Genomic DNA, 57,671 nt, shown 5'->3' with positions numbered 1-57,671 from the left:
ACCCTGGCACTGCCTCGTATCCGCGACTTCCGCGGCCTGAGCGACCGCCAGTTCGATGGCAATGGTAACTACACCTTCGGTCTGACCGAACAGTCGATGTTCCATGAAATCGATCAGGACAAGATCGATCGCGTGCGCGGTATGGACATCACTGTGGTGACCACCGCCAAGACTGATGACGAAGGCCGTGCCTTGCTTAAGGCTCTGGGCTTCCCATTCAAGACCAACAACTAATCTCACTACGTTACAGGTCCGCTAAGGAAACCGTAACGAGGAAGGGCTGAAGCCCACATGTCTATGACAGATCCAGTCGCAGATATGCTGACTCGTCTGCGTAACGCTAACTCGGCATACCACGACACCGTGTCGATGCCATCGAGCAAGCTCAAGGTACGCATCGCTAACATCCTGAAGGAACAGGGCTACATTGCCTCCTTCGAGGAAGTTGCAGCTGAAGTCGGCAAGACTCTGACTATCACTTTGAAGTACGGCCCAACTCGCGAGCGTTCGATCGCTGGCGTACGTCGTATCTCCAAGCCAGGTCTTCGCGTTTACGCAAAGTCCACCAACCTGCCTCACGTGCTCGGTGGTCTTGGCATCGCGATCCTGTCCACCTCCTCCGGTCTGCTTACTGACCGTCAGGCTGCAAAGAAGGGCGTGGGTGGGGAAGTCCTCGCCTACGTCTGGTAACAGGAAGGAAGAAACAGACAATGTCACGTATTGGACGTCTTCCGATCACCGTTCCTGCCAACGTTGAACTGAACATCGACGGCCAGCAGGTCGCCGTAAAGGGCCCAAAGGGTGAGCTTTCGCTGACCGTTTCGGCTCCGATCACCGTTGCTAAGAACGAGAACGATGTTACCGTCTCCCGTCCGAACGATTCCCGCGAGGCTCGTTCGCTGCACGGTCTGACCCGCACCCTGATCAACAACATGATCATCGGTGTCACCGAGGGTTACGAGAAGAAGCTCGAAATCCACGGTACCGGTTACCGCGTACAGGCCAAGGGCGCTGACCTGGAGCTTGCTCTGGGTTACTCGCACCCAGTGAAGGTTGAAGCTGTAGAAGGCATCACCTACTCGGTCGAGGGCAACAACAAGATCACCGTTGCTGGTATTGATAAGCAGCACGTCGGTGAAGTTGCCGCCAACATCCGCAAGCTGCGTAAGACCGAGCCTTACAAGGGCAAGGGTATCCGTTACGCTGGCGAGATCATCCGCCGCAAGGTCGGAAAGGCTGGTAAGTAATTATGGCTATCGGAATCAAGGGCAAGAGCAAGTCCGCTCAGCGCGGTCGTCGTCACCAGCGTGTGCGCAAGCACATCGTTGGCACCACCGCTCGTCCACGCCTGGTTGTCAACCGCTCGGCTCGCCACATCTTCGTACAGATTGTGGACGACTCGCAGGGTATCACCCTGGCCAGCGCGTCGACCATGGAAGCAGATCTTCGCAATAGCGATGCCGACAAGACCGCAAAGTCCAAGCAGATTGGTCAGCTCGTTGCAGAGCGCGCCAAGGCAGCTGGCATCGAAGCAGTTGTCTTCGACCGCGGTGGCAACAAGTACCACGGTCGCGTGGCCGCTGTTGCTGACGGCGCACGTGAAGGTGGGCTGGCACTGTGAGCGAAGCTACTAACAAGAAGGAAACTCAGGTGTCTGAAGCTACTGAAGCAGTCGAGACTGCATCGGCTCCCGCTACCGAGAACGCTGGATCCCGTCGCGGCGAAGGCCGCGGTCGTGGTGAAGGTCGTGGACGTGGCGAAGGCCGCGGCCGTGGCCGTGACCAGAAGGATAACCGCAACGAAGACAAGGACAAGTTCCTTGAGCGCGTTGTAGCTATCAACCGCGTCTCCAAGGTCGTCAAGGGTGGTCGTCGCTTCAGCTTCACCGCACTTGTCGTTGTTGGTGACGGCAACGGTCTGGTAGGCGTTGGCTACGGTAAGGCCAAGGAAGTTCCTGCTGCTATCGCTAAGGGCGTTGAAGAGGCTAAGAAGTCCTTCTTCCGCGTTCCACGCGTTGGCACCACCATCCCACACCTGGTCAAGGGTGAGGCCGCCGCTGGCGTTGTCTTGCTCCGCCCAGCTGCTCCTGGTACCGGTGTTATCGCCGGTGGTCCAGTGCGCGCCGTGTTGGAATGTGCAGGCATCCACGACATCCTGTCGAAGTCGATGGGTTCGCAGAACCAGATCAACATCGTTCAGGGCACCATTGCTGCACTGAAGGCTCTGGAAGAGCCACAGGCTGTTGCAGCTCGCCGCGGTCTTCCGCTGGACGAGGTTGCACCAGCAGCAATGCTGCGTCACATCCAGAGCCAGAAGGCAGGTGCTTAATCAATGGCTAAGAACATTGTTCCAAGCGACGCCAAGCTGGAAATCACCCAGATCAAGTCCATCATCGGTGGTAACCAGTCCCAGCGCGACGTTGTTCGCTCGTTGGGCCTGAAGCGCATCGGACAGACCGTTGTCCGCTCCGCTGACCCTGTGACTGTTGGTATGGTCAACAAGGTTCCACACCTGTTGAAGGTTGAGGAGGCGAAGTAAAGATGGCTGAAGAAAAAGCACTGAAGATTCACCACCTGCGCCCAGCAGAAGGTGCAAAGACTGCCAAGACCCGCGTTGGTCGTGGTGAAGGTTCTAAGGGTAAGACCGCAGGTCGCGGTACCAAGGGTACCAAGGCTCGTTACCAGGTGAAGGCAGGCTTCGCAGGTGGACAGCTTCCGCTGCACATGCGTCTGCCAAAGCTGCGCGGCTTCAAGAACCCATTCCGCGTCGAGTTCCAGGTTGTAAACCTGGACAAGATCTCGGAATTGTTCCCAGAAGGTGGCGAAGTCACCGTAGAGGCACTGGTTGCCAAGGGCGCTGTTCGCAAGAACCAGCCTGTTAAGGTCCTGGGCACCGGCGAGATCACGGTTAAGGTTGACGTGAAGGTTGACGCCTTCTCGACTTCCGCATCCGAGAAGATCGCTGCTGCTGGCGGCTCGGCAAACACCCTCTAAATCAGGGTTAGCCTTTGAATGGCCCCGGTTCACGTTGAGTCATCAACGTGAACCGGGGCCATTCTGCTCTCGGCGAGAAAACTTTCCAAGAACTTATTCAAAGCTTGGTTGATTAGGTCATAAACATTCCTATCCGTAAATATTTGCGTCTAATTCGTGTGGCGTATTTGGCAGGATAGTACTGTTCACGGCTAGAATCGTTAGGTCATAGGAAGAATCTCTTCCTAGGCTCAAGCACATACTTCAGGAGGACGCTTGTTCAGCGCCATAGCCCGAGTTTTTCGGACGCCTGATCTGCGCAACAAGTTGCTGTTCACGCTTGGGATCATCGCGATCTATCGTGTCGGTGTATTCATTCCCGCTCCGGGCATTGATTACAGCAACGTTCAGCAGTGTCTGGCAATGGGTGAAACCACCGGTGGACTTTATTCTTTCGTGAACCTGTTCAGTGGCGGCGCCCTGTTGCAGGTCTCCATCTTTGCAATGGGAATCATGCCGTACATTACGGCGTCCATCATCACCCAGTTGCTGCGTGTGGTGATCCCGCACTTCGAGACCTTGCATAAGGAAGGCCAAGCCGGCCAGGCGAAGCTCACGCAGTACACGCGTTACCTCACCATCGCCCTTGCTCTCTTGCAGGGCACCACTCTGGTGACCTTGGCTCGTACCGGTAGCTTGTTCCCAAGTTGTTCTCTGCCGCTGGTTCCCGATGATTCACTAATCGTGATCCTGTTGATGGTCATCACCCTCACTGCGGGCACTGGCCTGATCATGTGGATGGGTGAGTTGATCACCGAACGCGGTATCGGCAACGGTATGTCCATCCTGATCTTCATTTCCATTGCTTCGGGCTTCCCATCCGCAATGGGTTCGATCATGCAGGCTCAGGGCATCATGACCTTTATTGGTGTGTTGCTGGTCGGTTTGCTGATTGTGGCCTTGGTGGTCTTTGTGGAGCAGTCCCAGCGTCGTGTTCCAGTGCAGTACGCTAAGCGCACCGTGGGCCGTCGCACCGTCGGTGGTACTTCCACCTACATTCCTTTGAAGCTGAACATGGCGAACGTGATCCCAGTGATCTTCGCCAGCTCCATCTTGGCCCTGCCTCAGATGCTGGTGCAGTTCAACCAGAACGATGATGGCACGTTGCCACAGTGGGCAATGTGGTTGCAGGAGCACTCCTCAACCTCCTCGCCGTGGTACATGCTGGTGTACACGCTGATGATCATCGGCTTCGCTTACTTCTATGTTGCGATTACCTTCAACCCTGTTGAGGTAGCAGACAACATGAAGAAGTACGGTGGATTCATTCCAGGCATTCGCGCTGGACGTCCAACCGCTGAGTACCTTCAGTATGTGATTTCTCGAATTACTTTCCCGGGCGCGCTGTACCTGGCGTTCGTTGCGTTGATCCCACTGATTGCCTTCGTGCTGTTCAACGCTGATCAGAGCTTCCCATTTGGTGGTACATCGATCCTCATTATGGTTGGTGTGGGATTGGAAACCGTCAAACAAATCAATGCTCAAATGCAGCAACGAAACTATGAAGGGCTACTGCGATGAGTCGACTGCTAATTATTGGACCTCCCGGTGCCGGCAAAGGTACCCAGGCCGTAAAGATCTCCGAGCGTCTGAACATTGTTGCCATCTCCACCGGTGACATCTTCCGTGCCAACGTCAAGGGTGGCACCCCGCTAGGAATCGAAGCAAGCAAGTACATTGACAACGGTGACTTTGTACCTGATTCGGTAACCAACAACATGGTCGAAGACCGTCTGAACCAGGACGACGTCGCTCACGGCTTCCTGCTCGACGGCTACCCACGCACCAGCGCACAGGTAGACGCACTGGACGCGATGTTGGCAAACAAGGGCATCGCCCTAGACGCTGTTCTGCAGCTGACCGCCGATGATGATGAACTGGTCGCCCGTCTGCTCAAGCGTGCAGAGATCGAAGGCCGTGCAGATGATACCGAAGAGGTCATCCGTCACCGCCTGAGCCTCTACAACGAGGAGACTCGCGTTGTTGTGGATCGCTACGAGGAGCGCGGTATCGTGCGCAAGGTCGACGGCCTGGGCGCGATTGACGAGGTAACCGAGCGTGTACTGGCAGCGTTGAACGTCAACGCCTAAGGTACAAAGAAGAACATCACGCAGGGATCGTGCGGCAACAATGAACGTTGCAGCTCGGTCCCTGCGTACTTTTCATGGATCGCTCTTTTGACGGATCCACTCTCAAGCTAGGGGAAACACATTGGCTTTTGGACAGCCGAAAATTGAGTACAAATCCAACTCCGAAATCCTGAAGATGCGTCAGGCTGGCCTTGTGCTGGCAGAAGCATTGGACGAAGCAGTGGCCATGGCCCGCCCTGGAGTGACCACCGAAGCAATTAACAAGGTCTTCGGCAAGGTTCTCGAACGCAACAATGCCACCAGCAACTTCTTGGGCTACCACGGCTTCCCAGCGAACATCTGCGCATCGGTGAACCACGAAGTAGTTCACGGCTTCCCATCAGACTATGAACTCAAAGATGGTGACGTGCTCAAGATTGACGGTGGAGCCATCGTTGACGGGTGGCACTCCGACTCAGCACGCACCGTGCTGGTGGGGAAGAACATCGACCCAGCCGACCAACGCCTCAGTGACATCACCGAGCAGGCCATGTGGGCAGGTATCGCTGCCGCTGCCAATGCACGCTTCATCGGACAGATCGGTCAGGCTATCGATGAGTACGTCACCAGCCAGCCAGGTGACGAGCTAGGAATCCTAGAAGACTACTGCGGTCACGGCATCGGTTCGGCCATGCACATGGCGCCGGATGTCTTGAACTACAACTCTGGTCACCGCGGTCCGCGCATCAAGCCGGGCATGGCCCTAGCTATTGAGCCAATGCTGGTCCGTGGCGGTATTGAAACCTCGGTGCTGGAAGATGATTGGACTGTGGTCACCAACGATAAGTCCAATGCTTCGCAGTGGGAACACACCGTAGCTTTCCACCTCGGTGGCATCTGGGTGCTCTCGGCTCACGACGGGGGAGAGGCCGGTCTGGCTCCCTTCGGTGTGACCCCATCACCGATCAAGGCATAACTTAAACTTGAAAATCAATAGATCCAGCACGCACTGAACGAGTTGCGTGCTGGATCTAACATTATTTTGCTCAGTGAACGATTGGCACTCATCGGGTGAATAGCGTATCGTTGACTGTTGGTTCCCGAATTAAGTGTGCCCAAAATTCTATGTTTTGAAATCACTGTTCGAGAACTAGAACCAATTACTTGTTGGTGAAAATTACCAACAAAAAAAGTTAGCGGGGAAAATGGGCAAGAAGGAAGGCGTCATCCAGGTAGAGGGCACCGTCTCGGAGGCACTGCCGAACGCGATGTTCCGCGTGGAGCTGCCAAATGGACACGTAGTGCTCGCCACTATCTCGGGTAAGATGCGTCAGCACTACATTCGAATCCTCCCAGAGGACCGAGTGCAGGTTGAAATGAGCCCATACGATCTCAACCGAGGTCGTATCGTTTACCGCTACAAGTAAATCTGCAGACCTAAGACTTTCTGTGCGAACGATTTGATCGAAAGATCAAGCTGTTCGCTCGATGATTGTCCTTGGACAAGCTTTTTACTGCTCCACATTTAACTGCAACCGCAAGAGGAGTAAACCCTTGAAGGTTAACCCTAGCGTGAAGCCGATCTGCGACAAGTGCAAGGTAATCCGCCGCAATGGTCGCGTCATGGTGATCTGCGAGAACCCACGCCACAAGCAGCGTCAGGGCTAATTCCGTTTTTACGGGATTCCCACGCGTAGTCGAAATAGGCAGTATCAGCTAGGACGTAAGTCCTGGTGTACCCCCGGATTCGGAGGCCGGGGCCGTGAGAAATCACGGATGGTACTGCTCCAGACCTCCGTTCGTTGAAAGGTAGCCACTTGGCTCGTTTAGCAGGCGTGGATATTCCACGCGAGAAGCGCGTAATCATCGCGCTGACTTACATCTACGGCGTGGGCAAGACCCGTGCAGAAGAGACCATCGCAGCGACCGGTATCAACCCGGACACTCGCGTTAAGGATCTCACCGATGATCAGCTCGTGCAGCTGCGCGACTTCGTCGAAGGCACTTACAAGGTAGAAGGTGACCTGCGCCGTGAGGTTCAGGCTGACATCCGCCGTAAGGTCGAGATCGGATCCTACGAAGGTATTCGTCACCGTAAGGGCCTGCCGGTCCGCGGTCAGCGCACCAAGACCAACGCACGTACCCGTAAGGGACCAAAGCGTACCGTCGCCGGTAAGAAGAAGACTCGCTAAATTTTAGCGATCTAACTCAAATACTTTTTTCGTAGGAGAAGAAATGCCCCCAAAGACTCGTGGAGCGGTACGTAAGCCGCGTCGCAAGGACAAAAAGAATATTGCGCAGGGACAGGCGCATATCAAGAGCACCTTCAACAACACCATTGTTTCGATCACCGATCCAACTGGTGCTGTTATCTCGTGGGCTTCGGCTGGCGAGGTAGGCATGAAGGGTTCGCGTAAGTCGACCCCATACGCTGCCCAGATGGCTGCTGAAGCTGCTGCAAAGCGCGCTCAGGAGCACGGCATGCGCAAGGTTGACGTTTTCGTCAAGGGCCCAGGCTCGGGACGCGAAACCGCGATCCGTTCGCTGCAGGCTGCTGGCCTTGAGGTTGGATCCATCCAGGATGTTTCCCCAAGCGCTCACAACGGTTGCCGCCCATCAAAGCGTCGCCGCGTCTAATTGATTCGCTAGGCTAGGCCTAAGAAGTCACCGAAGCATTCGCAAGAGTGCTCCGGTGACTATCTTGGACTCATTCGCCTGCAAAAGACGAACGGCCACCTTTGGCTACCGTCGTTTCCACCCCCGTGAAGCGTCATATAGCGGACGCTCGCTGAAAGGAAATGTAAGTGCTCATTACGCAGCGCCCAACCCTGACCGAAGAAGTAGTTGCCGAAAACCGCTCCCGGTTCGTCATTGAACCACTGGAGCCAGGCTTTGGTTACACCCTAGGTAACTCGCTTCGCCGTACCCTGCTCTCCTCGATCCCTGGTGCATCTGTTACCAGTGTTCGAATTGACGGAGTACTGCACGAGTTCACCACCGTAGCCGGTGTCAAGGAAGACGTTACCGAACTGGTCTTGAACATCAAGAACCTGTCGGTCTCTTCTGAGCACGACGAGCCAGTCGTTGCCTACCTGCGCAAGCAGGGCCCAGGCATCGTTACTGCAGCGGACATCACCCCGCCAGCCGGTGTGGAGTTCCACAACCCTGATCTGCACATCGCCACCTTGAACGCCAATGGCAAGTTCGATATGGAACTGACCATTGAGCGTGGCCGTGGCTACGTGTCGGCAGCTCAGAACAAGAACGCTGATGGCGAGATCGGTCGCATCCCTGTGGATTCGATCTACTCCCCAGTTCTGAAGGTGACCTTCCGCGTGGAGGCTACCCGTGTTGAGCAGCGCACCGACTTCGATCGTTTGATCGTTGACGTGGAGACCAAGGAATCGATCGCCCCGCGTGATGCAGTTGCATCCGCAGGTACCACCCTGGTTGAACTGTTCGGCTTGTTCCGCGAACTGAACACTGCAGCTGAAGGTATCGAAATCGGCCCGTCGCCAACGGACGCAGCTATGGCTGCCGACATGGCACTGCCGATCGAGGATCTGGAACTGACCGTTCGTTCGTACAACTGCTTGAAGCGTGAGGGCATCCACTCTGTGGGTGAACTCGTTACCCGCTCCGAGGCCGACTTGATGGACATCCGTAACTTCGGTGCGAAGTCCATTGACGAAGTCAAGGCCAAGCTGGTTGAACTGGGTCTGGCCCTGAAGGATTCCCCTCCAGGCTTTGATCTGGCCGCTCGTAGCGCCCTCGAAGATGGCGACGAATACGACGAAGGTCTGTAAAGACCCGCGTCTAGCGACACACTACTTCATCCGCCGGCACGAGAAGATCGTTCCGGACGGGTTATTCATCTAGGAGAACCACCATGCCTACCCCTACCAAGGGTCCGCGTCTCGGCGGCAGTGCAGCACATGAGCGACTGATTTTCGCTAACATGTCAGCACAGCTCTTCGAGAACAAGAAGATCACCACCACCCTGACCCGCGCCAAGCGTCTGCGTCCACACGCAGAGCGCCTGATCACCTTCGCAAAGCGCGGAGACCTGGCTTCGCGTCGTCGCGTTCAGGCTGTCATCGCTTCGCGTTCGCGCACCAACAAGTCGATCGTTCACGAACTGTTCGAGAACATCGCACCAGCAATGGCAAACCGCGAGGGTGGCTACACCCGCATCACCAAGATTGGTAACCGCAAGGGCGACAACGCTCCTATGGCAGTTATCGAGCTCGTGATGGAGCCAGTTTCGCCAAAGCAGGCTGTCGTCAAGGAAGCCACCAAGGCTACCGAGAAGGCTGCTGAAGCACCTGAGGCAGAGGCTACCGAAGAGGCATAAGTCCCCTTCGAGCTGAAGCTCTCACCCTAAGCGGTGATAAAAAGATTCCCGTTGAATCCGAAAGGATACAACGGGAATCTTTTTGCTTTAAGGAGCTACACCCGGGGGAGTTACGAGCTAAACCAGGGACTAGCTGAAGCTCGCCATATCCGGGCAGGACTCATCCAAATAGGCAGTAGCTTCAGAAGCCTCATCGGTTTCTAGAGCCGCGATCTTCTCAGAGATTTCAGTGACGTTCTCACTCGTACCCTGGGCCATCAGTTCAGCGGCTTCATGGTTCTGCGTAGCAGCCGCATTAAGCGCATCAACGAGCTTTTGATCTTTGCTCCTCGAGGCAGCATCCGTAAGGATCGCCTCGAACTCATTCATGATTCTCGCGTATTCTTTGGTGTCACCGGCGAAAACTTGCTCACTGACATCGTCGGCCTTCTGCTCAAGATTCTTCTCGGCCACCTGACCATTGATGAAGTTGCAGGTTTCTTGGGTAGTTAGCTTCCCCGATGAGCAACTTGCCAGCGATACGGTGAGAAGCGCCAGCACGGCGGTACTGGCCGCAACCTTTTTGAGCATGAATTTCCTTGCGTAGAGATCTTCGGTTGATCATAGGATTTTGATTCCCTTGTCAACGTTGTTTTAAGCCTACACAAGCGAGGTAAACAGCGACTGCGTTTTGGCATTCCACGTTCAACGAGCCGAATAGAGATGGCCCTTACAGAATCAGAAATTCTGTAAGGGCCACAGCCATCAAGTTTGAGCGCTGGCTTAGCTCAGGGCGTCCATATTAGGGCAGGCAGTATCTAGGTAGTCTGTCAGCTCCGTGGTTTCAGCAGTATCAATTTCTTGAACCTTGGTGGTCTTTTCTTCGAGGCTCAAACTGTCATCAGCCATCACGTCAACCATCGTATTGGTCTGTTCGACGGCAGCATTAAGCGCATCAGCGAGCTTGCTATCTTCGGTTTTACCGGCAGCGTCCTTCAATAACGAACTGAACTCGTCAAATACAGTTTCTAAGCCTTGTGTATCTCCGGTGACGACGTTGGTGCTGGCCGTTTGTATCTTTTCCTTCAGGCCCTTTTCCTTGGCCTGTTCATTGATGTAATTACAGGTCTCTTCGGTGGACATCTTGGAAGATCCGCAACCGGTCACAACGGTGGCTGCCAAGATGAGTACTGCCGTGCTTGAAGCGAGCTTCTTGAACATCGGTTTCTCCTTGCGTAGTGATGATGATTGGAGATATCGGTGTACTTGCGATATCAGCCAGTCTTTACTCTACACAACGTAGTTATTGCGGTGCGCACAAATACTCAGTTTCAAGATGCCGAAGTAGCTGTCGTTCAGGAACGATGGGAGTGCTCGGAGCATAAACGAAACGGAGTCGACTCAAGATTCTGTTCGAGTGGACTTCTTTGCCAACTTATTGATCAGCGGTGAAAAGAGTAGGTATCCCAGAGTTGCGGTAACGGACGCGACAAGTGCCGCCCGGTAATCGGTCATGACCAGTCGATAGCAGCCGAGCATGACAACAAAAGATAGAAGGGTCTGTAACATCTGGGTAGCGGCTTGGCTCGCACTATTGAACACCCTGAGTACGAGTCGGTCGGTTATCTTCCCTAGAACAAGGATGATCAGGACAAAAACAACTGTCAGAAATGGCGACCAGAGCAGTATGCCGTTTTTCGGTTCACCGACTTGCGAGAACCATAGAGGCGCGAAAAAACCTAACAAGACTGGTGCGCCCGCTAAAAGAGTGACGAGCGCTAGGTATAGTCCGAATCCGAATTTTTCTGATGGTTTCATTTTGTTTATGCATGCCTATCGCTGATGTTTACTCCTGGCGCTATGAAGCCGAGAACCTGTGGGGCAATCACCGTGGCAGCATCTCGCCCATAGGAAACACTCGCTAACCAATAATGGCAGTGCTCCGCGGGTTTTAGGTTCGGCATTCGAAACTTGCAATACCGCTATGTCATTGGGACCGCATCAAGGCTATTAACTACCGATGGCTCCGGTGCATATTGCTTTTTTCGCATCTGCTCTACACTCTGTGACAAGTCGAACGTTGCGGTGCCAGTATGGATGATCAAGGGCAGGTGGGACTCTTGGCTTGAATTCTGGGGTCCTGTATAAATTCCAGAATTCTGATCCAAAGAGCGACGGTGACCCCGAGGGCGAAGAACAGTGTCTCCTCATATGCCAATGGGAAACCGTGTGGCTGTGACTAGTTGCCCAATTCGTCTAGCTCTGGACAAGCCGTACTCACATAGGCCATTTTCTCGGTATCTTCTGCCGTGTTCGATTGAGTCTTTGAGATCTTGTCGGCCAGGCTCAGATCTTTGTCGGATAAGAGGTCAACCATTTGATTGTTCTGATTAATTGAGACCTGCAGAGCTTCTGCTAGTTTCTGATCCTTCGTTGTATCTGCAGCTTCTTGCAAGAACGCAGTAACCTCATTTATCGCAGCTGTGAAACTCTCGTCATCTCCGGCAAGAATATCCTGTACGGCGCTCTCCGTTTTATTGGCGAGGTCCAGCTCTTTGGCCTTCTCGGTCAGCAATGTACAGGTCTCTTCGGTCGAGAGCTTGCCCGATGAGCAACCTGTCAGCATTGAGAGTCCAAGTGCAAAAACTGCGGCGCTCACGACAATTTTCTTGTGCATGTGTTCCTCATGTAGCGATGATTTCAGGCCAACTTATGTGGACTGCGTTGGTAACTAATCTTTAGTCTACATGCGGTAATTAACAAGGAGGTATGTATTAGCGTTGTTGAGTTGGACATATGTCGGTAGGTTCGATGAGGTAGGCGGCATGGAGTAGCAAATTCTGGGAGCGCCGTGCAGATTTGCCTGCGCTAAGGAGAATTGGCTTAGGCAGTACGCAAGCACGCATAATTGAAGGCATGAGCACGCAGCCTGACATCATCGATCCGCTGGGAACTTCCGCACTAGGAAGTACTGAAACTCCCGCTTGGATCAGGATGCAAATGGTGCTCAGTTACGATGGCGCCGCCTACAGCGGTTGGGCTCGGCAACCGAATGTCATCGGTGTTCAGCAACTGGTTGAAGACGCATTGGAAATGTTGGTTCGCCGTCGAATCCGTGTTGTTGTTGCGGGACGCACCGATGCGGGAGTTCACGCGCGCCGACAGGTGGTGCACTTTGATCTTACTGAAGCTGAGTATGATGGTCTGCCACGTAAAGCGCCCTTAGATCCAGGCCCAGCATTGGTCCGTCGTATCAACGGCATTCTTGGCCGAGAGGACGGAGCCGTATGGGTTCACGAAGCTCACCGCGCACCCGAAGGGTTTGATGCACGTTTCTCGGCACTGGCCCGCCGATACTCATACCGAATTGCTGATGGACAGCATCGTTGGGATCCACTGACCCGCCACTTGACCACGTGGCACCGAGAAGAGCTCGATGTTGAAGCCATGAACCGGGAAGCGCAGACTGTGCTGGGACGCCACGACTTCCTGACCTACTGCAAGCCTCGCCCGCATGCGACAACTATTCGTACACTGCAGGAATTCACCTTCACCCGTGGTGAAGACGGTTTGATCCTTGCGCATCTGAAAGCCGATGCTTTCTGCCACAATATGGTCCGCGCGCTCATCGGCGCAGCGATGATGGTGGGCGATGGTCGGGAGCAGCCCGGATTCATGGCAGCGCGACTGGAAGAAATGGTTCGCGACTCCAAGACCAAGCTTTCACACCCTCGCGCCCTGGTGCTTGAGGAAGTTTATTATCCTGAAGCTGAACAGCTAGCAGCCCGGGCCTTGCAGACGCGCGCGCTGCGTAGCGATGATGAAGTCAAAGACGCCTCTGCGGAAGGCTGAAGGCCCAATAATCCCCGGGATCTTAAGGGTGTTATTGCTCACGACCGTGATGCTTTTTTGGCCGGAAACACTTTAATCCGCTAAACTTTTATGAGTTGTGTATGTCCACGTTCGACACTACACGCCCAAGCGTGACGGCTTAGTTGCATAGTCGCTGGTCTGCTGGGTGTGCGAACACTATATGGACGGCCGGTTATCATCAGTCCTCACCTGACGTACTGGTCTAAACACAAGAACAACACGACAGTGCCTGACACTGAGGGATCTCACCGCCTTCAGCCAAGCAACTGTTTGACCAGAAACGAATCAACGTAAGGCAATTACTGTGCGTACGTACACCCCAAAGCCGGCTGACCAGACTCGTCAGTGGTATGTCATTGACGCCACCGATGTAGTACTCGGCCGTCTCGCCGTCCAGGCCGCAACCCTGCTGCGCGGCAAGCACAAGCCAACCTTCGCTGCACACATGGACATGGGCGACCATGTCATCATCATCAATGCAGAAAAGGTTGCACTGACCGGTAAGAAGCTTGAGAACAAGCGCGCTTACCGCCACTCCGGTTTCCCAGGTGGCTTGAAGAGCGTCAACTATGCAGACCTGCTGGAGAAGAACCCAGTTTTGGCTGTAGAGAAGGCAATCAAGGGCATGCTGCCTAAGAACAAGCTGTCTGCTGCTCAGCTCTCGAAGCTGAAGGTATACCGCGGCGCCGAGCACCCACACGCTGCTCAGTCGCCAAAGGCACTGGAAATCACCCAGGTCGCTCAGTAGTCCTGGCCCCGAGAAGAAATACTTAATAGGAGATTATCGTGGCTCAGAACGCTGAAGAAACCACTGAATTCGAAGGCGAGACCCCTTCGACCTACACCACCGAGACCTCTGCTTCCGCTGCAGTTGCTGAAACCGAACGTGCTCCATTGACCGTTCCAGGTGCAGCAGTTGGCCGTCGCAAGCAGGCTATCGCCCGCGTTCGCCTGGTACCAGGCTCCGGCAAGTGGACCGTTAACGGTCGCGAGCTGGACAACTTCTTCCCAAACAAGCTGCACCAGCAGGATGTTAACGAGCCTTTCAAGGTTCTGGGTCTAGAAGGCGCATACGACGTTATCGCACGCATCAACGGCGGCGGCATCTCCGGTCAGGCTGGCGCACTGCGCCTGGGCATCGCCCGTGCACTGAACGAGATCGACCGCGACGCTAACCGCGCCACCCTGAAGAAGGCCGGTTACCTGACCCGTGACGCACGCGTCATCGAGCGTAAGAAGGCTGGTCTGAAGAAGGCACGTAAGGCTTCGCAGTTCTCGAAGCGCTAAACCTTACTTCAAGGTCTTATCCAAAGGCTCCAACTCCCCGCAAGGGACGTTGGGGCCTTTGGCCTTTAATCTAGAACTTGCCTAAGCCACTATTAATCTTTTCTCATTCCGTACCCTTTACATTGCCTCAACGAGGATAAATCGAAGCAGAGGGCATATGATTGGATGCGATGGCAAGATTATTTGGGACCGATGGGGTCCGAGGAAAAGCAAACGAACTGTTAACTCCCGAGTTAGCGTTGGAACTGGCGCAGGCAGCTTCTGTGGTGCTGGGTCTAAGCCAACCAGAAGATGGGCGTAAGCCTGTCGCAGTGGTGGCCAAGGACCCACGGATCAGTGGCGACTTCCTGTCCGCAGCAATCGAAGCTGGCCTAGCCGCTTCGGGCGTGGACGTCATGGATGCAGGAACGCTGCCAACTCCCGCAGCAGCCTTCCTGGTTGGGGACCTGAACGCCGACTTTGGCGTGATGATCTCCGCGTCGCACAACGCAGCTCCAGATAACGGTATTAAGTTCTTGGCCCGCGGTGGCAAGAAGCTTGATGACTCTCTGGAAGACGCCATTGAAGCGTGTCTGAAGATGCCCAAGCCTCGCCCAACCGGTGGCGAAGTAGGACGCGTGGCACGATTCGCTGACGCCGAAGACCGTTACATCATGCATCTGCTTCAGGCACTGCCTAACCGCCTCGACGGTCTTAAGGTCGTCTTGGACTGCGCTCACGGTGCAGCTTCGGGTTGCTCCCCAGAGGTATTTAAGGCAGCAGGCGCTGAAGCTATAGTCATTGGTGCAGATCCAGATGGCATCAACATCAATGATGGTTATGGATCTACCCACCTTGAGAAGTTGCAGGCTGCCGTGCTGGAGCACAACGCAGACCTAGGCATCGCTCACGACGGTGACGCAGACCGTTGCCTTGCCGTAGACCACGAAGGCACCATCGTCGATGGTGACCAGATCATGGCCATCATGGCACTGGACATGAAGGACCGCGGTGAGCTGAAGGATGACACCCTCGTAGCTACCGTGATGAGCAACCTTGGCTTGAAGCTTGCCATGGAAGCCGCTGGCATCACCTTGAAGCAGACCGGTGTTGGTGACCGTTACGTTCTTGAAGGAATGCACGAAGGAAACTACTCGCTTGGCGGCGAGCAGTCAGGCCACGTGATCTTCTCCAAGCACGCAACCACCGGTGACGGCGTACTTACGGGTCTAATGATCGCAGCCCGTGTGAAAGCTACCGGAAAGTCGTTGAAGGAACTTGCTTCGGTGCTCACGGTCCTGCCACAAGTACTGATCAACGTACGTGGTGTGGACAAGGCTGCCGCACCAGAGTGCGAACCACTGCTAAACGACATCGTTGCTGCGGAAGCACGTCTTGGCTCCACGGGCCGAGTCCTCTTGCGTCCATCGGGCACCGAGCCTGTAGTCCGTGTGATGGTTGAAGCTGCCACGCATGATCAGGCTCAGGCTGAAGCCGAGGCACTGGCCGCCTCGGTCAAGGAACACCTTTCCCTGTAACCCAGCAGTCGTTCAGCAACTAATACGTAAATATCGAGAAAACTCACACCCCCATACGGTGTTCTGCACAAGAACCGCCTATGGGGGTGTGGCATGCTAACTAGTAGAAACTGACATCGGTTCGTGTTCTCGGAGAGAAGGACTTTTGTGACTCTACGCATCAGCGTGATCGGCACCGGCTACCTCGGTGCAACCCATGCCGCCTGCATGGCAGAACTGGGCTATGAAGTCATTGGCGTGGACGTGGACAAGGCAAAGCTAGAGGCCCTGGCGGCTGGCATCCTGCCATTCCACGAACCAGGCCTACCGGAATTATTGCGTAAGCACGTTTCATCCGGACGACTACGCTTCACTGACGACTACGCAGACGTAGCCGCCAATGCAGATATTCACTTTATTACCGTAGGAACGCCTCAGCGCTCGGACTCACAGTCAGCTGACATGTCCTACGTTGACGGTGCCGTTGATTCACTACTGGAACACATCACCGGCGATGCGTTGATTGTTGGTAAGTCGACCGTACCAGTGGGCACAGCACGCCGACTGAGCCAGAAGGTTGCCCAAGATGCTAAGCCAGGAAGCTCAATCGCCCTGGCCTGGAATCCTGAATTCCTACGTGAAGGTTTCGCAGTGAATGACACCCTGCGTCCCGACCGTTTGGTTTATGGCCTAGACAACGAGCGTGGATTGGAACTGTTGCGTGAAGTGTACGCTCCAGTACTTGCCCAAGATGTGCCTGAAATTGTTACGGATCTTGAAACCGCAGAACTGGTCAAGGTCGCAGCGAATGCTTTCCTTGCCACCAAGATCTCTTTCATCAATGCCTTCGCAGAGGTGACGGAAACGGTAGGCGGTGACATCAAGACTCTGGCTGACGCTATCGGTCACGATAAGCGCATTGGACGCCGTTTCCTGAACGCTGGCGTCGGTTTCGGTGGCGGATGCCTACCGAAGGACATCAGAGCCCTCCAGGCGCGTGTGAGCGAGCTTGGCTTGTCTCAGACCATGGGATTCTTGGCAGAAGTTGATCAGATCAATCTTCGCCGCCGGGACCGTGTGGTGTCTTTGGCCTCCAGCATGTTGGGCAATGAGCTGGCCGGAAAGCACATCTGCGTACTCGGTGTAACTTTCAAGCCGGATAGCGATGATGTGCGAGACTCGCCGGCACTAGACATTGCAGTGCGCCTCTATAACGCGGGTGCCGAAGTCTCTGTTTATGACCCAGAGGGCAACGCGAATGCTGCCTTGCGCTTCCCACGTCTGAACTACGTTGATTCCTATAAGGAAGCAGCGCGTAACGCAGACCTGACGCTAGTGCTCACCGAGTGGCAAGAATTCCGTGACCTAGATCCAAACGAGTTGGGCGAAGTAGTAGCATCCAAGATGCTAATCGACGGCCGTAACGTGTTGGACCGTCCGGCCTGGCGTGAACAGGGCTGGGTCATGACAGGCCCAGGCGAGTACTTTGAACTGGGTAACAACAATCTTCATACTGCGCCGGTACCGGTTCAGTAAGAACACCCTCTAACGCACCAAGGCGGTTGTCGAAAAACAACCGCCTTGGTGCGTTTTACTTCAAGAGTCTAGAAGCCGAAGTGCTTCATCACCTTTGGCAGGTTATCGATCAGACGCGAAGCGCTGACCGTACCTTCTTCTGCAGTGACGCGTCCAAGGCGACCATGAATGATTGCGGCACAGGCCGTTAGCTCCATGATGCGACGATTAGGAACGGTACGTAGGCCCTGAGTGCCAGTGAGCGATCCGTCCGAGAGCAGGTAGCCAAGGATGCCCGTGAGTACGTCCCCACTGCCAGCAGTTGCCAGCTGAGGCGATGAATGGGTAACCACGAGGCTACTGCCATTCGGAGCAACGATGTAGTTGGTGGGACCCTTCAAAAGAACCACAGCGTTATAAGCCAAAGCTGCCCAGCGGGTCCAACGAATCGGATCCTGAGCAATCTCATCAGGAGTCACCTTGACGCCAGCACGGTTCAAGAGCATACGTAGCTCTTTGGAATGTGGGGTGAGGACTCGTGGCTGCTCGCTCGGGCCAGTAGGCACAACTTCTAGACCTGACGCATCAATGACGGCCGGCTGACGGCTAGCGAAGACTTCAGCGATAACACCCGTTGGGGGAGTACGTCCGTCAAGACCAGGGCCGATGGCCCATGCCGAAATCTTGGCGCCCTTGCCGTGAAGGTGGCGACGCGAGGAGGACAGAGCTTCTTTGATCTGCTGATCATCCAGCGGTACCGACTCGGGAACCGAAACAGCAAGCAACGGCTGTATGGATTCCGGCACGTGGGTGCGTAGCAAACCAATACCGCAGTTCACAGCAGCCTTCGCAGTGAGCTGTGCTGCGCCAGGGTAGAGGTCAGAACCTGCGATGAGCCCCAAAACGCCACGCTGATACTTGTGGCGTCCGGCATCTCGCCATGAACGGTGTTGGTTCAAAAGCTCTACTGCCGCAGCTTCATCGACCATCTGAGTCTCAGGTGAAACTGATGAAAAATCAAATTCAAGATCGGCAACGGAGATATCTCCGGTGACCAGTGGAGCATCAATGGTCAGGAGTCCCGACTTCATCGCCCCGAAGGTTACGGTGCGATCAGCGCGCAGGACGTTGTCTTCAGCGACACCGGTTTCAGGATCGAGACCTGAAGGTACATCGCAGGCCAGAACGTAGCTCTGTGCAGGGACAGAAGGCAATGGGGAACCAGCGCGGTACCCCAAGCCGTAGAGCGCATCGATGATCAATGATGCGCCAAGCAGTTCATTTTGACCGTCAGCAAAATCGGTCAGGGTTCCGCCTGCCTTTTGGTAAGCGGCAGAAGCGTCAGCATGAACCTGGTCCGCGTATTGCAAGGCAAGAGTAGAGATTCCCTGCTGTTGTAGCTGAGCAAGGGCATATAAGCCATCGCCACCGTTATTGCCAGGTCCGATGAGGCCGATAACAAAGGCAGGTTCCGTGCCGGGTCTGTCAGCCAACATGGTGACTGCAACTGAAGCCAATTCTGCGGCGGCTTGCTTCATCAAGCTCGCTTCGCCACGCTTGGAAATCTCCTGGGCCTCAACCGCACGAATCTGCGCAACACTGTAGACAGGGATCATAAATCAAACAATACTCAACGCTGTCCTTTGATGCCCTATTTAATGCCAAACGTGTCGCTTATTCTTTAGAATAGGAAGAACTAGCGTTCGGCTACGACCATTGCGATGGCCATGTCTCCATCATGAGACATGGTCAGATGCCAAGAGGTAATGCCACGAAGTTCACTGGCCTTCGCTACGGAACCAGTGTTGTGAATTTGTGGGTCTCCGGCCTCATCTTTACGGATGGTGCAGTCTTGCCAGTTCATTCCAACTGGACCGCCGAGAGCTTTGGCGATTGCTTCTTTTGCCGCAAAGCGAGCAGCCAATGAGCGTAGTGGAAGGTCGCGCTCTTCCTCTGTGAAGAGTCGTTCGCGCAGGCGCGGGGTCTTTTCAAGCTGGCGGCCAAATCGTGGCACGTCAACAATGTCCACTCCAATTCCTGCAATCATGCCTTCCAGTTTATCGAGCCTTGTGCATGCAAAAAAATCTAGGTGGGCTCTACTGGGGGATTCTCGGTGGGCAGCACGCAATGGGTAGATATTTCTGCACAAAAAAGCTCGGAGGGCACCACTCATCAAAATGAGTGGCGCCCTCCGTACAAACGGTGAAGTGTGGATTACTCCACGGTCACCGACTTGGCCAGGTTACGTGGCTGGTCAACGTCGTAGCCCTTAGCCGAAGCCAATTCGCAAGCGAAGATCTGCAACGGCACGGTAGCCAGCAGTGGCATCAACAGGGTTGGGGTTTCAGGGACGAAGAAGACCCACTCAGCGAAGTCCTTCACTGCGTTGTCGCCGTCTTCAGCAATCACCAGAGTCTTAGCACCACGAGCGCGGACTTCCTGGATGTTCGAGACAACCTTGGAGTGCAGCGAGTCGCGTCCACGCTGGGAAGGAACCACAACGAAGACCGGCTGGCCATCATCAATCAGAGCGATTGGACCGTGCTTCAGCTCGCCAGCAGCGAAGCCTTCAGCGTGGATGTAGGCGATTTCCTTGAGCTTCAAGGCGCCTTCCATAGCTACTGGGTAGCCAACGTGACGGCCCAAGAACAAGACCGAGTTAGCATCGGCCATCGAGCGAGCCAGCTCCTTGATCTCGCCCGCGCGATCCAGAATGTCCTGAATCTTGGAAGGGATCTTGCCAAGGTCAGCAAGGATGTCCTTGATCTGTCCCTGGAAGAGGTTGCCGCGCAACTGAGCTAGGTACAGGCCCAGCAGGTAGGTAGCGGTGATCTGAGCCAAGAACGCCTTGGTGGAAGCCACTGCGATTTCTGGACCGGCGTGGGTGTAAAGGACGGCATCTGATTCACGCGGAATGGTGGACCCATTGGTGTTGCAGATGGACATCGTCTTTGCGCCCTGCTCCTTGGCGTAACGAACAGCCATCAGGGTGTCCATGGTCTCGCCGGACTGGGAGATAGAAACGATCAGAGTCTTTTCGTCCACGATTGGTTCGCGGTAACGGAACTCGTGGGACAGCTCAACCTCAACCGGAATGCGGCACCAGGATTCAATGGCGTACTTGGCAACTGAGCCAGCATAAGCGCTGGTACCGCAAGCAAGAACGACAATCTTGGAAATTTCTGCCAACTCTTCTGGAGCGATACGCAGCTCATCCAGGGTCAGACGGCCATCAGCGTCTGAACGTCCCAAGAGGGTATCTGCGACAGCTGCCGGCTGGTCAAAGATTTCTTTTTCCATGAAGGACGGGAAGCCGCCCTTTTCGGCACTTGCTGCATCCCAGTCAACGGTGAATTCTTTACCTTCAGCAGGATTACCGTTGAAGTCAGTAATGGAGTGAGTATCAGGGGTAATAGTGACAATCTGGTCTTGGCCCAGTTCCACGGCGCGACGGGTAAAGTCGATGAAGCCGGAAACATCTGAGCCGAGGAAGTTTTCGCCCTCGCCCAAACCAAGCACCAATGGGGAGTTGCGGCGTGCAGCCACAACAACACCTGGGTGGTCCTGGTGAACAGCCAACAGGGTGAAAGCACCTTCAAGACGCTGAACAGCCAACTGCATAGCTGTGGTCAAGTCACCGTTCGCTTCGGTGCTGTAGAGCTTGCCCAGCAGGGCAGCAGCTACTTCGGTATCAGTTTCTGAAAGGAAAGAAACGCCATCGGCAACCAATTCAGCCTTGATGCCAGCGAAGTTCTCAATAATTCCGTTGTGGATCATGGCAAGCTTGCCACCATCGGCTAGGTGTGGGTGGGCGTTGCCATCACTCGGCCCACCGTGGGTTGCCCAACGGGTGTGTCCAATGCCGGTCATTGACTCTGGCAATGGAGCGTCAGCAATTTCATTTTCGAGATTGACCAGCTTGCCGGCCTTCTTTCGAGAATGAATAGCGCCATCAGCAACAACAGCGACGCCAGCCGAGTCGTAGCCACGGTATTCCAACCGGCGCAAACCTTCAATCAGAACGTCGAGGGCGCCGTGGTCGGCGACTCGGCTCGAGGTTCCTGCATATCCAACAATTCCGCACATGTGCAAAATCCTACCGGCTCAAACCCCATCGATGGGAATAATCGTGCTTCACCCCTCAATTATTGCTATGTAGTAGCTCACTTCTGTGGCCCTCTATGAGGGGGTGGGAATGCTTCCGCGATCAGGTTAATTGGGATGTGGAGCATATTCTTGGCAGAATTTGACCTCGTGGAACCACACGGAACACTTGAAACACCGATCTCGCCTTTTGTTGATCTTGAGCGCGATACTTGGGCGCGGCTCTCTGATCAAATGGAACAGCCGCTGAACATCTCTGACATTGAACGGCTACGTGGCCTAGGGGACGGACTGGACTTACAAGAGGTCCGGGACGTCTACCTGCCACTGAGCCGCCTGTTGTATCTCTACGTCGAAGGCGCCGGAGCGACACATCAGGCAACCACCACCTTCCTGGGGGAACAAACCACTCGAACGCCATTTGTTATTGGTGTGGCGGGTTCCGTTGCTGTTGGCAAATCAACAACAGCACGTGTGTTGCAGGAAATGCTACGCCGCTGGCCACAAACTCCGGACGTTCAGCTGATCACCACCGACGGCTTCTTGTACCCCAACGCTGAGCTTGAGCGGCGTGGAATCATGCACCGTAAGGGTTTCCCGGAATCTTATGATCGACGCGCACTGTTGCGCTTCGTTTCCGCAGTGAAATCTGGTGCCCCGGAAGTTAGCACCCCGGTGTACTCTCACCTGACTTATGACATCGTCCCGGGGGAGAGGACAGTGGTTCGTCGCCCGCAGGTGTTGATTGTGGAAGGGCTCAACGTCTTACAGCCAGCACGTACGCGTTCCGATGGAACGGTCGGCTTGGCCTTGAGTGATTTCTTTGATTTCTCGGTATATGTTGATGCTCGTACTAGCGATATCGAAGAGTGGTACATCAGCCGATTTATGCGTTTGCGCTCCGGTGCTTTCGCGGATCCAGCGAGCTATTTCCACCGATATTCACAATTGACGGACGAAGAAGCACGCGAAACGGCCCATGGAATCTGGAAGAGAATCAACGAGCCAAATCTGAAAGAAAACGTGCTGCCCACACGTGGGCGTGCTCAATTGGTATTGAGAAAATCCGCAGATCACTCGGTGCGACGCATGCTTCTGAGGAAGATCTAATCTGAAATTTAAGGTTCGATAACTGATCAGGAAGGAAACGTAACCTGAGAATTTGCCGAACTTATCGATTTCATTTGGAGATTTGTACTTGATCCTGTGATCTGCCTGTGTATGCTCTAAACATGCTTAAAGGTTTCCGCGATTTTATTATGAAGGGCAACGTTGTCGACCTGGCCGTTGCCGTTGTGATCGGTGCTGCCTTCGGCGCCGTAGTTACCGCCCTTGTTGACAACATCTTGATGCCACTGATCGCCGCATTGGTGGGTTCCCCAAACTTCGACAGCTTCCTGCTGCTGAACATCAACGGCGTAGACATCAAGTTCGGCGTGTTCTTGACCGCCCTTGTTAACTTCCTGCTGATCGCTGCAGCTGTTTACTTCGCACTGGTACTGCCAATGCAGAAGCTGAACGAAAGCCTTGCAGCTCGCCGTGGCCTCACCGAAGAAGAGGCAGAGGAAGAGCCAGATCCACAGCTGGCCCTGCTGGAACAGATCCGCGACGAACTGAAGAACCTGCGCTAGAAGCACAGTCTAACCGTCTCCTAAGGGGCGGGCCGAGACATCAAAAGATGTTCCGGCCCGCTCCTTCTAGCGTTAACGTGCAGATGTGCTATACAGCGCAAGTCGCGACACAGCAACAGTTAGGGAAAAGTGGGAAGATGAATAGGTGAACTCTGAAGCGCTTGAAGAAAGCAACGTGACAATTAGTACCAGCGGCGCACAGGGCAGCGGATTTGAACGGCGTGCAGTGATCGATCTGTCGGCCATCCGCAACAACGTCAAGCAAATTTCTGACGTGGTAGCCCCCGCTGCAGTAATGGCCGTCGTCAAAGCAGACGCCTACGGCCATGGTGCAATCCCAGTAGCCAAAGCAGCAGTAGAAGGTGGCGCCAGCTGGCTGGGCTGTGCCCACGTGACTGAAGCGCTAGCCTTAAGAGAAGCAGGCATCCAGACTCCGATGCTGGCTTGGCTCCATACCGAAGACACTCCATTTGAGGCTGCCATTGACGCCAGCCTTGATCTTGGCGTATCCGGATGGGAACTCGAACGAGTTGCCGCAGCGGCTCGTGCCGTACAGACCCCAGCACGTATTCATCTGAAGATTGATACCGGACTGGGAAGAAACGGTTCCACCATGGACGATTTCCCTGACCTGCTAAACCGTGCCAGTGCTTTCCAAGAAGAGGGACTACTGCGAGTGGTTGGCTTGTTCTCCCACCTTGCCGTGGCGGATGAACCTGAACGTCCAGAAACCGATGCGCAGTTGGACTTGTTCTCCAAGGCTATTGAATTGGTGGAGGCCGCAGGATTCCATTTGGAAGTTCGCCATATCGCCAACACCCCAGCAATTCTCTCGCGTCCAGACGCCCACCACGACATGGTTCGTTTGGGTCTCGGACTCTACGGTCAGAGCCCTTTCGAGAATGAAACGCCAGAAAGCTTTGGGCTACGTCCGGCAATGAAGCTAGTGACCCGGGTAGCCAACGTGAAAAAAGTGCACGCCGGTCAAGGTGTTTCCTACGGTTTGAACTACAAGACCGAAGGTGAAACCTACCTGGGGCTCATTCCTATGGGCTATGCAGATGGCCTGCCTCGTATTGCAACCGGTGCACCAGTGACAGTGAACGGACGAAGCTACCCAGTGCGTGGACGCATTGCAATGGACCAGTGCGTCATTGACCTTGGTCCAGAGATTTCACCAGAAGACTATTTGGGTGCAGAAGCCATCATCTTTGGTGAGGGCGGACAATCCGTGAATACCTGGGCACATGCTGCCAACACCATCAACTATGAAGTGGTGACAAGAATTTCACCACGAGTACCGCGCCACTATGTGGAAGGAAGCTGGGGAGAAGCCGGTGAATGAAGCTAGCCAAGAGTTCACTTGCCAGCTCACGGACCTCACACAAACTGAAGCGCTCGGCGAAGCATTGGGAGCACAGCTAAAAGCAGGGGATCTGGTGATTCTCACCGGTGCGCTTGGCGCCGGAAAGACTACACTGACTCAATCACTGGGCGTGGGACTGAATGTGCGAGAAGGAATCATCTCACCGACATTTGTTCTGGCTCGCCAGCACCCATCTCTGGCAGACGGGCCCACCCTGATACACGTCGACGCCTACCGTCTAAAAGATCAGAATGATGTGGACACCCTTGACCTAGAATCAACGTTGACTGAATCAGTTACGGTGGTCGAGTGGGGATTGGGGAAAGTCGAACACCTCTCAGATTCACGCCTCGAAATCACCTTGGACCGTGAGGTCAACGCAATAGCAGTAGAGAATCCATGGGAAGAATCCGAAGAAGAATTGGATGAACCTAGAGAATTCACGCTCAAAGCTATTGGTCCACGCTGGGACTCACAGAGCTTTGCTCTGCTGAAAGACAACCTGCGCTCTGCCATTACTGCACAGCCCACCGGAGAGAAGCATGCCTAACTACCTGTCCATCGACACTTCGGCACATGCCTCGGTAGCACTGGTCGACTACACCACTGGTTCAGTTATTGCCCAGAAGACATCCCCTAAGGGAAATGACCAGACAGAGACCTTGGCCAGCTACGTCAGGGACTTACTGGAAGAAAACAACGAGCAAGGTAAAAACCTTGCTGGCATTTTTGTTGGTGTCGGCCCAGGGCCATTCACCGGACTGCGCGTTGGTCTGGTGGCGGCACGCACCTTCGGTTTTGTATGGAATGTCCCGGTCTATGGAGTGATGTCCCTTCACGCGCTCGCTGAACGCGTACTTCGTTCTGGAGAGAGCCCAGAAGAATTCGTTGTTGCTTCGGATGCGCGACGCAAAGAGCTGTACTGGGCACGCTATGACAGCGACGGCAAGCTGTTGGACGGTCCTCATGTCTCGTCTGCCACTGAGCTGCCTGCCTTGCCTGTCTATGGCGTGGGAGCCGGACTGTACGTCGAAGAACTAGAATCTGTTGGCGCTAAGCCATGGGTGCGGTCTTTCGATTGGGTTGTGGACGCAGCGCATCTGGTCGATCGTGGAATGGATGATCTGTTGGCAGGCAAAGACCTATCCGACACAGCCCCGCAGTACCTTCGCGAGTCTGACGCTCAAGTTCCAGCATTCATGAAGCAGGCCAAAGCATGAGCGTGACCTTACGCGAGATGACTGCGGATGATATCCCTGAGGTTCATCAACTTGAGACTGAACTCTTCCCTGAAGACGCGTGGCCTCTAGCCGCCTTCGAATCGGAACTGGCGCAGAGCGAAACTCGGAATTACTGGGTGTACGAGAGCGATGGCCAGATCATCGGCTATGCCGGGCTATGTACAGTCTTGCCTATTAGTGATGTTCAAACCATCGCCATTAATCCTGAATTTCAGGGACAAGGGCTGGGGCGCAAACTACTGACACTTTTGGTTGAGACTGCCAAACAGCGGAACGCCCTGGATGTCATGCTGGAAGTCCGTTTTGATAATCCGACGGCCATTGGCCTGTATGAATCGATGGGCTTCATTACGATCCATCGACGCGTTGGTTATTACAAGGGTGGCGTTGACGCCTTGATCATGAGACTGCAATTGGATGCCCCGCAGGGACAAGAGGAAGCACACAAAGTATGAGCACTACTGAACCCATTGTTCTCGGCATTGAATCTTCGTGCGATGAAACCGGTGTGGGCATTGTGCGTGGCAATCGACTGTTGGCCAACGCGGTATCGAGCTCCATGGATGAGCATGTTCGCTTCGGCGGGGTCATTCCTGAGATTGCTGCCCGTGCACACCTTGAGGCCTTTGTCCCAACCTTGCAGGCTGCTCTAGACACCGCAGAACTGACCTTGGATGATATTGATGCCATAGCAGTGACCAGCGGCCCGGGCCTGGCTGGAGCACTCATGGTGGGAGTCTCGGCTGCCAAAGCACTGGCCCTAGCTACCGGTAAACCACTGTATGGAATCAACCACCTCGTAGCCCACGTTGGAGTAGGTGTCCTTGAAGGAACAATTCTTCCTCCGACCTTCGGCGCATTGCTGGTCTCTGGCGGGCACACCGAGATCTTGAAAGTCACCTCACTGACCAATGACGTGCAATTGCTTGGCTCCACCATTGACGACGCTGCCGGCGAAGCCTACGACAAGACCGCGCGACTTCTAGGACTGGGCTATCCTGGTGGACCGGCCATCGATAAGGCTGCTAAGGAAGGAGACCGTAAAGCCTTCCGTTTCCCTCGTGGATTGACCCTGCCTAAATTTGTGGGCAACGAGGAGAATCCTGGCAAACACCGCCATAACTTCTCCTTCTCCGGGCTGAAGACCGCCGTGGCGCGCTGCGTAGAACACTTCGAAGCCAATGGCGAAGAAATCCCTGTGGCTGATATTGCCGCTTCATTCCAGGAAGCTGTGGTGGATGTGATTACCTCCAAGGCCGTTCGGGCCATGCAAGAGCATGGTTTGAAGACCGTGCTGCTTGGTGGGGGAGTCGCAGCTAATACTCGACTGCGTGAACTCCTCGCTGCACGATGCGGCTCGGCCGGAATCTCATTGGTCGTACCCCCGTTTAGCCTATGTACCGATAACGGCGGAATGGTTGCTGCCCTGGGCGCTCAGCTCGTCGCTGACGGCGTGGCACCCTCAGGGCTGGACTTCGCGACAGATTCATCGCAGCCGGTAACCAACATTGTTCTAAGCTAGGCTCCCTCGCGCCTGTCGTCGCATGACGACCGAAGGCACCTCTCGGAAACAATTACCAATGCCACTTGGCTTGCGTTCTTAGACGCAAGCCAAGTGGCATTTTTGCGTCTTCTCTATGTCCTACGTTGTTGGTGTGAATATAGCGGACGGCCATCATTCCTACTGCCTTGTCCAGATGAACGGCACAGCTGTGAGTGTTTGCAAAACGACAACTTGTCGTCGGAAATGAAAGCCAACTTCTGGGTCGCGTAGAAATTTTAGGCCTTCAAAAAATTCTCAAGAAAAGTTTGCTTAACCGATTGACCATCTGTGATTCGCGCCACTAAGGTTGTTGCTAAACCGATTAACCTTATAGAACGGGCAAGCAATGACTGCACAAGGTTTCTACCAACCCAACGGTGCGTGGGTAGGCGATGTCATTCCCTGGCAGGAGGATGGAGTCTTCCATCTCTTCTACCTTCACGAAGACCGCGGAGTCTCTGGAGACGGAATGCCATGGCATCGCATCGTGACCAAAGACGTGGTGAACTTCGAAGAAACCGGAGAAGCAATTGCTTCCGGCGGAGCCACGGCAGATGACTACAACATCTACACCGGCAGCATCATCGTTGATGTCGAAGGTACACACCACGCGTTCTACACCGGCCAGAATCCAAACCATCTCGGAGCAGACGGGCGTGCACTACAGCTGGTTATGCACGCAACGAGCCACGACGGCATGGAAACCTGGCAACGCCACCCCGAAGACACCTTTGGTGCCAGTGCAGGTTATGAGACCGGTGACTGGCGAGACCCATACGTCTTCTGGGACGCGGAATCAAACCTGTGGCGCATGCTCATTACCGCTCGCCACAATACTGGCGCAGAACGGCGCCGCGGAGTCATCGCTCAGTGCACCTCCACTGACCTATCCACTTGGGAGCCGATAGAACCCTTCTGGGATCCACGCCGCTACATCGCCCACGAATGCCCCGAAGTTTTCCAATGGGGAGACTGGTGGTACCTGGTCTACTCGGAATTCAGCGATGCCTTCACCACCAGATATCGCATGTCGCGCAGCCTCAACGGACCATGGATTGTTCCAGAATTCGACACCTTGGACGGGCGAGCATACTACGCCTCCAAATCGGCAGAACGAGACGGACGCAGGTTCTTCTTTGGCTGGATCGCTTCCAAAGAAAACTCAAGCGACGCCGGTGCCTGGCAATGGGCAGGAACCCTCTCGGTTCTTGAAGCGGAGCAACGTGAGGACGGAACCCTAGCGTTCCACCCACCAGCCGAGTTCCGATCAACCTTCCAAGAGCCAGAAGATGTACTACCTGCTCAAACCCGTTTGGTAGCTAACGACGGCTACGCCGATCTGCTCACCGAAGAAGACACCCCAACTTCCTTCCGACTGCGTGCTCACTTTGAGATTGAAGAAGGAACCCGTGAGGTAGGCGTCCTGTTGCGGGCTAGTGCTGACGGGGATGAGGGCTATGCATTGCGCCTCGAACCACAACGTAACCGCCTCGTTTTGGACCGGTGGCCACGCAGAGTTCCAGGTACCGAACAATGGCACATCGATGGAGACGTACCCTTCGCGATTGAGCTTGAGCGACCAGCAGTCATCGGAGCAGGTCCTCACGAATTGGACATCATTGTTCACGGCGATTTGTGCGTTGCCACTCTGGACGATGCAACGGTGCTGAGCACCCGACTTTATGACAGGCCAACCGGTCGTGCCGGTGCCTTTGTCGGTGAGGGAGCAGTCACCATCTCACAATTCACCATCGCAACACGCGATATCGAAACCACTACTGAATCACCTCAGGAAAGCTTGGCTTTCACTCCATCGGTATAACCGACATTCGTTCTCAGACTTCCACTTGCACTACGACTTCAATGGAGAAACTCATCATGGCTAAGACAACTCGCCGCACCAAGTTCCTGCCCATCCTCGCCGCAGCAGCCCTCGCGCTCTCTAGCTGTGGAGGAGGAGCGGGAGCAGACCCATCCAACGTGAACCCAGAAGGGGAGATCAAGCCCCGCGAAATTTCTTGGTTGCTCTCACGACCCGCTGACGGCGGAGTGATCAAAACGATGGAACAGATTGCTGACGAATACGCAGAAACTCACCCAGGTTTCTCCCTGAACCTCGTCACCACACCAGACCGTCCTTCCTACATTCAGAAGTACGAAACCCTAGCCGCCGCGAACAAGCTTCCAGAGCTCTTCGACACGGATGCCACCCCTTTCGCTCAGAAGTTGGCCAGCAAGGGGCAGATGATCGATGTTGACAAGTTGCTCACGGATCTTGGCCTGAGCGATGAATACCGTGAGGCGGCACTGAACTACCAGCGCTTTGATGACGGCTCCCTGTACATGGTTCCCTTCGAGTTCCAGCTGGAATTCTTCTGGTACAACAAGGACGTCTTCAAGAAGGCAGGCGTTGAAGTCCCAGCTTCGCTCGATGATTTCCCAGCTATGTGCGAGGCATTAAAAGACGAGGGCATCACCCCTATCGCCCTAGATGGCAAAGACCAGTGGCCGCTGGAACGCTACATGTCTTACTACCCATTCCGCATGTCCGGTCCGGAATACGTACAAAAGTTGAAGACCGGTGAAGCAAGCTTCTCAGACCCAGAAGGCAAAGCTGCAGCCCAGTGGCTCTCGGATCTTGGCAAGGCAGGATGTTTCCAGAAGGGCTTCTCGTCCGCCGGCTACTCGGATGCACAGGGACTATTCACCAGTGGTAAGGCCGGTGTCTACAACATTGGCACCTGGGAGCTAGGCAACCTGGCCACCGATACCTTGGACGCCAAGGTTCGCGACGACGTTGACTACTTCACCCTGCCGACCATTGATGGGTCCGCCACCGCAGAGAACGAATATGTCACCCCTTCAGGCATTGGTATGGCCGTGAACGCTAAAACCTATGACCCTCTAGTACGCGACTTCCTCGCCTTTGCTCTGGAACGCTACCCAGAGCTCTACGCTTCCACCGGTGCACTATCACCAACCACCGGAGCGAAGACCACCGTGCCTAAGACGGCCACCAAGCTGTACGACCAGGCCATCAAGCAAGCTGATGAAGTTGGCAGTGCCATCGCGATGCCGTGGGACACCCAGCTGGATCCAGCAACCAATACCCGACTGCAGCAGGAACTGACCCTGCTGGTCCAGGGCGACATTACTCCAGATGAGTTCGTCGCCACCATGGACGCCGCACTAAAGGAGAACGTCGGTGACTAGCGTTCTAGACACTGCCCCAGCAGCTCAGCCGGCGCGCGCTCGCAGGCTGAGCCGGAAGGCACCAACATCAATGTTGCCTCGTCGTTCCAAGCTATCGGTGGCGGTATTTCTTCTGCCACCACTGGTGATCTATGGCGTTGCCGTACTACTTCCTATCATTCAGTCCCTAGTCCTGAGCTTCTTTAGCTGGGACGGCATTACCGACATGGATTTTGTCGGTCTTGATAACTACGTGAAGATGCTTTCTCGTGATGATGTCTTTTGGACCGCGTTTATCAATGCAGTGGGATACCTCATCATCTGCTTGGTCCTCCAACTTGGGGGAGCTCTAATAGTTTCCAGTTTGCTCACGGCTCTGCCTAAAGCGCGCGAACTGGTCAAGACCCTGTACTTGTTGCCTGCAGTGATCTCTACTGTGGCCATCGCCTTCTTGTTCCTGCGGGTCTACTCGTTGGAGCCAGTAGGTATGTTGAACCAGCTACTTGAATGGGTTGGCCTTGGCCAATTGCAAACGGCGTGGCTGTCCAATGTTCAGACCGTCCTGGCAGCAGTATCCATTCCTGAAGGATGGCGCTACACCGGCCTATACATGCTGATCATCTACGCGGCGCTGATCTCGGTTCCTCGCGAACTCGAAGAAGCCGCCCGTTTGGATGGAGCCTCGTGGTGGCAAGTTTTCTGGAACGTACGCTTCCCACATATTCGTCCGGTGTGGACCACGACAACCATCATGGCAACCACCTTTGCCTTGCGTGGTTTTGATATTCCGTATCTGCTGACCAACGGTGGCCCAGGGCAATCCTCGGAACTGCTCACCACCTACATGTATAAGACGGCCTTTGTGCACACCGACTATGGCTATGCCAGTGCAATCTCGGTCTTCATTGTGATCGAGTGCCTCGTAGCCGTTGGCCTGATCCTTCTAATGCTGCGACGAAAGGAAGACTCGTGAGCACAACAGTTGAAGCTAAGCCTGAGGAAGCCATGATTGAGCCGCCGGTCGCCAAGAAGCCACAACCTTCGCAGGGGAGGCCACGAAAGCTCAAAATACAGCGCACTCTACTGACCGTGACCATCGTGCTCATCGTCATCGTGCAGGTGTACCCGCTGCTGTGGCTGTTCTTGACCAGTTTCCGCACAGCAGCTGATTTTGCTGGTGGCAATGCCTTCTCCTGGCCCAGCGAATTCACGTTGGAGAATTATTCGCGAGCATTTGAGACCGGTAATCTCGGCCTCAATATCGTCAATAGTTTGATAGTCACTCTTGGAGCCAGTGCACTGATCGTTGTCGCAGGCATGATGGCAGCCTACGCGTTGGAAGTCCTAGGTTTCCGACTCAGCCCGCTGGTCAGAGCCCTGTTCATGCTGGGCATTATCGTTCCGGTACAGATTGCCCTGGTGCCGTTGTTCATTGACTATTCAAAAGTCGGGTTGCTCGATACCCATCTGTCGATGATCGTTCCGTTGGCTGCCTTCTCGCTACCGATGTCCATTTATCTGTTCTCGTCGTTCTACGGATTCATTCCGCGAGAGACTTACGAAGCAGCTTCCCTTGATGGCGCCGGACCGTACCGTATCTTTGCCCAGATCACTCTTCCACTGTCGCTGAATACCATCGTCACTGTGGTGCTGGTTAACAGTATTTTCATTTGGAATGATTTCATCTTCGCCAATACCTTCGTGCTCTCCGACGGACTGAAAACTATTCCACTTGGCCTGCAGAACTACATTGGCGCCATGGGAAATACGGACTGGACAGCCACCTTTGCAGCTGTGTGTGTTTCGGTCACGCCACTACTCTTGGTATTCCTCGTGCTGAACAAGGCAATGATTCAAGGCTTGGAGAGCGGAGCAACTAAGGGATGAGGACAGAGAGACACAGTAAACACGGTGCTCCTGTCACCATGCGAGACATTGCCAAGGAAGCCGGCGTATCGGTGGCAACTGTCTCGCATGTAGTCAACAACAAACAGGGTGCACGCATTGGTGAGGAGACTCGCCAACGCGTGCACGAGGCCATCGATCTTCTGGGCTATCGAACCAACGCTTTGGCGAAAACCCTGTCGGTTGGATCCTCACGGTTTATTGGATTGGTTGCTGACGCCATCGCAACCACGCCCTTCGCGGGGCAGATCATTCACGGTGCTCAAGATGAGGCGTGGAAACACGGCTACGTGTTGTTGGTGGCCAACATCGATGGCAATAAAGCCGCTGAAAATGATGCCATTGCCATGATGCTTGAACATCAAGTTCGCGGCATCCTGTACTCCACCTGGTACCACCGCGAAATTGAAGTCCCGGAATCACTACACCAAACCGACACCGTATTGGTTGACTGTTTCTCCACCGGAAGCGGCCTTCCAGCGGTGGTTCCTGATGAAGAACAAGGAGGTAAGGCAGCAACGCAAGAACTCATTGATGCAGGGCATCAACGAATAGCGTTTATCAATACAACCACCCCTTCACCGGCATTGACCGGCCGTCTAGCTGGCTATCGCTCAGCACTTGAATCCTCAGGGCTCGAATTCGATGCGTCCCTTGTCATCTCGGCCGTTCCTGAACAAGAGGGAGGCTATGAGGTAACCAGCGCGATTATCGCTTCTGGTGCGAGCGCTGTGTTCTGTCACAACGACCGAGTGGCTATGGGCCTCTATGACGGACTGAGGGTCCGAGGTCTAGATGTCCCTAAAGATATTGCCGTGGTCGGATTTGATAATCAGGAAGTCATCGCGGCCCACCTGAGGCCACCACTGACCACGGTGGCCTTGCCACACTACGAGATTGGAGCCGCTGGAATACGAGTTCTCTTAGGGCTGGAACGTGAACAAGACAATGCGTTATATCTGATCAATTGTCCGGCTATTAAACGCCAGTCCGTTTAGTAGCTACATAATTCTTCAGGCACATTCAGGGGCCTGATTCTCCATAATTTTCTACCGGCAGTGCTGCCGGACTTCTCAAACTATTCCTCTCCCGACTATGCATAGACGCACACGCGGGGAACAGGAAGGAACGCGCAATGATGCACGAAATTTCTCGACGTAGTTTGTTTCAAATTGCTGGTGTTGGTGCACTCGGGTTGTATGCCGCCGGTGCACTACCGGCAGCAGCCCGGGCGCAAAACTCTCAACGGGCCTTATATCACATGACGCCGCCTAAAGGATGGCTGTGCGACCCACAACGTCCGGTATATCTCAACGGCACTTACCATCTTTACTATCTTCATTCCGGGGTGAACAACGGCAACGGCGACTGGGACCACGCGACAACTGCGGATGGGGTTTCCTTCACTCATCACGGAGTCGCAATTGCACAAAAACCAGACTTTCCCGTGTGGACCGGATCAACGGTAATTGATGAAGATGATACGGCTGGGTTTGGGCCAGGAACCCTCATCGCATTAGCTACCCAGCCCACCGATGGCATCCGCAAATACCAGGAGCAATACCTGTACTGGTCAACCGATGGCGGCTATACCTTCCAGGGCCTGCCAGACCCGGTCATCGTCAATACCGATGGCCGAAGTGCCACGACACAAGCCGAGATTGAAAACGCTGAATGGTGCCGTGACCCGAAAATTCATTGGGACTCGGCACGCAATGAATGGGTTTGTGTCATAGGGCGAGCCCGCTACGCAGCGTTTTACACCTCAACCAATCTGCGTGACTGGCAGCTGAAGCGAAACTTCGATTTTCCGAATCATGACCTGGGCGGCATCGAATGCCCAGATCTCTTCGAAATGACCGCCGATGATGGGACTAAGCACTGGGTCCTTGGCGCCAGCATGGATGCCTATAGTGTCGATTTGCCGATGACATACGCCTACTGGACAGGGGAGTGGGATGGAGAACAATTTAATGCCGATGATCTAGAACCTCAGTGGCTTGACTGGGGGTGGGATTGGTATGGAGCTGTCTCCTGGCCTTCTGCCCAGAACCCAGAAACCAGAAGGCTGGCGATCGGTTGGATGAATAACTGGAAATACGCGAATCGTGATGTCCCTACCGATGCCACAGATCATTACAACGGGCAAAACTCCATCGTGCGCGAACTAGAACTTTCTGCACAAGCCGGTGGGAAGTATTCCTTGCTTAGTAGCCCGGTGAGTGCGCTGTCTTCCTATGCCACATCGACGGTCCCCTTTGAGGATCAGAATGTTGACGGCAGTTTCGTCCTTCCTTGGAATGGACGTGCCTATGAACTCGAACTCGACATTAGTTGGGACTCTGCAGCGAATGTCGGTGTTTCTGTAGGACGTTCGGCGGACGGGAAGCGGCATACAAATATCGGCAAATATGGGAGCGATCTCTATGTGGATCGTGGGCCATCAGATCTGGACGGCTATTCGTTGAGCCCCTATTCAAGGGCTGCCGCGCCTATCGATGCTGGTGCACGGTCGGTGCACTTAAGGATCTTTGTAGATATGCAAAGCGTCGAAGTGTTCGTCAATGACGGTCACACTGTGATTTCGCAGCAGGTGCACTTCACAGAAGGAGATACCGGTATCTCCTTCTACACTGACGGTGGCCCGGCAACATTCTCAGGGATCAGCATCAAGGAATTTGCTGAACGGATCTGAGGCGCAGGTACTGCGTGCTGCTATTGAGCACTATAGATAAAGTCTCCGGCCCGAATGAAACATTTCGGGCTGGAGACTACGAAAATTAGACAGTGAGAATTCGATTTCACATTAAGCAAGGAAAGCTCGACCTTAGGTATCAAGGTCGAGCTTTCCATACGTCAACGAGGACTTCCTAATACCGGTCCTATGCGTCGACAGACACCTTCGAATGGCGTAGGAACGGATCCCCATCTACTTGCTGATCATCCTTCTTCAGCGCGAAGAAGCCGTAAATACCGGCAACCAGTACCACCGCCGAAATAGTGATGAATGTTTGCTGGTAGCCCAGACGATCGTGGAGTGCACCTAGGGGAGTGGAAAGAATAACGTTGCCAATCTGTGCCGAGACCTGGAATCCAACCATGTACAAAGTGGCCGAAAGTGCGGGGTTGAAGTGCAAGGTGAAGTAACGGAACACCGGCAAGATAAACAGCGGAGTTTCAATGGCGTGCAGCATCTTGATCGCTGATACCCACAGAGGATCATCGACCAGTGCGCATCCAAGGATACGGATGAACATAATGGAGACGCCCATGAGCAACGACGTGCGCACGCCAACACGACGCATGACGATAGGAACGATGCCCAACATGGCGGCTTCAACGAAGACCTGAACCGAGTTCAAGATGCCGTAGACTTGCTGGCCAATCTCCGGTGTTTCAAAAAGCCCGGTGTAGTAGTCGGGGAACATCTGCTGGTCAAAGACGGTGTAGAAAGTCCAAGACAGCATGACGAAGAGAATTATCAACCAGAGGCTTGGCAAGCGGAATAGCCTGAACATATCGCGCAAGGTCGGGGTGGAAGCCGGCGACAAGATACCGTCAACAGGAGCTTTCTTGATGACTGGTGGTTCACCGTTGCGGGAGAAAATCAGCAACAGGAGATGGATCAGACCAAGCGCGGATCCAATCCAGAAGTTCAGTGCAGGGTTGATGGTGAATAGGAAGCCAGCAGCCAGCGCAACAATGGCGTAACCGAAGGATCCCCACATACGTGCTTGTCCGTATTCAAAGTTAAAGCGACGGCTAAAGCGTTCGGTGAGAGCTTCAAAGAGACCAACACCTGCAAGGAAGCCAACCGAGAGCACGATGGAACCCAAAACTACGCCAGTCATAAAGTGCGACTGAAGCAGTGGCTGGTAGACCCATGTACAGAATGGGCCAATCAGTGCGGTCACCGCAGCCAGAACTATTGCTAGGTGTTTTCTAATGCCGAGCCGGTCCTGGATGGCACCGTAAGCAAACATGAGCACAAGTGTTGCCAATGAGTTCACCGAGTAAACGGTGCCCACCTGAGCGCCACTCAAGGCTAGTCCAGCGGATTCGCTGGTGAGCCAGATTTGGAAGAAGGACCACCAAATGCCCCACGATGCGAAGAACAAGAGCATCGAGAAGGAGCTTTGGAGGTAGGTAGGATTTTTCAGAGAAGTCGTAAAGCCAGCCATCTTTGTCCTGGATTCTTTCGTTAATGCTGTGAAGCGTAGTTATTGATAGCGAGGGAGAAGTCTTCAATCCAAGGGGGATTGGCTCCGGCTTGTGCCACGGTTAGTGCAGCTGAGGTTAACGCATGACGAAGCGCAACTTCAACATCTTTAGAATCGGCAGTTGTTCCACCACGAAGCGCAAGAGCCAATTCCGGATTAGCTAATACTCCATAGAGCAGACCGGACATAAAAGCATCACCAGCACCAATAGTGTCAACCAGAGTGGTAGATGAAGCCTCGAAATCAATACGGCGTCCAGAAGTCAGCGCGAGGCAACCGTCTGCTCCTTGGGTCATCACGACCAGACCCGGTCCGAGGCTCGCGATGTGCTCTAGTACTTCCCAAGCTTCAAGTTCGGGATAGAGCCACTGGCCATCAACATCGCTGAGCTTCACAATGTTGCTTAGGGACATTAACAGTTCAATGCGCTCAATAGCCGAGCTTTTCTCCTGAACGAGGTCAGGGCGGAGGTTCGGATCATAGCTCCGCAACGAGTGAACAGATGCATTCTTGAACGCATCAACAATGCACTGGCCTGAAGGCTCGATCCATGCGGCGATGGAACCTGTATGAAGTAACTCGGTGGCATCATCAGCTTGTATGGCAGGGATTTGCTGGTGGATATCAAAAGTGTAATGAGCATTGGAAAGCTCATCCATCTCCACTTGCGCTACCGATGTGGAACGTTCAGTGACGGAGCCGGCAATAACTTTTACTCCGGCATTCTGAAGGTGCTCGGCAATTTGATTGCCATAAGTATCGCGTCCGAACTCGGTGGAGAAATGAACCTCATGACCTAAGCGGGCCAGCCCGACGGCCACGTTTAGAGGCGAACCTCCGGGGTGAGCTGTTCCGTCAACTACGTCGACGAGCGATTCTCCCATAACTTCGATGCGACTCATGCGTTGATCTCCAGAGCATTGTCCGAGAGCTGTTGAACAGTGAATGAAATGCTCGTGCCAGAAGCTACATGCAAGCTCGCATAGGCGGGGGAGTCTTCCCCCGTCAGCTGATCAGTCAGGGAACGCCGACCATCGGCGGCCAGGATTTCAATTGATCCATGATCCACTAATACCTGTACGCCGAGCTTGCCTATATTTGTTGGCAAAGGCATGTGCTGGTTGGATGCATAGAGTTCATGATCCACCTTGCCAGTCTCGCGACGATGCTGAATCTTTTCGGAATCGATAGTCAGTTCACTGATCAGCGAGTTATCCGAACGATAGAAAGAAAGTACCGTTGGATCACTGGAGCGCTCAACAACGCTCAACTCAATCAAGGCAGGGCAACCCAGCTCAATACGGGTGTCACCGGTTGGAGCTGGTGTACCGGATTCTTGTGCCGCGGGTAGTCCGAGGATGCGCTGACGAATCTCGAATTTGCCATCGTTGTTCTTGACCAAGTCCAGATGACGAGCCGCACTCATAGAGCCACGCCATCCGTCGTGGGGTAGCTGGCGAGCGTAGTCCCAGTTGCTCATCCAAGCAATGAGGGTCTGTTGATCTACTGGAAGACCGTGGAAGCTGACTCCGGCATAGAAGTCGCGGCCCCAATCCAACCAGTCGCCTTGCTTCAAATCCTTGTACTCGAAACTCTCCCAGCCAGGGCGAACCTGCTCAGGTGTGAAGGTGGTGCCATCAAATTCACCAACGAAGTATTGAGTGCCGGAGCCACTTGCAACACCGCCCGGATTCAACGAAACAACCAGTACCCACTTGAGCTCATCGGTGCCGGCTACTGGCAATTGGAAGAGGTCGGGGCATTCCCAGATTCCTGCCACTGCTGCCTGTGGGCCAAAGCTTGAAAGCTCGGTCCAATCCTTCAGGTTCTCTGAACGGTAGAACAGTACCCGACGTTCAATTGCTTCTACAGCAACCATGACCCAGTACGAACCTTCTGCTGATTCGTAACGGATGACCTTCGGGTCGCGGAAGTCTTTGGAGCCACGATCAAGTACGGGGTTGTTCTCGTACTTGGTGAAGGTGGCGCCGCCATCAACTGAGTACGCGATGGCCTGAGACTGGTTGGTCTCGTCTTTGGCGGCCGCGGTGTAAATCGCAATGACCGGAGCAATCGTTCCATCGCCAAAGCCAGTGGTGTTTTCATGATCCACCACGATGGAGCCTGAGAAGATGTCTGCGACATCGCCGTGGAGAATCGCGATCGGTAGTTCTTCCCAGTTCACTAAGTCAGTGCTGACCGCGTGGCCCCATGACATGTAGCCATGGCCAACGCCGTGCGGGTTGTGCTGGAAGTAGAGGTGGTACTGCTTTCCGTCAAAGAAAAGTCCGTTGGGATCATTGATCCAGTTTTTCTTTGCTGTGAAGTGTAGCTCCGGTCGCTTCACCGCGACCTGCTGTGTATTGGGCAACGCTGCCATCCTTCAATAAGAGTGTGATAAATCCATTTAGCATAGAACTTTAGCAGTGTGACCCAGACCTCGCAATAGACTAGGGTCGAATATTGCAGGTAAGACAGTGGCAAGAAGGAAAAGTGGAAAAACCGAAAACTAAGCGGGTCACCATTGCTGACGTTGCGCAGGCCTCAGGTATGTCGAAGGCTGCCGTCAGTATGATCCTGAATAATAAGCCCGGAACGCGTCTGTCTGCAGAGACCAGCGAACGTGTTCGCGGGGTTGCTAAGAAACTGGGATACCGTCCGAATGCCGCGGCCCAATCACTACGCAGTGGAAAGACTCGAACCCTCGGTTTTATTTCAGATCAGGTAACTGTTACCCGCTTTGCCTCGGAAATGATCACCGGCATCTTGCGTGCCGCCGAAGGGCGCGACCACACGGTTCTGATTGCTGAAACCTTTGGTAAGCCAGATCAGTTGGCAGAAGCTGTTACTCAAATGGCGCACAGAGATGTTGATGGATTGATTCTCGGGTTTATGGATTCACGCCAACGTGAACTTGATCTTCCATCCACTGGTCTACCGACCGTTCTAGTTAACGGCCTTGATGGGAATCCCAGTACAGCGGTACTTCCCAATGAATATGAATCTGGCGCCAAAGCGGTGCAACGAGTCATTGAATCTGGAGCCCGTACAGTTGCCGTGATCGGGCAGTTGGAGAACGCTGAGAACCTGCCAGAAACTTATCCCAGCATCACGCGGCGCTTTGGCTCAATTCAGGCAGCACTGGACAAGTCAGACTTGGAAGTCGTTGGTCATTGGGTGCTTGAAGACTGGAACCCTAGCGACGGATATACCGCGACAACGCAGATGCTTGTTGAGGGGCACCGGCCGGAGGCCATTATTTGCGCGAATGACCGTGTGGCTATGGGAGTATTTCAGGCGCTCGCCGAGCAAGGTTTGATGCCAGGAAAGGACTTGTCGGTCCTTTCCTTTGATGATGAAATCATTGCCACCTATCTCCGGCCGCAGCTCAGTTCCATCCGCCTCCCTTATGAGGAGATGGGGGCGTTGGCAGTCGAGCTATTGCTGGATGGCAAATTGGAGCCGGTGGAGCACCAGATTGATATGCCGCTGATTGAGCGTGACTCAATGAAGAATCATTGAGCCACGCCAAAGCTTAGGAAGCTGTCGCTCCTGCAATCACTGGGTTTTTCAGCTCACCGATTCCTTGGATCTTGCAGATCACCTCATCGCCTGCGCTGATTGCTTGGCTCTTGGCAGGGAAACCGGTCATGATGACATCTCCCGGCTGAAGGGTCATGAATCCACTGAGATAAACAAGGATCTCTTCCACACCCCACCCCAAGTTTTTCGTCGTTGAGGTTGGCAGGTCTTGACCATTGTGGACGATGCCGATTTCCAACTCCTCGTCATCTAAGCCCACGACGATCCAGGGACCAATTGGAGAGAAGGTGTCTGCGCCCTTAGCGCTAATCCATAACTCATCAGACTTCTGCGCATCACGATCCGTGACGTCATTGCCGATGGTCATGCCCAAGATCGCGTCGCGCGCAGTCTCTAGCGTGAGGTTTTTTGCCGGGGTGCCGATAACAATGGTGAGTTCGGCTTCCGGTTCCACTCGTGCTTCTGGATTGTCCAGCTTGATCGCGTCAAACGGACCGACCACCGAGCTGGTTGCCTTGTGGAATGCCTGGGGTGGAAGTGCGCGTCCTGGTGCGCCGGTGTTATGGGCCATTCCAAAAATGTTCAATGGGGCGCAAGGGGCAAGGAGGGTGAATTGGTTTTCGGAAACCACGCTGCCGACTTCCCAGCCTTCGCGTGGTGCGCTGTTCTGATTCGCTATCGAGGTGGGGAATGGTGAGTCGATGACTGTCCATTCTCGTCCCTCGGGGGAATTGAAGTCTTCTGCATCATTTCTCACGAAGAACTGTTCTGGAATGTGGGAGGTTGGTGCATCTTTAGGGTGAACGCGTGCAATACGGTATGAGGCCTTTGGCATGAGGACATCCTACCTCCTGCAAATGACCATTAGATGCTTCAGGTCACATTGCGACGGGACCTATTGAAGGCCGGTGGTTACCTGGCGTTCATGACAGGATGGGACGAGATTTACCGGGCCACTAAATCCCTGTGTGATCTTGCTATCATTTTGCCAAAAGTTACCTATTAGTAGGCCATTAAGAGCCTTGCTTGAAGTCCGGAATCACGCCAATGTATAGCCGTGCGATGCAATTACAAAAGCGAACCGTGCTCTAAAAAAAGAAGTTGACAGTTCTCAACCTTTTTTAGAAGGTTGAGTAATGTCAACTTCTGCCCCGCCTTTAGAACCCGAGGCAAAACCTGAAACGGCCATGAAGCCGTCGCAGGTCATGCTCTCCATTTCAGGTCTGATGGCTGCGATGTTCACCGTGCTGGTGTCATCGACAGTTATCGCGACCCCGATGCCAATTATCGTCGCCGACCTCCACGGCACAAACACCCAATACACCTGGGTACTGGTTGCGGCCTTCCTTTCCATGACCGTCTCCACCCCGATCTGGGGCAAGCTCTCAGACATCTTCAACCGCAAGCTGATGCTACAACTCGGCTTGATCATCTTCGTTGTTGGTACCGTTGCGGCTGGTTTCTCCAGCCAGATCGGTGGCGACACACATGAAGGGGCCATGTCATGGCTCATCGGCTGGCGTCTGGTTCAGTCGGTAGGTACCGGTGGTCTGATGGCACTGGTACAGGTAGTCATCGCCGACATCATCTCGCCTCGTGAACGTGGCAAGTACATGGGCATCATGGGCGCGGTCATGGCCGTGGGGCAGATTGGCGGCCCATTGCTCGGTGGCGTTATTGCCGATAGCTGGGGCTGGGAATGGTGCTTCTTCGTCTGTGTCCCATTCGCCGTAGGCGCATTGATCTTGATTCAGTCGACCCTGCATATCAAACATGTACGTGGTAATACGAAGATTGACTTCCTCGGTTCTGCCCTGATCATCGCAGGCATCAGCTTGCTGCTGATCTGGATCAGCCTCGGTGGCAAAACCCCGGACTCCGGTGGATTTGCTTGGGACTCCTCGCAAAGCATCACCATGGCTGTGGTGGCTGGCGTATTGATTATCGCCACCGTGTTCTGGGAACTACACGTCAAAGAACCCATCATCCCGATTCGTCTTTTCGCCCAGCGCACCTTCGCACTGGCATCCATTGCTTCGGTGGCCGTTGGTGTCACCATGTTCGGTACTGCAGTCTTCCTGAGTCAGTACCTGCAGCTTGCCCGTGGTTTCACCCCTACCCACGCTGGTCTGCAGACACTGCCGATGGTCCTTGGTTCCATGTTTGGTGCCATTGTTGTCGGTCAGCTGATCTCTCGTACCGGACGTTGGAAGATGTACGTCGTTGGCGGCGCCGTGGTGCTGACTGCTGGTTTATACCTGATGTCGCTCATCGACTATGACACCCCACTGTGGTTCGTAGACCTTGGCATGTTCCTACTCGGTTTGGGCTCGGGTGTGCTGATGCAGAACCTGGTGCTGGTCACCCAGAACTCCCTGCCACCGCGCATGATTGGTGCCGGTTCCGGTGCTATTGCCTTCTTCCGTAGCTTGGGCGGCACCATTGGCGTGTCCGTTCTGGGCTCGGTGCTGGGAACCCAGGTAGCCGACAAGATGAAGGACGGAATGTCCAACGTCGTAGCAGAGATCAATAAGGCTGCTGGTGTCCCACAGCTCTTGGTTGATCATCCAGACTGTGCAGACAGCCTGGAGTCCTTGACCAGCGGTAAGGTCCCAGCGATCAATGATCTCTGCGAACCAGTACGTGCCGTCGTGGAAAGCTCTTATGGTCAATCCATCGCCTTCCTGTTCTTGCTGGTGGTGCCACTAGCTATCGTCACCTTGATCTGCGCCATCTTCTTGCCAAATAAGCCATTGTCCAAGAAGTCTGCTTCGGAGCAGATCGAAGAGGAACTGGGCGCTGAGCTTTCCTCATTGGAGCCGGCAGAACGCGGTGGCCGTGGATACGAAGAACTCGTTGCTACCGGTGCCATTACCTTGCCAACGGACGAAGAGCTGAAAGAAGCTCGTCGCCAAAACCGGGCGGCTCGACGATTGGATGAGCGTGGGTTAGTTGAGCAAGTGATGCGCAACCGTGCAGCACAGACCAACGCTGCCTTAGATCCAGAACTTCCGCTGGAGCAACGAATGGAAGCCGCCGAGGCGGATGCCCACCATGAATCAGCACGAGTTGGTGCCATGGTGGAGGAATTACAGTCCAGTCTGGAACGAGCACGTGCTGCTCACGCCCAGATTGAGGATCAGGTTGCAAATACCGTCAATGCTTTGAAGACCTACGATAACCGTTTGAACGTTCTGGGGGAGCGAGTCGACGAGACTGAACGTGTGCAGCGTGAACTGCAGGTCCAAGCACGTGCAGAACGTACGGCGACGAGCCGTGCACAGGGCCGTCATGCGGCTCAGCTAAGTTCCAGCGAGTCGGAGGTTACCGAAGGCGCGCCAATGCAGTCATCTGCCGACGAGGAATCAACGGGTGGTGCAACAAAGCAATCCCGGAGCGAAGAGTCGTGAGTAACGTCAATGGTTCGGCGCTTGATGACATCGAGGCTGCCTTTGCTCGGCTGGCTCCAGCGGTCAAAGGGCGCATGGCGGCGAACGCCAGGTCGTTCCATCCTGAACTGCGCGGAGCTGGGTTCTCGGTATTACGTGCGGTGATTCTTAGTGCGGTGCGCCATCCAGATCAGGAACTGACGGTTTCTGAATTGGGTGCTGGCTGCCATATGGATAAGTCGGTTGTTTCTCGTCAGCTCAAGGACCTGAAGCAGTGGGGGCTGATTCAGGTAGAGCGCTCGGAGCACGATGCGCGAGTCTATTTGGTGAGTCCTACTGAAATCGCCATGCAGCGGTTTCGGGAGATTAAAAAGAACGCCCGCGAAGAATATTGGGACCTGTTCGCGGAATGGGATCCAAAGGATGTCTCTGAATTAGCTTCACTGCTCTTACGCTTTTCGGAGCAAGTCGAGGAACGCTTCCGAGACTGAGCATTGACAGGGCAGAAGAAACGTCGGTGGGCGGTAACTGATCCTTTGATCAGTTACCGCCCACCAACTTTTTACTGTCTGGATTGACGTGTCTTTTTTGCCGTTTAGACAGCCTTCATGCGCGCTACGTTATCGCGAACTACAGCTTGGAAGTCTCCACCTGAGGAAGCAAAGACCTTACGCTGGCGCTGGTATTCGGCACCGGATTCAATGAGACGAATGATGCCCTGCAGTTCCTCGGAGCAGCCTAACTGTTCTGCAACAGGGGCAAGTCGTTTGACCTCATCACGCAAGTGATCAGTGACCAGCATTTCGTCGCCTTGAGCGTTCAAGATGATAATGGCATCTAATCCATAACGGGCAGCACGCCACTTGTTTTCAACACGGAACCAGGCCGGCATCACTGGAATCTTGTAACCAGCTTCGATAGACATTGACATGTCGTGGACCAGGCACTGGGTCAATGCGGTAATCGCAGCGATGTCCTCTAGGGAACTGAGACCATCACAAATGCGCATCTCTACGGTGCCCAAGCGCGGAACCGGGCGGACATCCCAACGAATTTCCGAGACATCATCAATCACCCCGGTGTGCATCATGTCTGCCACGTGTGCTTCGTATTCGGACCAGGAGCCAAAATGGAAGGGAATACCAGCAGCTGGCAGCTGCTGGAACATCAACGAGCGTTGCGAGGCATAACCGGTGTCTTCGCCACCCCAGTAAGGGCTTGAAGCGCTTAGCGCCTGAAAGTGTGGTTGGTAGTTGATCAGTCCATCGGTGATCGGTAGCGCTTTGTCGCGGCTATCCAAGCCAACGTGAACATGCACACCGTAGATCACCATTTGGCGACCCCACCACTGGGTGCGGTCAATCAGCTTTGCGTAACGGTCTTTATCGGTTACCGGCTGCAGAGTCGGCGCCGCAAATGGGTGGGACCCTGCTGAGTAAAGGTCTACTCCATGATCACCGGCGACATCGTTGAGCATGCGCACATTGCTACGCAGTTCATCCGCAGCACTGGCAACGGTATTGTGCACTCCAGTGACAACTTCAACGGTATTCATAAGTAGTTCAGGTTTTACCGTTGGATGCTCATCCTCGTGGCCAAGGCCTGCGTCATCCTTGAGTTGATCAAGTACTTTTTCAGCAACAGAGCACAAGTCCGCACTTTCGCGATTGACCAAAGCGATTTCCCATTCAACGCCAATGGTGGACTGGGGCGACTGGGCGAACTCGATTTTTTGCACTGGGCTCCTAGTGATGACGTCTCGGACGGAGGGCTCCGGAGCCGAACAAACAGCGGATGAAGACGCACCGAATACGATGTTTCTCCATCCCTATTCTATATATGAGAAAACTGCGGTGGGGATACTGAACTAATAGGAGGTGTATCACCATAGATTAGTGAGGGGAAACCTCAAATGCCACACGTTTTTCTCCAATACGGGCCAACATCAAAGTGGCTCGATTCTTGGCACTCTTTGGAACACCGGCCAGCAAGATTTTTCGGAGTTCTTCTGGAGTCGCATCGACTCCACGTTTCTTGATGTCGAGAGTACCGATGCCATTGGCCTTGACCCAGCTACGAAGCTTTTTCACGTTGTAATCATGAACCGCTAGGACCTTGTACCCACGGGCGAAGGGCGTTGAGATTTGCTCAGCGTGAGTAAAGTACGCGATGTGCTCATCTAATAAATGTCCACCAGTGGATTCCAAGAGCGTAGAAATCAGGTGTGAGCGGATGACCGCTCCATCAGGTTCATAGATATGCGCTTCGAGTTCTCCCACCGCCGCTGCGGGGTCATCTTTTGCACTCTGTGGACTAGTGAGTTCGTGTGCGCCATCCTTATCGATAACCAGCGCGGCCCGAACTACATCCTGGCGCTTGAGTTTGCCAAACCATAGACATGCTTCAATGACTGATCCATGATCCGAAATCCACACGGACTCCGCATTATCTGGAATAGCTTCATGGGGCAGACCCGGGCCGAGCTTAACGCCAACATCGAGCCCTGAATCCACTAGCTTCTCTACAAAAGACAGGGGAGGGGAGAAGGCCTCTGGATCAAAGAGCCGGCGCGTGCTTCCTGAGACATCGGTGCGTCGTGCTGGATCAAGCCAGACACCATCTACTCCGGTGAGATCGGTTTCTTCCGCACCCCCATGAACCACAGTCGCGTTCTCAAAGGGCATGAGGTTCAGGGTGGTGGCTGCCGCGGTGGTCTCATCCTTCTCTACCGCGGTGACCTGCAGGCCGGCACTGGCCAGCGCAATGGAGTCTGTGCCGATACCGCAGCCGAGGTCTGCCACGTGTGTCGCGCCGGCCTTAGTGAAGCGCTGAGCATGTAGCCCTGCAATAGTTAAACGGGTGGCTTGTTCTAGACCTGCCGGAGTGAAGACTAGGGAGTCGGCGAAAGGTCCAAACTTCACTCGCGCCTTATAACGAAGCTCTGATTGCGCAATGACGGCACGGACTACCTGAGGGTCGTGACCTTCTTTGCGGAGTTTTTCGTTCAGCGTCCACGCTGCATCTTTGGAAGAAACCATGGATGGGTCAATGGTGGAAAGCAATTGCCAGCCCTCAGTGGATAAGAGGGCAGCGAATTGTTCGTTGAGCGTTGAGTCGTTAGAAGCCTGAGCCATGATTCAAGCCTATCGTTGATCGAATACGCGAGTGATCGCTCAAGGTTTCGAAGTAGGCCCAATGGTGTGACCTATGTGACAGAATTGCGTCATATTCAAATTCTTTTGATCGCTATGAATATTGGCATTGCTGGAACTTGCAGTGTCTCATCGAAGGCGGGGTGGTGCCCGGGCGGTGAAAAACTCTGAAACGACGCCACTACTAGAGTTAGCAATGCTATTTCATGGAATGTCATTTGTTTAGAAAGCGTAACCCTTTCCGAAACTCTTCAAAACCTTATAGCGGGGATAAGTGCCCCTGTTCTAGGGTCTGCCGCTAGATTTTTTCGCTCGCGTAGCCGTCGTACTTGCCCTGCCAAAGGCAGGTTGAAACCGTCAAGGAAAACTGAAGTGACGCAGGTCGCATTTGAGTGGACTTTCGTGTTCCATGGCACCTGTGAAGAAATCTATGCAGCGAACGACAATGACGTCGAGCGATCAATCCGTCGCGGGAAAACAGATAACAAGCGAAGCCTCTGAAGCGACCCGAAATCAGCTCAAACGTGGCATGAGTAGCCGCCACCTGCAGATGATTGCCATCGGCGGATCCATTGGAACCGGGTTGTTTGTGGCCTCGGGTGGAACCATCGCGCAGGCAGGCCCGGGCGGTGCCTTGGTGGCCTATGCCGCAGTTGGACTCATGGTTTATCTATTGATGCAATCATTGGGGGAGATGACGGCCAAAATTCCCGTGGCTGGGTCTTTCCAAACTTTCGCCACCCGCTTTGTCTCTCCGTCCTTCGGGTTTGCCATTGGCTGGAACTATTGGTTCAACTGGGCGATCACCGTCGCTGCGGAACTGGTGGCTGCGGGCATTGTCATGAGTTTCTGGCTACCCGATGTCCCCGGCTGGGTCTGGGCAGGGCTCTTTCTTGCAGCGTTGACCGCTTTGAATGCACTTTCCGCCAAGGCTTTTGGCGAAGGTGAATTCTGGTTGGCGCTCATCAAGGTCGTCACCGTGATTGCCTTCCTGGCTGCTGGGGTGCTGATGATCTTCGGCGTCTTAGGATCTCAAAGTGACCCACTAGCCAACTGGAAGGAAGGCAAGGATGTCTTCCATGGTGGTTGGCTATCGATTATCTCTGTTTTCATGATTGCCGGCTTCTCATTCCAGGGCACCGAGTTGGTTGGTGTGGCTGCCGGAGAAGCTAAAGACCCGCGCCGCGAAGTTCCCAAAGCGATCCGCCGAGTCTTCTGGCGCATCATGCTCTTCTATATCGGTGCCATCTTCATCATTGGCTGCTTAATTCCGTTCACCGACCCAAGCTTACTGGCCAGTGGCGAAGCCGATGTGGCCTCCTCACCATTCACCCTGGTCTTTGAACGAGCTGGTATCGCCTTTGCGGCGGCTGCCATGAATGCAGTTATCCTCACGGCAATTCTTTCTGCCGGTAACTCGGGGCTCTACGCCTCAACCCGCATGCTTTACTCGATGGCCCATGATGGCAAGGCGCCCAAGATCTTCGGGAAGACCAATTCCCGTGGTGTTCCGGTCATGGCTTTGTTGGCCACCGCTGCCGTAGGGCTTTTCGGTTTCCTTACCGCCCTGGTGGGTCAGGGCGCCGCCTACACTTGGCTGCTTAATGTTTCTGGCTTATGCGGCTTTATCGTTTGGGTGGGTATCGCTGCCTCGCACTATCGCTTCCGTCGTGGCTACCTGGCCCAGGGCTACAGCGTTAAAGACTTGCCCTACCGAGCCCCGTTCTTCCCATTGGGTCCCATCGTGGCGTTCGTAATGCTGATCGCTGTTATTGTTGGGCAGAACTATCAGGCAGTCCTCGCAGGGCATGCTCTAGAAGTCCTCTCTGCCTACATTGGGTTGCCGCTGTTCCTAGGCTTATGGTTGGTGCACCGAATGATCACCAAATCCAAGATGGTCAAATATTCCGAGATGGATCTGAGCGCTCCAGAAGATATTGAAGAGTCGGCTGCTGTGCGCTCTGCGCGAACCGGTATGACGAACTAAGGGCTTTGATTAGCACTCGCCTTGACCGAGTGCTAAAGCTCGTCCTAAAGTCAGTGTTGGAAGTTCTGTAGCCTTTGGGCTGTAGAACCACCGCCTGACTGGATACCACCAACTGGCACCGCGACGACGGTTGGTCCAATGCCATAGGGCGCACCCCTACCACCATTGGTTCATACACGAAAAGGAGAGACCATGTCTGTCTCCATCAAGCCGCTCGAAGACCGCATTGTCATCAAGCAGGTCGAAGCCGTAACCACCACCGCTTCGGGCCTGGTTATCCCAGACTCCGCTAAGGAAAAGCCACAGGAAGGCACCGTTGTTGCAGTAGGCCCAGGCCGCATCGACGACAAGGGCAACCGCGTTCCTGTAGACGTTGCTGAAGGCGACGTAGTTCTGTACTCGAAGTACGGCGGAACCGAGGTCAAGGTCGGCAACGAAGAGTACCTAGTACTCTCGGCTCGCGACGTACTGGCAGTCGTCGTAAAGTAACGCCAACCTCGCTAACTTTTCAGGAGAAAATGCATGGCTAAGCAGCTAGCATTCAACGAGGAAGCGCGACGCGCACTCGAAGCGGGCATCGATAAGCTCGCTAACACGGTGAAGGTCACCCTCGGCCCACGCGGCCGTAACGTGGTGCTTGCCAAGACCTGGGGCGCCCCGACCATCACCAACGACGGTGTCACCATTGCGCGTGATATCGATCTGGAAGATCCATACGAAAACCTTGGCGCACAGCTGGCCAAGGAAGTAGCCACCAAGACCAATGACGTAGCAGGCGACGGCACCACCACCGCCACCGTGCTCGCTCAGGCTCTGGTCAAGGAAGGCCTGAAGAACGTTGCCGCTGGCGCAGCCCCAGGCGATGTTCGCAAGGGCATCGAACTGGCCACCGAGGTTGTTTCCGAGGCACTGGCCGCGAACGCAGTGGAGGTTGCCGACAAGGTCGCCAACGTTGCAGCAATCTCGGCTCAGTCGGATGAAATTGGTGAACTGCTGGCCGAGGCCTTCAAGACCGTGGGCACCGACGGTGTCATCACCATTGAAGAGTCCTCGACCACCGCTACCGAACTGGTAGTGACCGAGGGTATGCAGTTCGACAAGGGCTACCTCTCGCCACAGTTCATCACCGATCAGGAGCGCCAGGAAGTTGTCCTGGAAGACGCCCTGATCCTGATCAACCCTTCCAAGATCTCCACCGTGGCAGAATTCCTGCCACTGTTGGAAAAGGTTCTTGAAGCCAAGAAGCCACTGCTGATCATTGCCGAGGATGTAGAGGGCGAAGCCCTGTCCACCCTGGTGGTCAACAAGCTGCGTGGCCTGCTGAACGTGGTTGCCGTCAAGGCTCCAGGCTTCGGCGACCGCCGCAAGGCTATGATGCAGGACCTGGCTATCCTTACCGGTGCTCAGGTAGTCTCCCCAGAACTAGGCCTTGCCCTGGATCAGGTAGGCACCGAGGTACTTGGTTCGGCACGTCGCGTCACCATCACCAAGGATTCCACCACCATCGTTGATGGCGCTGGAACCGATGAGGATGTTGCAGAGCGCATAGCCCAGCTGAAGGCTGAGCTGAACCGCACCGATTCGGAGTGGGACCGCGAGAAGCTCTCCGAGCGTCTGGCCAAGCTTGCTGGTGGCATTGGTGTCATCAAGGTGGGCGCCTCCACCGAAGTTGAGCTCAAGGAACGCAAGCACCGCATCGAGGACGCTGTGTCCTCCACCCGTGCGGCACTTGAAGAAGGCATCGTTGCCGGTGGCGGTACCGCCCTGGTTGATGCGCTGAGCTCACTGGACTCTGACGCACGCGTTGCAGGTCTGGAAGGCGACGTTGCAGCAGGTGTGGCCATTGTGCGCCGCGCACTGGTGCAGCCACTGTTCTGGATCGCTACCAACGCCGGCTTTGACGGCGCGGTAGTTGCATCCAAGGTGGCAGAGTCCCCAGCTAATGAGGGCTTCAACGCCAAGTCCGGTGTTTACGAGAACCTGCTGCACGCAGGTGTCATCGACCCGGTCAAGGTCACCCGTTCGGCACTGCGCAACGCAGCGTCGATCGCAGCCCTGGTGCTGACCACCGAAACCTTGGTAGCCGAAAAGGCTGACGAGGAAGCGGAAGAAGCACACAGCCACTAAGCCGCTGTAAAGGCTTTGAAGCCGCCGCCGGACCAAGAGTGATCTTGGGCCAGCGGCGGCTTCTTCGTGAACTACCGCTCAGAGTGTTTCGATATTGCCTAGGAAGTTTGTGAAGTTGCCTTTAGGTCAAGTGTCATCCATCTGTTTTGTCAGCAACAACTAGAGTTTTTCTTCCTAATCCGGATGAGAGGCATCGTCCCGTCTTCCGGCGGCAACGGCATCACCACCAAGGTGCTGAGCCTTGCAAGACATTATGCAAGTTTTCGAAATCCATTATTCAAGTACTTAGGTCGACCCAGTGTGAATTAGGTGCAATCGGGCGACGTGGATTGTGGCCTATTTAGAACGGATGACCACAGGGCAAGATCTATCGGCGAATTGGCGGTCTACGTTTTCAAATCTTTGGCGCCACCTCTGAGTGGGAAGGTGTATGACGGCGATGCTTCGAAGGTTAAGTGATCGACGCGACAACTTAGTCATTTTTATACAACCATATGGCTTGTGAGATGGTCATATTATGTTTTTCAGGTACGCTAAACATGCGTTATTGTACAGCGCATTGTTTGTGTAGGTGAAAATATGAGAATCAAAACTTATGCAACGGCTTTACTGGTGGGTGTATTGGCCGTACTTCCATTGTCGCCAGCTGGAGCCGCAGATACACCAACGGCGCCACGTCGGCTGTAAAGCCTGTGGTGATTAACGTCGACGAAATCGGGACGAAAGGGGTATGGGAGTTCCCCTCGGCGTCAACAAATCCGATAAATGGTGATTCGTCGGTGGCCACACCGGCTCTGCTTGGACCCATGGATAGCATCAATTGCAACATATCCCACAACTCGAATTGGAACATCACCTCGTACTCAGCCAGAATTTTTAGCTCATTTGGTGGCGGTAAAATAAACCTCAAGTGCGGGAATACGGCTGCTGGTTATGTCCATATCAAACAGCGGCATGCGTCAGAGTGGGCCAAGAGGATTGCGTCGGTCGGTGGGCTGGGGCGTTGGGACGACTTCATGAGCTATGCGACGAAGAGCGCGCTGAACAACCCTTCGCTAATTCGTCACGCTGGTGCAGGCAAGCTTTGCTACAGCACTCCAATTGTGTTGACCAACTCATCGCGTACAAAAAAGGTAACTTTTAGCCCTACTGTCGTCGTATCTCAGACAACCAAGACCTTGATCACCTCCTACCCCACGGGAGCGCCCAATTGTCGTTAGAAGAGTCGCTATGAAAAGAACATTATTTATCGTGCCTCAGTGGGTCGATATTGTTCCGGTGATTGATCCGGATAATCCGCAGTACTTTACTGGTGATCCACTGCCAATGATCCCGCACGACATTGAACTCAGGCTTCGTAGCTGGAACCAGCGATTCATCGATAACTTTGATGAGGTTTCAGGATGGAAACACAACGGTATGGGCTCGACACATCGAATTGAGGCTGAAGAATTGCAGCAAGCACTCAAGGATGCCGTAGGTGATGAATTCGAGGTAGAGATAGACGGGTCGTTCTGGTAAAGACCAGGGTTTAGGTAGAGCCGGGCAAGATATTTTCGGTCTTGCCCGGCTCTCCGTTCCATCTTGAATTGTTAGAGTCATGCTAAATCGCAGGTTGAGAGACTGGCTTTGGTGGCGCGTCGAAAATTACTGATCTTGTTCGCGTCGAAACACAGATATTCATGCGCAAGTCAGTGCAATACAGTCCATGAATTTAATTGAAGCATGAGGATTGCTGACTATTAGTCTGTGAACGCTTCTCAGGCACTCTTGATAAGATCGCTGGTTGTCTGACGTGTCAAGGATCTGTAACGCGGAGGACCCGCCCGAGTTCCCGACGGAAGCTTTACCTGTGACTCCCACCCTCAATCAGCCTCGAAAAAGCACTGACAGTGCCAACTTCCGGGTCGACCTGCAGGGACTTCGAGCCCTCGCAGTGCTGTTGGTGATGTGCTACCACATCTGGTTCTCCAAGGTTTCCGGGGGAGTGGACATCTTCTTGATGCTCTCCGCATTCTTCCTCACCTCTTCCACCGCACGGCGTATTTCTCGTGGTGAACGTCCACCACTGATCACCGGATGGTTACATCGCTTCTCCCGGCTCATACCCCAAGCTGCAGTAGTCATTATTAGCGTCGTGATCGCCGCATGGGTCCTCTTACCCAGCAACCGTTGGCTTGAGCTAATCGATCAGTCCACGGCCTCACTGTTCTACAAACAGAACTGGTATCTGGCCAATCATCAGGTCGACTACTACGACTTCAACACCTCATCGGCGTCACCCCTCCAACACTTCTGGTCCCTCTCCGTTCAAGGTCAGATCTTCATTCTTTGGCCTGTGGTGCTCGCCGTCAGTGCCCTGGTGTGGAAGCTATTCTTCAAGCGCATTAGTTTTGCTTGGGTGGCCTCAGCCTTCTTTGCAGTCATCTTTGCCTGCTCGCTAGTTTTCTCCATCAACATCACCGCTGATGATCAGCAGGTCGCCTACTTCCATACCGGCGCACGACTGTGGGAATTTGCCCTTGGCTCGTTACTTGCCTTGGCTTTGCCGTGGATTTCTACCCTGCCAGAGAAGTTCCGGCGCATCGCTGGTTGGGCCGGAATGGTCACCATTATTGGTAGTGGCGCGGTCTTGGACGTCCAAGGACAGTTCCCTGGCTACATGGCACTGATCCCTACCGTCGCTGCAGCCTTGATCATTTCTGCTCCGGCACGCCGCGCTTGGGCTAACCCCTCGGGAGTCTTGTCGCTGAAACCATTGGTGAAGCTCGGCGACCTGTCCTACGGTATGTACTTATGGCACTGGCCAATGTTGGTCTTCTATCTTGAGCTCACCAAAAAGGAACATGCATCATTCCTTGCTGGATCTCTACTCATTGCGGCAGCGATCTTCGCCTCGTGGTGCACCACCAAGTTCATTGAGAAACCTGTCATTGCGTGGCAACAGAATTTTGGATTCCCCCGTTGGATGCCACAGGCCGGTTTGAAAGCCATCAGCCAAATCGCAGTGGTCGCCATTGGCCTGGGAATCGCGAGCCTGTCGGTGACCGCTTGGGAAAATAATGTGGAGCACCGACGTGCGTTGGCAGCCTCACAAACTGTCACCGATAACCCCGGAGCAACCGTCAGTGATGATTGGGATCCTTCGCCTGCAGCGCTGACCCTACCGCTGGGCACGGAGCTCGAAGACGAATGGCAAATGCCCGGCAACTCTTGTGCCGGATCGAATGATCCGCAGGACGAGCGGATCATGTTCTGTGAGCAGGGCGGGAACTTTGATGGTTCCCCGGACTTGGTCATGCTCGGCGATTCGCATATGCAGCATTGGTCTTCAGCGGCCGCTGCAGCTATTGAAGAATCTGGTGGTAGTTGGATCCTCGTGTACCATCCGGGCTGCCGATACGGCTACACCGTTGACGCCGAAAAGCCCGAATGTGCTGATTTCCAAGAAGCAGCCGAAGAGTACGTCACCAACCTAGCGCCCAAGATGGTGCTGACGAACGCCAGTAAAACGGTGGCGGATCCGGATGAATACCTGCGTAGCCCGGGGGAGCAGGAAGTCATGGTGGATAACTATGCGCAGGCGATTCAGCCGTTCCTAGATGAGGGTAGCCAGGTGATCGCAATGCGTGACACCCCGCGCTTCACCTATTCCATTCCCGAATGCGTTGACTCGAACGCCAATAATCTTCAAGCGTGTGATGCTCCCGCGCACGAGCTGTTGGCACAGGTTAACCCGGTTCAAGAATTCCTGGCAGACCACGATTACGGGAACCAAGTGGTGTCATTAGACATGACGGGCTTGCTCTGCCCACAAGGGGTCTGCAAAGCTGTGATCGGTAATGTATCGGTGTACCTAGATGACACACATCTATCAAAGACGTTTGTGCTCAGTGCAAAGCGTCAGTTCGCCGATGCATTTAGAGAGGCCACTGGCTGGAAATAAGTCCCGCTGGAGACCTGGTGTGGCATGAGCTTGGACACAGTGTCCCGCAAGGGAATAACTGCAAGGCCAAAAGGGCTCTACCATTTAATCAACCTCCGTTCTCGCCCCGAAAGGTTCCTACGTGACTGAGTTCAACCCCTTTGCATTTGAAGGACTCACCTACGACGACGTATTGCTGTTGCCTGGCCCGACGGATGTGATCCCTTCGGAAGCTGACACCACCACCCGCTTCACCAAGCGCATCAACATTCAGGTGCCAATCAGCTCGGCAGCGATGGACACTGTCACCGAGGCTCCTATGGCTATCGCACTGGCACGCCAGGGCGGCATCGGCGTGATCCACCGCAACCTTTCGATTGAAGACCAGGCCAAGCAGGTTGACCAGGTTAAGCGCAGCGAGTCGGGCATGATCACCGACCCTGTCACCGTGAACCCAGGAGCCACCTTGGCTGAATGGGATGAGCTGTGCGCTCAGTACCGTGTTTCCGGTCTGCCCGTGGTTGATGAGAACCGCAAGCTGTTGGGTATTATCACCAACCGCGACACCCGCTTTGTTCCTCGCGAACAGTACATGACCACCAAGGTCTACGAAGTCATGACCGGCATGCCGCTGGTGACCGCCCAGGAGGGCGTCGCTCGGGATAAGGTCATCGAACTATTGTCCAAGAACCGTATCGAGAAGCTCCCGCTGATTGATGACGAGGGCAAGCTGACCGGCCTGATCACCGTAAAAGACTTCGACAAGGCTGAGCAGTACCCATTGGCCACCAAGGACGACGAAGGCCGTCTGCGCGTAGCGGCAGCCGTTGGCTTCTTCGGCGAAGGCTACGAGCGCGCCATGACCCTGATCGACGCTGGCGTCGATGCACTGGTGGTTGATACCGCTAACGGTCACTCCCAGGGCGTATTGGACATGATCGCTCGCCTGAAGAAGGATCCTGCTGCTGCCCACGTAGATGTAATCGGTGGACAGGCAGCAACCTATGAGGGTGCCAAGGCCATTATTGATGCCGGTGCTGACGCGATCAAGGTTGGCGTGGGCCCAGGCTCCATCTGCACCACCCGCATCGTCGCCGGTGTAGGCGTTCCACAGGTGACCGCGATCTACGAAGCAGCTAAGGCTGCCATCCCAGCTGGCGTGCCAGTGATCGCCGATGGCGGTCTGCAGCACTCGGGCGATATCGGTAAGGCATTGGTTGCCGGCGCTGACTCGGTTATGCTCGGCTCCCTGCTGGCAGGTACCGCAGAGTCCCCAGGCGACCTGGTGTTCATGGGTGGCAAGCAGTTCAAGGCTTACCGAGGCATGGGCTCGCTGGGCGCTATGGAAACCCGTGGCAAGAACACTTCCTACTCCAAGGACCGTTACTTCCAGGCGGATGCTCCTTCCAACGAGAAGCTGATCCCAGAAGGCATCGAAGGTCAGGTTCCTTACCGTGGCCCACTGTCCGCAGTTACCCACCAGCTGGTTGGTGGCCTGCGTCAGACCATGTTCTACGTTGGCGGTCGCACCGTTCCTGAACTGAAGGCTCGCGGCAAGTTTGTTCGCATCACCGCAGCTGGTCTGAAGGAATCGCACCCACACGACATCATGATGACCGTCGAAGCACCGAACTACCGTTCGCGCTAAACGCATCTGAAAAAGTCCTGTCCGGGAATATCCTCAAGCGTTATTCCGGGACAGGACTTTTTGTCTTAAGCGCGCAACCTTCAAGCATGGCAGCCTTGTGGCTTAAGTTCGCGGAGCTTGCAGATCCACAGTGCCTAGCGCCCCGACACTTAAGTGAGACAATGGCACTGCGTTTCAGAGATGGAACGTCGTGGGATTCGGTGGCACCAAATCCTTCGTAGCCACCTCTAAATGGGGCGGAGCCCAGTGCTCCTACACTGAACTCCGTGGCTGTATGGTGAACCATTTAGAGGACTTCAATAATGAGCCTCAAGAGGGTCACGATAAGTCTCGAAACACTGGTGAGCGTTTGGACTTTCGTGGCCTTTAGCTTGCAGTCGCGAGTCTTGGGGCACTTCTTGCGCTTCTTCATGGATCATCACCTACCATTCCGCTCGCGCGACGAGCGCGATACCCATGAGCTGAGCCTCGCAAGGGTGGCTCATGGATGACGCGCCCACTGACGGCTGGGGGAACGGAAGGAGTCAGCAATACCGGAAGCTAAGGCCGATTGCTGCCTGTGAACAGAGCAAGCGTGGTGCAAAAGCTGCCACAGCAACTACCACGAGTTCTGAATATCGATATCCGCTAGCGCTAAGAAGTCTTCTTTACGACTAGCCAGAGACCCGCGCCAAGGCAGGTTCCCAACGTATTGGCCACGACGTCCGTGAGGGTGGCATAGCGGTTGGGTAGGAAAAAGAACTGTCCAAGTTCAATGAGGGCAGAAGTGGCAAACCCCAGCACGCAAGCAAACCAAAAGCGGTGTAGTGCGAAGCTCAAAATGAGCCCTAATGGCATGAAGAAAATGATGTTGGCTGCGAACTCGACAAATTCGTAATTTACAAACGCTGGGATTCCATGAGCGTGGAGCCAACTCAATGCCGACGCTAGCTGGGGCCCGGCAGCAGAATCGACCGGGACTGGCCAGAAGGCGATGGACGCCATGGCCAGCGCATAAACCAACGGTAGCAACCAAAACCCACGAGACCGGCGGCGAAACAAAGTTCTCAGTGAATTCCTTAGCGACTGGTATCGGTCGAGGTTACGCGGGGCT

The 57,671-nt window shown here is 54.5% G+C and carries 56 protein-coding genes and 1 pseudogene (1 of these 57 cut by a window edge); 44 read left to right on the top strand and 13 right to left on the bottom strand.

Annotated features, from left to right (window positions below; genetic code table 11):
• From rplE to rplQ, 16 genes and pseudogenes are all read left to right on the top strand, one after another.
• Nucleotides 1–234, top strand: the 3' end of a protein-coding gene (gene rplE, locus QMQ05_RS11555; RefSeq protein ID WP_058254885.1) for a 50S ribosomal protein L5. Its footprint begins 336 nt before the window's first position; 234 of the gene's 570 nt are visible here — the last part of the coding sequence; the start codon falls outside the window, past its left edge; it ends in the stop codon at nucleotides 232–234.
• A 57-nt stretch (nucleotides 235–291) separates the two neighbouring features.
• On the top strand, nucleotides 292–690 hold the full coding sequence (gene rpsH / locus QMQ05_RS11550; RefSeq protein WP_334122509.1) for a 30S ribosomal protein S8: 399 nt from the start codon (nucleotides 292–294) through the stop codon (nucleotides 688–690).
• A 20-nt stretch (nucleotides 691–710) separates the two neighbouring features.
• Nucleotides 711–1,247: a 50S ribosomal protein L6 gene (gene rplF / locus QMQ05_RS11545; protein WP_334122508.1), complete on the top strand. Its 537-nt coding sequence runs from the start codon at nucleotides 711–713 to the stop codon at nucleotides 1,245–1,247.
• A gap of 2 nt (nucleotides 1,248–1,249) precedes the next feature.
• On the top strand, nucleotides 1,250–1,621 hold the full coding sequence (rplR, locus tag QMQ05_RS11540; protein ID WP_334122507.1) for a 50S ribosomal protein L18: 372 nt from the start codon (nucleotides 1,250–1,252) through the stop codon (nucleotides 1,619–1,621).
• Nucleotides 1,622–1,650: 29 nt separating this feature from the next.
• On the top strand, nucleotides 1,651–2,328 hold the full coding sequence (gene rpsE / locus QMQ05_RS11535; RefSeq protein ID WP_174520608.1) for a 30S ribosomal protein S5: 678 nt from the start codon (nucleotides 1,651–1,653) through the stop codon (nucleotides 2,326–2,328).
• Between the two features lie 3 nt (nucleotides 2,329–2,331).
• Nucleotides 2,332–2,538 (top strand): 50S ribosomal protein L30, encoded by a 207-nt coding sequence (gene rpmD, locus QMQ05_RS11530; RefSeq protein WP_022874120.1) that lies wholly within the window; start codon nucleotides 2,332–2,334, stop codon nucleotides 2,536–2,538.
• 2 nt (nucleotides 2,539–2,540) lie between these two features.
• Nucleotides 2,541–2,993 (top strand): 50S ribosomal protein L15, encoded by a 453-nt coding sequence (rplO, locus tag QMQ05_RS11525; RefSeq protein WP_058254881.1) that lies wholly within the window; start codon nucleotides 2,541–2,543, stop codon nucleotides 2,991–2,993.
• Nucleotides 2,994–3,248: 255 nt separating this feature from the next.
• A complete protein-coding gene (gene secY, locus QMQ05_RS11520) occupies nucleotides 3,249–4,553 on the top strand; it encodes a preprotein translocase subunit SecY (RefSeq protein ID WP_058254880.1) in 1,305 nt (434 codons plus the stop codon).
• Nucleotides 4,550–5,122, top strand: a complete 573-nt coding sequence (locus tag QMQ05_RS11515; RefSeq protein WP_058254879.1) for an adenylate kinase — start codon at nucleotides 4,550–4,552, stop codon at nucleotides 5,120–5,122. Before secY ends, QMQ05_RS11515 begins: the two co-directional genes overlap by 4 nt.
• 121 nt (nucleotides 5,123–5,243) lie before the next feature.
• On the top strand, nucleotides 5,244–6,077 hold the full coding sequence (gene map, locus QMQ05_RS11510) for a type I methionyl aminopeptidase (protein WP_345470177.1): 834 nt from the start codon (nucleotides 5,244–5,246) through the stop codon (nucleotides 6,075–6,077).
• A 229-nt stretch (nucleotides 6,078–6,306) separates the two neighbouring features.
• Nucleotides 6,307–6,528, top strand: coding sequence for a translation initiation factor IF-1 (gene infA, locus QMQ05_RS11505; protein ID WP_013349662.1), 222 nt, complete (start codon nucleotides 6,307–6,309; stop codon nucleotides 6,526–6,528).
• A 127-nt stretch (nucleotides 6,529–6,655) separates the two neighbouring features.
• The gene (gene rpmJ / locus QMQ05_RS11500; protein ID WP_071894985.1) at nucleotides 6,656–6,769 is read left to right on the top strand and encodes a 50S ribosomal protein L36; all 114 of its coding nucleotides are present in this window, start codon (nucleotides 6,656–6,658) and stop codon (nucleotides 6,767–6,769) included.
• A 149-nt stretch (nucleotides 6,770–6,918) separates the two neighbouring features.
• Entirely contained in the window at nucleotides 6,919–7,293 is a 375-nt protein-coding gene (rpsM, locus tag QMQ05_RS11495) for a 30S ribosomal protein S13 (protein ID WP_022874115.1), read from the top strand.
• 43 nt (nucleotides 7,294–7,336) lie between these two features.
• On the top strand, nucleotides 7,337–7,738 hold the full coding sequence (rpsK, locus tag QMQ05_RS11490) for a 30S ribosomal protein S11 (RefSeq protein WP_022874114.1): 402 nt from the start codon (nucleotides 7,337–7,339) through the stop codon (nucleotides 7,736–7,738).
• Nucleotides 7,739–7,905: 167 nt separating this feature from the next.
• Entirely contained in the window at nucleotides 7,906–8,907 is a 1,002-nt protein-coding gene (locus tag QMQ05_RS11485; RefSeq protein ID WP_345470173.1) for a DNA-directed RNA polymerase subunit alpha, read from the top strand.
• A gap of 83 nt (nucleotides 8,908–8,990) precedes the next feature.
• Nucleotides 8,991–9,452 (top strand): annotated as a pseudogene (gene rplQ / locus QMQ05_RS11480) (50S ribosomal protein L17); the annotation flags it as partial.
• Between the two features lie 132 nt (nucleotides 9,453–9,584).
• On the opposite strand, the gene QMQ05_RS11475 reads toward rplQ, so the two are convergent.
• The 3 genes from QMQ05_RS11475 to QMQ05_RS11465 form a co-directional block, all read right to left on the bottom strand.
• A complete protein-coding gene (locus tag QMQ05_RS11475; protein ID WP_345470171.1) occupies nucleotides 9,585–10,025 on the bottom strand; it encodes a hypothetical protein in 441 nt (146 codons plus the stop codon).
• A gap of 192 nt (nucleotides 10,026–10,217) precedes the next feature.
• Complete coding sequence (locus tag QMQ05_RS11470; RefSeq protein WP_345470170.1) at nucleotides 10,218–10,655, bottom strand: hypothetical protein; 438 nt, start codon at nucleotides 10,653–10,655, stop codon at nucleotides 10,218–10,220.
• Between the two features lie 1,018 nt (nucleotides 10,656–11,673).
• Nucleotides 11,674–12,093 carry a hypothetical protein gene (locus QMQ05_RS11465; RefSeq protein WP_345470168.1) on the bottom strand — a complete coding sequence of 140 codons (420 nt, stop codon included), beginning with the start codon at nucleotides 12,091–12,093 and terminating at the stop codon, nucleotides 11,674–11,676.
• Between the two features lie 257 nt (nucleotides 12,094–12,350).
• On the opposite strand from QMQ05_RS11465, the gene truA reads away from it, so the two are divergent.
• The 5 genes from truA to QMQ05_RS11440 all read left to right on the top strand — a co-directional run bounded on the left by truA (nucleotide 12,351) and on the right by QMQ05_RS11440 (nucleotide 17,626).
• Nucleotides 12,351–13,286: a tRNA pseudouridine(38-40) synthase TruA gene (truA, locus tag QMQ05_RS11460; protein WP_345470166.1), complete on the top strand. Its 936-nt coding sequence runs from the start codon at nucleotides 12,351–12,353 to the stop codon at nucleotides 13,284–13,286.
• Between the two features lie 325 nt (nucleotides 13,287–13,611).
• The gene (gene rplM, locus QMQ05_RS11455; protein WP_058254871.1) at nucleotides 13,612–14,055 is read left to right on the top strand and encodes a 50S ribosomal protein L13; all 444 of its coding nucleotides are present in this window, start codon (nucleotides 13,612–13,614) and stop codon (nucleotides 14,053–14,055) included.
• 38 nt (nucleotides 14,056–14,093) lie between these two features.
• Nucleotides 14,094–14,594, top strand: coding sequence for a 30S ribosomal protein S9 (rpsI, locus tag QMQ05_RS11450; protein ID WP_022874107.1), 501 nt, complete (start codon nucleotides 14,094–14,096; stop codon nucleotides 14,592–14,594).
• Nucleotides 14,595–14,764: 170 nt separating this feature from the next.
• The gene (gene glmM, locus QMQ05_RS11445) at nucleotides 14,765–16,111 is read left to right on the top strand and encodes a phosphoglucosamine mutase (protein WP_345470162.1); all 1,347 of its coding nucleotides are present in this window, start codon (nucleotides 14,765–14,767) and stop codon (nucleotides 16,109–16,111) included.
• A 147-nt stretch (nucleotides 16,112–16,258) separates the two neighbouring features.
• Complete coding sequence (locus QMQ05_RS11440; protein ID WP_345470160.1) at nucleotides 16,259–17,626, top strand: UDP-glucose dehydrogenase family protein; 1,368 nt, start codon at nucleotides 16,259–16,261, stop codon at nucleotides 17,624–17,626.
• A 68-nt stretch (nucleotides 17,627–17,694) separates the two neighbouring features.
• On the opposite strand, the gene QMQ05_RS11435 is transcribed toward QMQ05_RS11440, so the two are convergent.
• The 3 genes from QMQ05_RS11435 to glmS all read right to left on the bottom strand — a co-directional run bounded on the left by QMQ05_RS11435 (nucleotide 17,695) and on the right by glmS (nucleotide 21,691).
• Nucleotides 17,695–19,221: an NAD(P)H-hydrate dehydratase gene (locus tag QMQ05_RS11435; protein WP_345470158.1), complete on the bottom strand. Its 1,527-nt coding sequence runs from the start codon at nucleotides 19,219–19,221 to the stop codon at nucleotides 17,695–17,697.
• A gap of 80 nt (nucleotides 19,222–19,301) precedes the next feature.
• On the bottom strand, nucleotides 19,302–19,652 hold the full coding sequence (locus tag QMQ05_RS11430; protein ID WP_334123776.1) for a holo-ACP synthase: 351 nt from the start codon (nucleotides 19,650–19,652) through the stop codon (nucleotides 19,302–19,304).
• Nucleotides 19,653–19,819: 167 nt separating this feature from the next.
• Complete coding sequence (glmS, locus tag QMQ05_RS11425) at nucleotides 19,820–21,691, bottom strand: glutamine--fructose-6-phosphate transaminase (isomerizing) (RefSeq protein WP_345470155.1); 1,872 nt, start codon at nucleotides 21,689–21,691, stop codon at nucleotides 19,820–19,822.
• A gap of 135 nt (nucleotides 21,692–21,826) precedes the next feature.
• Between glmS and coaA the strand changes: the two genes are divergently transcribed.
• The 13 genes from coaA to QMQ05_RS11360 all read left to right on the top strand — a co-directional run bounded on the left by coaA (nucleotide 21,827) and on the right by QMQ05_RS11360 (nucleotide 35,282).
• Entirely contained in the window at nucleotides 21,827–22,819 is a 993-nt protein-coding gene (gene coaA, locus QMQ05_RS11420) for a type I pantothenate kinase (protein ID WP_345470153.1), read from the top strand.
• Nucleotides 22,820–22,968: 149 nt separating this feature from the next.
• Nucleotides 22,969–23,340 carry a large conductance mechanosensitive channel protein MscL gene (mscL, locus tag QMQ05_RS11415; protein WP_345470151.1) on the top strand — a complete coding sequence of 124 codons (372 nt, stop codon included), beginning with the start codon at nucleotides 22,969–22,971 and terminating at the stop codon, nucleotides 23,338–23,340.
• Nucleotides 23,341–23,485: 145 nt separating this feature from the next.
• The gene (gene alr / locus QMQ05_RS11410; RefSeq protein WP_434063140.1) at nucleotides 23,486–24,685 is read left to right on the top strand and encodes an alanine racemase; all 1,200 of its coding nucleotides are present in this window, start codon (nucleotides 23,486–23,488) and stop codon (nucleotides 24,683–24,685) included.
• The gene (gene tsaE / locus QMQ05_RS11405) at nucleotides 24,678–25,256 is read left to right on the top strand and encodes a tRNA (adenosine(37)-N6)-threonylcarbamoyltransferase complex ATPase subunit type 1 TsaE (protein WP_345470147.1); all 579 of its coding nucleotides are present in this window, start codon (nucleotides 24,678–24,680) and stop codon (nucleotides 25,254–25,256) included. Before alr ends, tsaE begins: the two co-directional genes overlap by 8 nt.
• A complete protein-coding gene (gene tsaB / locus QMQ05_RS11400) occupies nucleotides 25,249–25,926 on the top strand; it encodes a tRNA (adenosine(37)-N6)-threonylcarbamoyltransferase complex dimerization subunit type 1 TsaB (protein ID WP_345470145.1) in 678 nt (225 codons plus the stop codon). The genes tsaE and tsaB overlap by 8 nt, the downstream gene beginning before the upstream one ends.
• Nucleotides 25,923–26,402, top strand: a complete 480-nt coding sequence (rimI, locus tag QMQ05_RS11395) for a ribosomal protein S18-alanine N-acetyltransferase (protein ID WP_345470143.1) — start codon at nucleotides 25,923–25,925, stop codon at nucleotides 26,400–26,402. Before tsaB ends, rimI begins: the two co-directional genes overlap by 4 nt.
• The gene (gene tsaD / locus QMQ05_RS11390; RefSeq protein ID WP_345470141.1) at nucleotides 26,399–27,469 is read left to right on the top strand and encodes a tRNA (adenosine(37)-N6)-threonylcarbamoyltransferase complex transferase subunit TsaD; all 1,071 of its coding nucleotides are present in this window, start codon (nucleotides 26,399–26,401) and stop codon (nucleotides 27,467–27,469) included. Before rimI ends, tsaD begins: the two co-directional genes overlap by 4 nt.
• 367 nt (nucleotides 27,470–27,836) lie before the next feature.
• Entirely contained in the window at nucleotides 27,837–29,312 is a 1,476-nt protein-coding gene (locus QMQ05_RS11385) for a glycoside hydrolase family 32 protein (RefSeq protein WP_345470139.1), read from the top strand.
• Between the two features lie 56 nt (nucleotides 29,313–29,368).
• Nucleotides 29,369–30,703, top strand: coding sequence for an ABC transporter substrate-binding protein (locus QMQ05_RS11380; RefSeq protein ID WP_345470137.1), 1,335 nt, complete (start codon nucleotides 29,369–29,371; stop codon nucleotides 30,701–30,703).
• A 70-nt stretch (nucleotides 30,704–30,773) separates the two neighbouring features.
• Nucleotides 30,774–31,655, top strand: a complete 882-nt coding sequence (locus QMQ05_RS11375; protein WP_058254858.1) for a carbohydrate ABC transporter permease — start codon at nucleotides 30,774–30,776, stop codon at nucleotides 31,653–31,655.
• Between the two features lie 32 nt (nucleotides 31,656–31,687).
• Nucleotides 31,688–32,569, top strand: a complete 882-nt coding sequence (locus tag QMQ05_RS11370; protein ID WP_204723295.1) for a carbohydrate ABC transporter permease — start codon at nucleotides 31,688–31,690, stop codon at nucleotides 32,567–32,569.
• On the top strand, nucleotides 32,566–33,585 hold the full coding sequence (locus QMQ05_RS11365; RefSeq protein WP_345470135.1) for a LacI family DNA-binding transcriptional regulator: 1,020 nt from the start codon (nucleotides 32,566–32,568) through the stop codon (nucleotides 33,583–33,585). The genes QMQ05_RS11370 and QMQ05_RS11365 overlap by 4 nt, the downstream gene beginning before the upstream one ends.
• Nucleotides 33,586–33,722: 137 nt before the next feature.
• On the top strand, nucleotides 33,723–35,282 hold the full coding sequence (locus QMQ05_RS11360; RefSeq protein WP_345470134.1) for a glycoside hydrolase family 32 protein: 1,560 nt from the start codon (nucleotides 33,723–33,725) through the stop codon (nucleotides 35,280–35,282).
• A gap of 187 nt (nucleotides 35,283–35,469) precedes the next feature.
• On the opposite strand, the gene QMQ05_RS11355 is transcribed toward QMQ05_RS11360, so the two are convergent.
• From QMQ05_RS11355 to QMQ05_RS11345, 3 genes are read right to left on the bottom strand one after another with little or no spacing between them, the layout of a single operon-like run.
• A complete protein-coding gene (locus tag QMQ05_RS11355) occupies nucleotides 35,470–36,768 on the bottom strand; it encodes an MFS transporter (RefSeq protein WP_334123642.1) in 1,299 nt (432 codons plus the stop codon).
• 20 nt (nucleotides 36,769–36,788) lie between these two features.
• On the bottom strand, nucleotides 36,789–37,709 hold the full coding sequence (locus tag QMQ05_RS11350) for a carbohydrate kinase family protein (protein ID WP_345470131.1): 921 nt from the start codon (nucleotides 37,707–37,709) through the stop codon (nucleotides 36,789–36,791).
• A complete protein-coding gene (locus QMQ05_RS11345) occupies nucleotides 37,706–39,178 on the bottom strand; it encodes a glycoside hydrolase family 32 protein (protein ID WP_345470129.1) in 1,473 nt (490 codons plus the stop codon). The genes QMQ05_RS11350 and QMQ05_RS11345 overlap by 4 nt, the downstream gene beginning before the upstream one ends.
• Nucleotides 39,179–39,300: 122 nt before the next feature.
• Between QMQ05_RS11345 and QMQ05_RS11340 the strand changes: the two genes are divergently transcribed.
• Nucleotides 39,301–40,329 (top strand): LacI family DNA-binding transcriptional regulator, encoded by a 1,029-nt coding sequence (locus QMQ05_RS11340; RefSeq protein WP_345470127.1) that lies wholly within the window; start codon nucleotides 39,301–39,303, stop codon nucleotides 40,327–40,329.
• Nucleotides 40,330–40,342: 13 nt separating this feature from the next.
• Here QMQ05_RS11340 and QMQ05_RS11335 read toward each other — a convergent pair whose 3' ends face one another.
• A complete protein-coding gene (locus QMQ05_RS11335) occupies nucleotides 40,343–41,185 on the bottom strand; it encodes a fumarylacetoacetate hydrolase family protein (protein ID WP_345470125.1) in 843 nt (280 codons plus the stop codon).
• A 301-nt stretch (nucleotides 41,186–41,486) separates the two neighbouring features.
• On the opposite strand from QMQ05_RS11335, the gene QMQ05_RS11330 reads away from it, so the two are divergent.
• Both QMQ05_RS11330 and QMQ05_RS11325 read left to right on the top strand, forming a co-directional pair.
• On the top strand, nucleotides 41,487–43,760 hold the full coding sequence (locus tag QMQ05_RS11330) for an MDR family MFS transporter (protein ID WP_345470123.1): 2,274 nt from the start codon (nucleotides 41,487–41,489) through the stop codon (nucleotides 43,758–43,760).
• Nucleotides 43,757–44,230, top strand: coding sequence for a MarR family winged helix-turn-helix transcriptional regulator (locus QMQ05_RS11325; RefSeq protein WP_345470121.1), 474 nt, complete (start codon nucleotides 43,757–43,759; stop codon nucleotides 44,228–44,230). Before QMQ05_RS11330 ends, QMQ05_RS11325 begins: the two co-directional genes overlap by 4 nt.
• 104 nt (nucleotides 44,231–44,334) lie before the next feature.
• Here the strand turns inward: QMQ05_RS11325 and QMQ05_RS11320 are convergent, their stop codons facing one another.
• A complete protein-coding gene (locus QMQ05_RS11320; protein ID WP_345470119.1) occupies nucleotides 44,335–45,477 on the bottom strand; it encodes a glutamate--cysteine ligase in 1,143 nt (380 codons plus the stop codon).
• A gap of 154 nt (nucleotides 45,478–45,631) precedes the next feature.
• Entirely contained in the window at nucleotides 45,632–46,873 is a 1,242-nt protein-coding gene (locus tag QMQ05_RS11315) for a THUMP-like domain-containing protein (protein ID WP_345470118.1), read from the bottom strand.
• Between the two features lie 547 nt (nucleotides 46,874–47,420).
• Between QMQ05_RS11315 and QMQ05_RS11310 the strand changes: the two genes are divergently transcribed.
• From QMQ05_RS11310 to QMQ05_RS11280, 7 genes are all read left to right on the top strand, one after another.
• Nucleotides 47,421–48,878, top strand: coding sequence for an amino acid permease (locus QMQ05_RS11310; protein ID WP_345470117.1), 1,458 nt, complete (start codon nucleotides 47,421–47,423; stop codon nucleotides 48,876–48,878).
• Between the two features lie 192 nt (nucleotides 48,879–49,070).
• On the top strand, nucleotides 49,071–49,367 hold the full coding sequence (groES, locus tag QMQ05_RS11305; protein ID WP_022874060.1) for a co-chaperone GroES: 297 nt from the start codon (nucleotides 49,071–49,073) through the stop codon (nucleotides 49,365–49,367).
• Between the two features lie 33 nt (nucleotides 49,368–49,400).
• A complete protein-coding gene (gene groL / locus QMQ05_RS11300) occupies nucleotides 49,401–51,005 on the top strand; it encodes a chaperonin GroEL (RefSeq protein ID WP_345470115.1) in 1,605 nt (534 codons plus the stop codon).
• A 1,230-nt stretch (nucleotides 51,006–52,235) separates the two neighbouring features.
• Nucleotides 52,236–52,526: a hypothetical protein gene (locus QMQ05_RS11295; protein ID WP_141686249.1), complete on the top strand. Its 291-nt coding sequence runs from the start codon at nucleotides 52,236–52,238 to the stop codon at nucleotides 52,524–52,526.
• Nucleotides 52,527–52,857: 331 nt separating this feature from the next.
• A complete protein-coding gene (locus QMQ05_RS11290; protein WP_345470112.1) occupies nucleotides 52,858–54,951 on the top strand; it encodes an acyltransferase family protein in 2,094 nt (697 codons plus the stop codon).
• Nucleotides 54,952–55,072: 121 nt separating this feature from the next.
• Complete coding sequence (guaB, locus tag QMQ05_RS11285; RefSeq protein ID WP_345470110.1) at nucleotides 55,073–56,578, top strand: IMP dehydrogenase; 1,506 nt, start codon at nucleotides 55,073–55,075, stop codon at nucleotides 56,576–56,578.
• A gap of 302 nt (nucleotides 56,579–56,880) precedes the next feature.
• Nucleotides 56,881–57,069 (top strand): hypothetical protein, encoded by a 189-nt coding sequence (locus QMQ05_RS11280; protein ID WP_345470108.1) that lies wholly within the window; start codon nucleotides 56,881–56,883, stop codon nucleotides 57,067–57,069.
• A gap of 142 nt (nucleotides 57,070–57,211) precedes the next feature.
• Here the strand turns inward: QMQ05_RS11280 and QMQ05_RS11275 are convergent, their stop codons facing one another.
• Nucleotides 57,212–57,562 carry a VanZ family protein gene (locus QMQ05_RS11275; RefSeq protein ID WP_345470107.1) on the bottom strand — a complete coding sequence of 117 codons (351 nt, stop codon included), beginning with the start codon at nucleotides 57,560–57,562 and terminating at the stop codon, nucleotides 57,212–57,214.
• Nucleotides 57,563–57,671 lie beyond the last annotated feature (109 nt).

It is taken from the genome of Glutamicibacter sp. B1 (assembly GCF_039602135.1).
Classification (GTDB): domain Bacteria; phylum Actinomycetota; class Actinomycetes; order Actinomycetales; family Micrococcaceae; genus Glutamicibacter; species Glutamicibacter ectropisis.
The sequence above is the reverse complement of the archived record's forward strand: the minus strand, read 5'-3'. Positions and strand labels throughout refer to the sequence as shown.

Bases quoted from the DNA above. Each gene is read 5' to 3' on its own strand.
- rimI (WP_345470143.1), top strand. From the start codon at position 25,923: ATGAGCGTGACCTTACGCGAGATGACTGCGGATGATATCCCTGAGGTT.
- tsaD (WP_345470141.1), top strand. From the start codon at position 26,399: ATGAGCACTACTGAACCCATTGTTCTCGGCATTGAATCTTCGTGCGAT.
- QMQ05_RS11370 (WP_204723295.1), top strand. From the start codon at position 31,688: ATGATTGAGCCGCCGGTCGCCAAGAAGCCACAACCTTCGCAGGGGAGG.
- QMQ05_RS11330 (WP_345470123.1), top strand. From the start codon at position 41,487: ATGTCAACTTCTGCCCCGCCTTTAGAACCCGAGGCAAAACCTGAAACG.
- rpsK (WP_022874114.1), top strand. From the start codon at position 7,337: ATGCCCCCAAAGACTCGTGGAGCGGTACGTAAGCCGCGTCGCAAGGAC.
- QMQ05_RS11515 (WP_058254879.1), top strand. From the start codon at position 4,550: ATGAGTCGACTGCTAATTATTGGACCTCCCGGTGCCGGCAAAGGTACC.
- QMQ05_RS11280 (WP_345470108.1), top strand. From the start codon at position 56,881: ATGAGCCTCAAGAGGGTCACGATAAGTCTCGAAACACTGGTGAGCGTT.
- rpmD (WP_022874120.1), top strand. From the start codon at position 2,332: ATGGCTAAGAACATTGTTCCAAGCGACGCCAAGCTGGAAATCACCCAG.
- QMQ05_RS11475 (WP_345470171.1), bottom strand. From the start codon at position 10,025: ATGCTCAAAAAGGTTGCGGCCAGTACCGCCGTGCTGGCGCTTCTCACC.
- QMQ05_RS11470 (WP_345470170.1), bottom strand. From the start codon at position 10,655: ATGTTCAAGAAGCTCGCTTCAAGCACGGCAGTACTCATCTTGGCAGCC.
- QMQ05_RS11365 (WP_345470135.1), top strand. From the start codon at position 32,566: ATGAGGACAGAGAGACACAGTAAACACGGTGCTCCTGTCACCATGCGA.
- mscL (WP_345470151.1), top strand. From the start codon at position 22,969: ATGAAGGGCAACGTTGTCGACCTGGCCGTTGCCGTTGTGATCGGTGCT.
- truA (WP_345470166.1), top strand. From the start codon at position 12,351: ATGAGCACGCAGCCTGACATCATCGATCCGCTGGGAACTTCCGCACTA.
- QMQ05_RS11375 (WP_058254858.1), top strand. From the start codon at position 30,774: ATGTTGCCTCGTCGTTCCAAGCTATCGGTGGCGGTATTTCTTCTGCCA.
- rplF (WP_334122508.1), top strand. From the start codon at position 711: ATGTCACGTATTGGACGTCTTCCGATCACCGTTCCTGCCAACGTTGAA.
- tsaB (WP_345470145.1), top strand. From the start codon at position 25,249: ATGCCTAACTACCTGTCCATCGACACTTCGGCACATGCCTCGGTAGCA.
- glmS (WP_345470155.1), bottom strand. From the start codon at position 21,691: ATGTGCGGAATTGTTGGATATGCAGGAACCTCGAGCCGAGTCGCCGAC.
- glmM (WP_345470162.1), top strand. From the start codon at position 14,765: ATGGCAAGATTATTTGGGACCGATGGGGTCCGAGGAAAAGCAAACGAA.
- QMQ05_RS11360 (WP_345470134.1), top strand. From the start codon at position 33,723: ATGATGCACGAAATTTCTCGACGTAGTTTGTTTCAAATTGCTGGTGTT.
- QMQ05_RS11355 (WP_334123642.1), bottom strand. From the start codon at position 36,768: ATGGCTGGCTTTACGACTTCTCTGAAAAATCCTACCTACCTCCAAAGC.
- QMQ05_RS11275 (WP_345470107.1), bottom strand. From the start codon at position 57,562: ATGGCGTCCATCGCCTTCTGGCCAGTCCCGGTCGATTCTGCTGCCGGG.
- QMQ05_RS11435 (WP_345470158.1), bottom strand. From the start codon at position 19,221: ATGATCCCTGTCTACAGTGTTGCGCAGATTCGTGCGGTTGAGGCCCAG.
- infA (WP_013349662.1), top strand. From the start codon at position 6,307: ATGGGCAAGAAGGAAGGCGTCATCCAGGTAGAGGGCACCGTCTCGGAG.
- groL (WP_345470115.1), top strand. From the start codon at position 49,401: ATGGCTAAGCAGCTAGCATTCAACGAGGAAGCGCGACGCGCACTCGAA.
- QMQ05_RS11315 (WP_345470118.1), bottom strand. From the start codon at position 46,873: ATGGCTCAGGCTTCTAACGACTCAACGCTCAACGAACAATTCGCTGCC.
- QMQ05_RS11295 (WP_141686249.1), top strand. From the start codon at position 52,236: ATGAAAAGAACATTATTTATCGTGCCTCAGTGGGTCGATATTGTTCCG.
- rplO (WP_058254881.1), top strand. From the start codon at position 2,541: ATGGCTGAAGAAAAAGCACTGAAGATTCACCACCTGCGCCCAGCAGAA.
- QMQ05_RS11430 (WP_334123776.1), bottom strand. From the start codon at position 19,652: ATGATTGCAGGAATTGGAGTGGACATTGTTGACGTGCCACGATTTGGC.
- QMQ05_RS11335 (WP_345470125.1), bottom strand. From the start codon at position 41,185: ATGCCAAAGGCCTCATACCGTATTGCACGCGTTCACCCTAAAGATGCA.
- rpsH (WP_334122509.1), top strand. From the start codon at position 292: ATGTCTATGACAGATCCAGTCGCAGATATGCTGACTCGTCTGCGTAAC.
- QMQ05_RS11385 (WP_345470139.1), top strand. From the start codon at position 27,837: ATGACTGCACAAGGTTTCTACCAACCCAACGGTGCGTGGGTAGGCGAT.
- QMQ05_RS11310 (WP_345470117.1), top strand. From the start codon at position 47,421: ATGAGTAGCCGCCACCTGCAGATGATTGCCATCGGCGGATCCATTGGA.
- QMQ05_RS11350 (WP_345470131.1), bottom strand. From the start codon at position 37,709: ATGAGTCGCATCGAAGTTATGGGAGAATCGCTCGTCGACGTAGTTGAC.
- coaA (WP_345470153.1), top strand. From the start codon at position 21,827: ATGTGGAGCATATTCTTGGCAGAATTTGACCTCGTGGAACCACACGGA.
- groES (WP_022874060.1), top strand. From the start codon at position 49,071: ATGTCTGTCTCCATCAAGCCGCTCGAAGACCGCATTGTCATCAAGCAG.
- QMQ05_RS11380 (WP_345470137.1), top strand. From the start codon at position 29,369: ATGGCTAAGACAACTCGCCGCACCAAGTTCCTGCCCATCCTCGCCGCA.
- rplR (WP_334122507.1), top strand. From the start codon at position 1,250: ATGGCTATCGGAATCAAGGGCAAGAGCAAGTCCGCTCAGCGCGGTCGT.